Below are 54,892 nucleotides of genomic sequence, written 5' to 3' on the forward strand. Positions count from 1 at the left end.
AGTACTGCACATGCCGCCCGATCTGACGGCGGGCATGGTGCTGGTAGGCAGCGTCGCGAGCGGCACGGCGTCGAACGTGATGATCTATCTGGCGCGCGGCGACGTGGCGTTATCGGTCACGATCAGCGCGCTGTCGACGCTGGTCGGCGTGTTCGCGACGCCGTTGCTCACGCGCCTTTATGTCGACGCATCGATCGCCGTCGATGTGCGCGGCATGCTGACGAGCATCCTGGAGATCGTGGCGTTGCCGATCGTGGTGGGCCTCGTCATCAATCATCTGTTCGGCAAGCTGGTGCGCAAGGTCGAACCGGTTCTGCCGCTCGTATCGATGATCGCCATCCTGTTGATCATCTCGGCGGTGGTAGGCGGTACGCAGAAAAGTATCGCGTCGGTTGGCCTGGTGGTGATGCTCGGCGTGGTGCTGCATAACGGCATCGGTCTGCTCAGCGGTTACTGGGGCGGCCGGCTGCTCGGTTTCGACGAAGCCGTGTGCCGCACGCTCGCGATCGAAGTCGGCATGCAGAATTCCGGGCTCGCCGCGACGCTCGGCAAGTTGTACTTTTCGCCGCTGGCCGCACTGCCCGGCGCCTTGTTCTCGGTATGGCACAACCTCTCGGGATCGCTGCTCGCGGGATACTGGGCAGGCCGCCCCGCCAAAGGTTCCACGCACCCTGACAGCGGATCCGCATTCGAGGCGAAACGCAACTAAGGGTAACGCCGCGCGCTCGTCATGGACGAGCGCGCATTGACACGCGCAGTTATGCTGCGCCGATGTCATCCACGAGTGCCACACACTCGTGCATTGTTAGCATAACGAATCACACCACGGACCCTACATCGCTGCGCCATCCTTACCGCAGCGGAACGACGCCCGCGCTCACGAGCGCCAGGCGCATGTGCGCTCTCACATACTTGTCCGATCAATTCCCCTTAGAATGCTTTCCTCGACAGAGCACAGATGCATCGGGTGTACGCCCTGAATGTTGCACTTCAGGGGGCGCGAACCGAATCCAGCGGAGGAATAACGTGCCGGCGTACGACAGCAACAACAACATCGCGTCGCAATATCGTCAACGCCCTTTGGGGACGACGCCGTTCGTCAGCACTGCAGCGCGAATAGCCACGCGTATCGGCAAGCATCGCTTGCTAGTGTGCGCCGCCGCGGCACTTTTGACCGCCTGCGCAAGCCGGCCGCCCGCGACCGCATTCGACCGTCCCGTCACGCACGCACTGCCGACTGCCACGACGACGCCGTTGAGCACCGCCCTCGCCCCCATCGAAAGCGCGCATGCTGACGAGTCCGGCTTTCGCGTGCTGTCGAACGGCACCGAGGCACTGCAGATGCGTATAGCGCTCGCCCGCGCGGCGACGAAGACGCTCGATATGCAGTACTACATCGCCAATGAAGACACCACTGGCAAGCTACTCCTTGGCGCCGCGCTCTATGCCGCCGATCACGGCGTGCGCGTCCGCATGCTCGTCGACGACCTGAATTTCAAGGACATCGACGACGTGATGGCGGGCCTCAACTCGCACCCCAACATCGAGGTCCGCGTCTTCAATCCCTTTGGCAGCAGTCATCGCAGCGTGTTCGAGCGCACCACCAATCTGCTCACGAAGATCGACCAGTTCACGCGCCGCATGCACAACAAGGCGATGATCGCGGACAACCAGTTGGCGATCGTCGGCGGACGCAATCTCGGCGACGAATATTTCAGCGCAAGCACCACGCTGCAGTTCCGCGATCTCGACGTGCTCGCGGCCGGCCCGATCACCGCCGACGTGTCGGCCAGCTTCGACGAGTACTGGAACAGCTCCGGCGCTTATCCGCTGAAGGCGCTGAATCACCAGAACTTCTCACCGCAAGAACTTGACGCGACACGCGATGCGTTGCGCGCGCACTGGCGCACCAACGCCGATCCATACAACGCGAAGCCGCTGAATGCGACACCGCTGGCGACGCAGATCGCCGGGGACCAACTCGACCTCACTTGGGCGCCGGCGGAATTCAAGGCCGATACGCCGGGCAAGATCGATCAGCCATCGCCCGATTACGTCAGTCCGCCCATGCAGCGTCTCGCCGAGCTGATGAAGGAGGCGCAGAAGGAGTTTCTGGTGGTGTCGCCCTACTTCGTGCCGCACGAAGCCGGGGTGAACGCGCTCGCGCAGCTCACGCAACGTGGGATACGGGTCGCGGTCCTGACCAACTCGCTCGCCGCCACCGATGCCGTCGCCGTGCAGGCAGGCTACAGCCCCTACCGCGTGCCGCTGCTGCAACACGGCGTCGAACTGTACGAGTTCAAACCGGACCAGCAAAGCACGGGGATGTCGGTGGCAGGTTCGCGTTCGCGCGCCAGCCTGCATGCGAAAACCTACGTGCTCGATCGCCAGATTCTCGTGATCGGCTCGATGAACCTCGATCCGCGCTCGGCGAATCTGAACACCGAACTGGCACTCTTCATCCACAGTCCGGTACTGGCGGGCCAGGTCGCCACGCTGTTCGACCGCGCGAGCGCACCGACGGTGAGCTACCGGGTCACGCTCGCTTCGAAGGCAGAACTTGCCGGACTGAGCTACATTGGTTCGCCGCAAACGCAACTCGAATGGACTGACGAGGAGAACGGCCAGCGGCACACCTATACCTCGGACCCGCAAGCGGGTTTGTACCGGAATGTGATGACGGGTCTATTCTTGTTATTGCCAGTCCAGGGCCAGCTTTGATGCACGCCTTGCGGCGCCAGCGCGCAGGGTATCCGAACCATGCAGTTATCCAGCTAATTGTGCTTTTCAGTTAAAGCGGAGTTGAACCATGACCGAAGACGTACGAATGGAGCGCGACACGTTCGGCGAGATTGCCGTGCCGAACGCCCAGCTATGGGGCGCGCAAACCCAGCGCTCGCTGCAGAATTTCAAAATTTCCACGGAGAAGCAGTCGCCCGAACTGATCACGGCTCTGGCCATCATCAAGCGCGCGGCGGCCGAGGTCAATCTGGGCCTCGGCGTGCTCGACGAAAGCAAAGCGAAGGCCATCATGCAGGCGGCCGACGAGATCATCGAAGGCAAGCATCCCCACGAATTTCCGCTAGCAGTCTGGCAGACCGGCTCCGGCACGCAGACCAACATGAACCTCAACGAGGTGATCGCCAACCGCGCGAGCGAACTGCTGGGCGGCGAGCGTGGTGAAGCGCGCAAGGTGCACCCGAACGACGACGTGAACCGCGGCCAGTCGTCCAACGACGTGTTTCCGACGGCCATGCATGTGGCGGCGGCGGTCGGCATCGTCAAGCACCTGGTGCCCGCGCTGAAGACGCTGCGCGCGACGCTCGACAGCAAGGCGAAAGCATTCGCCGGGATCGTCAAGATCGGCCGTACGCACTTGCAGGATGCGACTCCGCTCACGTTGGGTCAGGAATTCTCGGGTTACGTCGCACAGCTCGATCACGGCATTCGCCATGTCGAATCGGCGCTGCCGCATCTCTACGAACTCGCGCAAGGCGGCACCGCGGTCGGCACCGGCCTGAACGCGCACCCGCAGTTCGCGGACAAGGTTGCGGCAGCAATCGGCAAGCTCACCGGCGTGCCCTTTGTGTCGGCACCCAACAAGTTCGAGGTGATGGCCGCCGCCGACGCGCTGGTGTTCGCGCACGGTGCGCTCAAGACCGTCGCAGCCAGCCTGATGAAGATCGCCAACGACGTGCGCTGGCTCGCGAGCGGTCCGCGTTGCGGCCTGGGCGAGCTGTCGATTCCGGAGAACGAACCGGGCAGCTCGATCATGCCGGGCAAGGTCAATCCGACCCAGTCCGAAGCGATGACCATGCTGTGCTGCCAGGTGTTCGGCAACGACGTCGCGGTGAATATGGGCGGCGCGAGCGGCAACTTCGAGTTGAATGTGTTCCGTCCGATGATTGCGCACAACGTGCTGCAGTCGATCCGCCTGCTCGCCGACGGCGCGCACAGCTTCAACGACAACTGCGCGGTCGGCATCGAGCCGAATCGCGAACGCATCGACACGTTGCTCAACGAATCGCTGATGCTGGTGACGGCGCTCAATCCGCACATCGGCTACGACAAGGCGGCCAAGATCGCGAAGAAGGCGCACAAGGAAGGCACCACGCTCAAGGCGTCCGCGCTGGCGCTGGGGTTTGTCACCGAGCAGCAATTCGACGAGTGGGTAAAACCGAACGATATGGTCGGCAATACGCCGGGCTAAGGTGATGAGGCCGGGCCGCGGTCAGGCATGACTGAAACCGGGTTTCGTCTCTTTCGTCTCGAACGAGACCCGGCGTGGGCATCCACGACACGGATGCAAAAAAGCGCCGCGCCGGTTCCACAGACCGGCGCGGCGCTTTGTCCGTGGACCGCTTAAATCTTGCCCTTCGCCACTTCGTCCGGCTTGAGCTCGACGATCGCGTCGAGCGCCTCTTTCACGTCCAGCGCGTACTTGGCCAGACGCTTCTGCTCCTCGTTCTCCGCCAGATAGGCCGGCACCGGAACCGGGTGACCGTTCTCGTTGACCGCCACCATCACGACCAGACAATCCGTGGTCTGCATCAGTTCGCCGCCCTTCGGATCCCCCGCCTGCACCGAGACGTGGATGTGCATGCTGGTGCGTCCCGTGTGGACCACGCGCGCGCGCAGTTCGACCAGATTGCCGACGAGGATCGGCCGGCGGAAGCGGATATTACCGACGCTGACAGTCACGCAATAGCGTCCGGACCAGACTGCGGCGCACGCATAGGCGGTTTCGTCGATCCATTTCATCAGCGCGCCGCCGTGCACCTTGCCGCCGAAGTTGACCGAGGTGGGCTCGGCGAGAAAGCGGAAGGTGGTTTCCGAACGGTCCAGCGGCGCAGCGGCAGGGGTGCTCATCTTGACTCCAGGCAATCGAATGTTTCTGAAGGAGCCGATTATACGAGCGCAATTTTGACTGTGTGACGCGGCGAGGGTCGGTAACTATGTTTTGCCACAGACAAAAGGGTCCGCATGTGAGGTGCGGCGCAGCATTTCCCTGATTGATCGTTACATGAGGATGTCAGCGGACGCCACAATGTCGAGTCGATTTCCGCCAAAATGGCGGCCTACGCCGACACGATGTTTCATTTGTGATAAGAAATTCCTTCATCGATCGTGCCGTACATATCGATGCTGCCGGAACCCGCGCCCGACGACGCCGCGCCGCCCTGCGCACAGGCGGCGCACACAAGCACGGTAACGGCGATGGCAAGCAGGAGCTTCATGACGGCGCTTTTTCTCGAAGTCAGGGTTTGATTCTAGCTTGGCCCGGCGCGGCCACGCACAAACGCCCCGCAGGCTGGCGACCGCAAACTGCATTCGACGCTTCACGACAGGCCGAAACATCGAATGCAGCCTCCCGCTATAGTAAAGACGTTGGCGAACGCTCGCCTGCGCCGCATCGGGAGATCCACATGACTGCCCAGCTTTCCGACGAACAGAATCACTTTCCTGGCCTCAGCCGGATCGGCGCGCTGCTTGCCGATCCCGGCCGAGCCGCCATGCTGTGGGCGCTGATGGACGGCAGCGCTCGCCCGGCCGGCGAACTGACGATGGTGGCGGGTCTCTCGCCGTCGGCCGCCAGTGCCCATCTTGCCCGCCTCACTGAAGGCGGCCTGCTGACCGTCGAGGTACGCGGCCGGCATCGCTACTTCCGGATTGCCTCGCCCGACATCGCCGCCTCCATCGAAGCGCTTGCCAACGTCGCGCAGGTGAGCGCGCCGCTGCGCATGACACCGCGCCCGGCTCGCACCGTACCCGTCGACATGCGTTACGCGCGCACCTGCTACGACCACATGGCGGGCGAGCTCTCCGTGCAGCTGTTCGAGCGGATGCTGAGCCACGATCTGCTGACCCTGCACGGCAATACGCTCGACGCCACCACCAAGGGTGCCGCCCAACTCGCCCGCTGGGGTATCGACGTCACCGGTCAGCGCAGCCGCCGGCGACGTTTCGCCTGCACCTGCCCGGACTGGAGCGAGCGGCGCCCGCATCTGGGCGGCGCACTCGGCGCGGCCTTACTCGACACATGGTCGACCCACGGCTGGGTGGAGCGCACCGAGCGGCCGCGCATCCTGCGGATCACGCCAGCTGGCCATCAGCATTTCAACGAGTTCCTGACGAACTGATCCTGGCGAACTGAGCGCGGTCTGTCCAAACGCGAGCGGGCGATACGTCCGTTTCCGGCACAGACCGCACGAGCAGGATTTTTTGTTACACGGCAGGTAAGGAGGCTTACAAATGCGGACGCCTTGAAACATGCCACAACGCTACAGTTCTTTCACGGATGCAACCACCGAGTGTCCGTTAGAGAGACAACATGAAAACGATCAGCACCCAACAACGTACAACGCACCGCGCCACCGTTTATACCCGCGGTTATACGCTGATAGCAGCGGCAGTCTTCACGCTCGCAGCCCAGACCGCCCTTGCGCAGCAAGCCCCTCCTCCGGAAAACGCGCCCGGCGCGACCCAGAGCACCGGCAATACCGATCCCCCGGGCCGCGTGGCCCGCCTGAACTACACCTCCGGCGCCGTGACGACCGAGCCCGCCGGCGCCACCGACTGGTCCTACGCGCAGATCAACCGCCCGCTCACGACCGGCGACCAGCTCTGGGATGACCAGAACGCACGCGCGGAAATGCACATCGGCTCGACCGCGGTGCGGCTCGGCGATTCGACCAGCCTCGACATCCTCAATCTCGACGACTCCAACGCGCAGCTGAAAGTCGCGCAGGGCACGCTGTCGACCCGCGTGCGCGAACTGGCGCCCGGCTCGACGTATGAGATCGATACGCCGAATCTCGCGCTAGGCATCACCGCTCCGGGCGACTACCGTGTGGACGTTGCGCCCGACGGCAGCAGCACGACCGTCACCGTGCGCGGTGGCAGCGCCACCGTGTATGGCGACAACGGCCAGGTGCAGATCGCCGCCGGCCAGCAGATCCGCTTTGCCGGCACCGCGCTGCAGCAGGTGGCGGACGGCGGCGCACCGGGCCTCGACGGCTTCGATCAGTGGGCCGCCAGCCGCGATGCCGGAGAAGACCGCTCGGTGTCGGCCCGCTACGTCTCGCGCGATGTGCCCGGCTATGAGGATCTCGATGCCAATGGCACATGGCGCAGCAGCCCTCAGTACGGCGAGGTATGGACGCCGAGCGCGGTGCCGGCGGGCTGGGCGCCTTATCACGATGGCCACTGGGTCTGGCAGGCCCCGTGGGGCTGGACCTGGGTCGACGACGCGCCGTGGGGCTTCGCGCCGTACCACTACGGTCGCTGGGCCTACGTCGACGACTCATGGGGGTGGGTGCCCGGTCCGGTCGTCGTCGACGCGCCGCCGGTTTATGCGCCGGCGCTGGTCGCCTTCGTCGGCGGCGGCGGGGGCGGTGGCTCGTTCGACTGGGGCGTGAGTCTGGCCGTCGGCGGCGTGGCCGCGGCGGGCGTCGCCTGGTTCCCGCTGGGCCCGGGTGAAGCGTGGCATCCGCGTGGGGGTGGCTGGAGTCCCGGCTACTACAACCGCGTGAACAACTACAACCACGTGAACGTCACGAATATCAATAACGTGACGAACATCAATAACGTTCATAACACCTACATCAACTACCGTGCGCCGGGCGGCGTCACGGCCGTGCCGGCGACCGCGTTCGTGCATGGTCAGCCGACTGGCCGGTTCGCGCAAAAGGTCGATCCGGCGCAATGGCGCAACGCGCAGATCAACCCGGGCAGCCCGGGCATTGCGCCGGTACGTCAGAGCTTCGGCTCCGGCCTGCGCAATGCCAACTACCGGCCGCCCGCGGCTGTGACGGCACGCTCGGTGGTGGCCACACGCAGCCCGGCCGTGCCGGCCGCGTATCACGACACGCTCGCGCAACGTTTCGCGCAAGGCGGCGGCCAGGTGCCGGGAGCCGGCGCGCCGGTCGTGCGCACTTCGGTGCCGGCGCACTTTGCTGGCGCGCAGGCACACGGTGCGCCCGCTGCGGCGGCCATGCAGAACGTCAGGGTCGTGCAGGCGAATTCGCCGCGGATGGCCGCGGGTGCTGCGCCGCGACCGGGTGAACCCGCAGCGAACGGCGTACGTCCGTTTGCCGGCGGTCCGAATCCGGCGAACGGTGGACAAGCGCCGCACGGTGCGCCCGAGCAGGCTCGGGCCGGCGCTCCGGGTACGCCGGGTGCGCCAGGCGCTCCTGGTCAGATGGCCAATGAACGTCCGCAGCCGAACAACGGCGTGCCGCGTCCGCCGCAGGCTGCCGGTGCCAATCCGAACGGCTTCGGGCAGCACGGCGCAGGCGGTCCGGTAGCGGCTCAGCAGGCCGCCGCCGAGGGTCGTCACGAACCCGCGTGGACCCAGCCGCATACGCCGATGGCGCAGCAGGCACAACAGGCGCAGGTGCACGGCGCGCCGCAGCAGGAGGCCGGTCGTCAGCCGTTCGCGCCGCAAGGCGAAGCGCAGAACCGGCAGCAACCGGGCGCCGTCGCCGCGCAGCAAGGCGAGCAGCAGCGCGGTGTGCCGCATCCGGCCGAAAATCCGGCGACGGCTGCTCGCACGCCTGAACAGGCCGAACGGGAACCGCGCGCACCGGCGGTCGGTGCGCAAGCCCAGCCGCAACAGCAAGCGCGCGCCGCAGAGAATCATACGCAGGAACCTCAGCAGGCACGCGCCGCGGAATTTCACCCGCCGGTGGCTCAACAGGCTCCGCGCGAGGAACCTCGCCCGCAGCCGCAAGCGCAAGCGCAGCCACGTCAGGAATATCACCCGCAACAGGCACAGCAGGCGCCGCGTGAAGAGCCACGTCCGCAGCCGCAGGCGCAACCTCGTCAGGAATATCATCCGCAGCAGGCCCAGCAGGCGCCGCGTCAGGAACCGCGTCCACAACCAGCACCGCGCCAGGAACCCCGCCCGCAGCAGGCGCAGCAGCCGCGGCCTGAACCGCGTCCGGCGCAGCAGGCTCAGCGGCCTCAACCGCATCCCGAGCAGCATTCGAACAGCGGCGGCCACGAGGAGCATCGCAAGGGCTAACAAGACGAAAGAACTGAACCGGACTAGCGGAATTAATCGGACACTCGGCAGTAAACGGACTAACGCCATTCACCGCCTTTAACCCCGCAGTCCCGCCGCCGCAAAACAAAAAGCCCACGCAGGATTATTTCTGCGTGGGCTTTTTATAACCGCGGCACGCCGCGAAAGCAGTGCGCAGTGAGAATCAAACTGCCATTGGCGCGGTCAACGGCTCGTGATGGCGATAACCAACCAGCGAGAAATCCGCCGGCTCGATCTTCTCGAGCCACTCGGGCTCATACACGCCGGTTTTCGCATAGTCCGGCACACGCTCGTCAATCGCCAGTTGCGGGCTCTCATACGGTTCACGTGTGAGTTGCCGTTGCAGCATATCGAGCTGGTTTTCGTAGATATGCGCGTCGCCGATGAAGTAGGTGAACCAGCGCGGCGTATAGCCCGTCAGCCGTCCCACCAGATGCAGCAGCGCTGCGCCCTCGGTCAGATTGAACGGCGTGCCGAGACCTACATCGTTGCTGCGGATGTACAGGCACAGCGAGATTTCGCGGCGCGCCGCGTTGGGCAGGAACTGATATAGCAGATGGCACGCCGGCAGCGCGATTTCTTCGAGCACGGCGGGGTTCCAGCCGTGAAACAGGATGCGCCGGTCGGCCGGGTTCTCCATGATCGTGTCGACGCACTGCCGTAACTGGTCGATCGCCTTGTACAGCAGCATTTTGCGGCCGCCGTCTTCCTCGAACTCGGTGACGACCCGATAGCCGCGCCCGGTCGCATCCGCGATCCGTTCGCTCGCCGACGCATCCAGCACCTTGTACGCGGGCCATTTGCGCCATTGCACGCCATAGACGTCGCCCAGGTCGTCAGGACCCTCACGATACGGATTGGCCAGCCATTGCGGATTCTGATTGGCGTTCGCGTCCCACACCTTGCAGCCGAGATCGCGAAAATCCGCGGCGCTGCGCGACGCGCGCAGGAACCCGACCAGCTCGCCAATCGCCGATTTAAACGCCAGTTTTTTGGTGGTAACGGCGGGGAAACCCTGCTGGAGGTCGAAGCGCAGCATGGCGCCCGGCATGCTGATGGTGCGGATGCCGGTGCGGTTCTCCTGCCACGTGCCGGTGTCGAGAATCGAGCGGACGAGGTCGAGGTATTGTTTCATTCGGGTTCCTTCGGCCCGGCGCTGGACGCCTGGGCGTTTTTACGTCAAAACCCGATTCTAGCAAGCGAAGCCGGCTAACGTCCCACTGAGGTCCCACTGAGGTCGCGTTCAGTCAGATATGCGGCACTGAAACCGGCTCGCCATGCGGCACGATCGGCTCGCCTTCCATATGGCGCATCCCGTGCGCGCACAGCAGACGGTACAGCGTCACCCGCGAGATGCCCAGTTCCTGCGCCGCGTCGCCGAGACGGCCGCGATGACGCAGCAACGCCAGTTCGATAGCCTGACGCTCCGCCGCTTCGCGAGCCTGCGCAAGCGATACCGGCACGATCTCCACATACTCCGCCAGCTCGAGATCGCGGGCAGTGATCGCGCGCCCTTCCGACATCACGATCGCACGCCGCACCCGGTTGATCAGTTCGCGCACGTTGCCCGGCCAGCTGTAGTTGTGCAGCGCTGCGATCGCGTCGGGCGCGAAGCCGCGCAAACGGCGGCTTGCATCCTTTTTGAAGCGGTCCAGCATGTGTCGCGCAAGTAGTTCGATATCCTTACCACGTGCACGCAACGGCGGTTCGTCGATTTGCAGTACGCACAGACGGTGGTAAAGGTCCGAGCGGAAACGCCCTTCGATCATCGCTGCGTTCATATCGACGTGGGTGGCCGAGATGATGCGCACATCGACGTCGATCGCGCCGTGGCCGCCGAGGCGCTCCACCTTGCGCTCCTGCAGGAAGCGCAGCAGGCTCGCCTGGCTCTCAAGCGGCAGATCGCCGATTTCATCGAGAAACAGGGTGCCCCCATTCGCCGCTTCGACCCGGCCGATCTTGCGTTGATTAGCCCCCGTAAACGCGCCGCGCTCATAGCCAAACAGTTCGGACTGCAGCAGATGCGGCGGAATTGCGCCGCAGTTGATCGGCACAAACGGCGCGCTACGGCGCGAGGAGCGCTCGTGGATCGCCACTGCCGTCAGTTCCTTGCCGGTGCCGGATTCGCCCGAGATAAACACCGGGGCATCGGTCATCGCAACCTTGCGGATGGAGCGGAACAGCGCGAGCATGGCGTCGCATGAGCCGACCATTTCGCCTTCGGTACCGCTCGGCGTGCCGTCGTTTGAAGCGGGTTCCCCAAGCGAGATCATGCCGTACGCGTGGCCCACCGAGTCGACAATCCTGTCGCCCGAATAAGGCACCGTCACGTAATCGAAACAGTAGTCGCGCACCAACCGGCGCAGCGCTGCGTCCTGCAATTGCCCGGGCATGGTCGCGGCGACCCAGCCCACGTTCGGCATCGTCAGGCATGATTCGAACGCAGCAATCTCGTGCTGCTGGAAATGACTCGACAGGTCGAGCAAACCGCCCGCTGCCATTCCGGCGCGAACGGCACGGCGTACGTCGCGCGCCGAACCGACGACTTCGACGTTCCAGCCCCGTTGGTGAAACCTGGTATTCAATTCCGCGCTAGGGTCACGCGAAACGTAAATCAGTTGCCGCGTTGCGGGTTCCATTATTCAGATCCTCTCGTCAACGAACGTTAAGGATGACGGCACGCGCCTGAACTTGTTTCAGACACATTGACTCAGCTCGGGATTCGCACGTAGCAAATACCGAACGGCCATTCCATTCCGTGCGGACAGCTGATCCCCGAAAAGCGGCGTGTGTGATTGAGACGGCCCAGCTTCAGGCTTTTTTTAAATGTGACTCTGTTTTCGAGAGCTTACTATACGCGCGCCGCTTCGAAAACAAATATGCGAATTTAATCGTGCCCTCTGCCGCCCAGCAAGGCTGGACGGGCATTGCACAAGTCTGAACATTTTGAATAAAACGTTTCCAGACTCGATGGCTACGTATCTACCCTGAGCCTTTAGGCATGGGCCTCAAATGCGAATTATCGGTATTTCCTGCCGCCCGTTTCAGGGCTGAAACATTTTTGCCTCCTTTTTGCCTGGCGGCTCTGCACAGCCTGGCCTGCACCCAATTGCATCAACGGATTGCGCCTCATGGCACATGTTTCGCTAAAAGTCTCGCACCAAGGAGACACACCATGCGACTCGCTTTCCGCATCGACCTGCGCCACATCCGTCGGCCCGCAGCAATATGCGCCGCGCTGCTACTTGCAGCGCTGCCCCCAAGCGTCAACGCACAGCAACCCCTCACCGCCAGCTCTCCCGATACTGGGTCCGTCACCCTCGCGAGCGTGATGCCCGCAGCGGTGGCGGCCCCGGATACCCCGGTTGGCGACACAGCGGATGCCGCAACTACCTCAGCAAATACCTCAACCGATCCCTCAGCCAATACCGCGAATACCGCTGCGCCCGTTAGCGATCTCGCAGGCGACCCGCTGAGCATTCCGGTCGCCGCAGCCACGACCAGTGATCTCGCGCTGGACGATCAGGCGTTGTCGCAGCAACGCGGCGGTTTCGGCGGGATGCTGATGGTGGCCGCGACGCCACAGCAGATGTCCGGCGGCAACGGCGGCAACCACGTGACGCTGTGGGACGAAATCGCCCCGCCGTCGCCGATGCCGATTCCCGTCGATGTGGCCCGCTCGGCCCAAGGCAACGTCACGACCTATCAGCGCAACTAGTTGAGCGACGTGCGTCCGCACCCCGCCAGCAAGGAACCGACATGAACGCCTCAACCCAGATGACCCGCCAGCCCCGCCCCGGCAACTCCCGCACCGCGCTCGTCTGCGTGCTGGTGAGCGGCTTCGCGGCCGGCGCCGCGACTCCGGCCGCCGCGCAGGTAGCCGATGCTCCTGGCAACCTGATCATCCAGACCACGGTCACGCCGCGCGACGCGTTCGTGCCGGTGCCGAAGGCGGATGACCCGATCGCCGTGCAGGTCCAGACGTTCCCCACCGGCGCCTTCGATTCGGCGATGGGCGCGATGGTGAGCGACACCGACCTGACCAGGGCGCACGGCACTTCCGGCGTCGCCGGCAGCAGCTTCATGCCGGCGCTGGTCGGCGCCAACGGGATCGAACATCTGCTCGCCGGCAACGGCACGGTTGCCGGCAGCGGCATCCCGGTCGGAGCCGGCGCCAGCCTCGGCGGCATCGGCGGAATCGGCGGCTCGATTGCACAAACAGTCACTGGCGCGCTTGCACCGCTCGGCGCAGCGATGGGAGCAATGAAATGAAAGCGACGCGCGTCCCGTTCATGAACACCTTGCCGTCACGCCAGCCCCTGTTGCGTCCAATGATCGCCCTCGCGCTGCTCGGCTGCGTCAGCTTCGCCGCTCAGGCGCAAGGGGTGCCAACCCAGTTGACCGATCTGCAATCGCTGATCGGCAGCGGCGTGGCGAACGGCGCCACGGGCGTCGTCGCGATCAACGAGGCTGCGGGCCTCGACAACGCACAAGCCAATCAGGGCGTGATTACGAACGGACTAGTGCCGTTCAACCTGATCAGCAGCTCGCAGAGCGCGTCGACGAATGCGAAGACGACGGCCGCGCGCAGCGATATCGGCAGTAACGCATTTTCAAACACCTCTGGCCTTATCGAAGTGAATCAGTCGGCGGGTGTAGGGAATCTTCAGCGGAACAGCGCCTTGATCGGTGCGGCTCCGGTTGAAGGGGAGATCGTAGCGGATGGGGTGCTATCCGCTACGACCGCCAAAAACGGCGGTTCGGTTGGTTCTGGTCAAAACCACGACGCACGCGAGGTATCCATCGGTTCGGATGCGCTCAAGAACGTGAGTGGAATCGTCCAGATCAACCAGGCAGCCGGTACAGGCAATGTCAGTTCAAACAGTTTTGTGCTCCGTCCCCCGGCGGGCACCTTTTTCTAACGAGCCACACCCTTTATCGGAGCGTCATCATGAAGCGCACTCTCATTGCAGCGGCTGTTCTGTCGACGTTGGCAGCCAGCTCGGCCTACGCAGAATGCACGGCCGGCTGCGACCCGGCTGAGCTGTTTACCGCAACCGACATCTACACCGACATCGGCGAATTCGGCTTCATCCAGCTGCGCGGCCGCGTCGACGTCAACAGCAGCTCGGGCGCCACCGTCAACAACACGCAGAACGTCAGCATCACTGGCGTGAACATGAAGACGCCGCCGCAGAGCTATACCTCCGGCAACGTGACGACCGCCGTCAATACGTCGGACACCTGGAACAACGCAAGCGGCGGCGGCAGCGGCTGGGGCGAAAGCCAGTCGTACAAAGCCAGCGCCTACCAGTACAACAAGACCAACACCCAGACGCAAACTGCGTCGTCCAGCGCCGGCTTTGTCGCAGGCGGCGGCTTCTCGACAGGCATCGCAGCAGCCTATCAAGGCTCCAGCTACCTGAACACGCATGCCTCCGCGAACGGCGTCCTCGCCGCCGGCTTTATCGCCGGTCTCGGTGGTGGCGGTGGCGTGATCTTCGGCGGACTCGCAGCAGGCTTTGCAGCAGCGCTTAACACGCACGAATCCGACAACTTCGGCGGCAGCGTCGCAGCCGCGGCAGCGGGCTACGGCGTGGCTTACGGCGGCTACGAAGCAGGCAGCATGAGCACGGCCACGCAGACCTACAGCGGCAGTGGCAGCAAGGAATCCGCCAGCGTCTCGGAAGGCAGCCACGCTTATGGCTGGACGCATAACTACTCCGACAGCGCCGGTTCTGTAACGGTGACGGGCAGCGTCACGCAGCACATCAACACCGAAACGCCGACGACGATGTCGGCCGGCATCGGCGACAACGCGCTGACCACCACAAGCGGCAATGTCGGCGTCAACATCGCGACTGGCATCGACAACGCGCAGTCCAACGATGCCGCCCTGTCGAACATGGATGTAGGTCCGGTATTCGGCACCGCGCAGATCTACTCGACGCAGGCATCGAGCGGCAACGCCAAAGTGGGTGACTTCAACTTCGTCTCCTCCGTTGGTGCAGGCGCTCTCGCGGACGCAACCGGCAACATCGGCGTGAACGTGGCATCGGGTCTGGGCAACGTGCAGAACAACAGCCTCGCCGCTTCGGCCACGACGACCAGCGCCAGCAACCGCTCGAGCGGCGGCGAAGCGATCGCCAGCGACCAGAACTGCCAGACCGCAGACGCAATCGTGAACGGCCAGTTCACCGGTTCGGCCACGCTCGGCGCCGGCGCGCTCGCCAACGCAACAGGCAACATCGGCGTGAACATCGCGTCGGGGGTAGGCAACCTGCAACACAACGGCCTCGCAGTCGCCAGCGTGTCGCACTAGTAACAAGAGCATCAACGCAGGAAGACAACGGTCAGCCTTCGGGCTGGCCGACTGTCTCCGCAGGGGGAATGACCATGTTCGGGGTGAGCAGGGTAACGCATTGTCTCTTTCTGGCACTGTTCGCCGGACTTGGGCTGTCACAGCCGGGTCACGCCCAGAGCGCGCTCAACATGAACGCCGCTGCGGGTGTGCCGTTCGACATGAACGTGCATTCGATCCGCGATCTTCGCTACAACCACATCGTCTCCCAGCGCTACGACTATAGCTGCGGCTCGGCTGCGCTCGCTACGTTGCTGAAGTTCGGCTACGGCATCGATATTCCGGAAAGCGAAATGATCCGCCGCATGATGGTTTTCTCGAAACCGGAAGTGGTGGTGAAAAACGGCTTCTCGATGCTCGACATGAAAAAGTTCGTCGAGACGATCGGCCTGCGTGGCCGCGGCTTCCGGGTCGCGCCCGAAGCGCTCTACCACCTGCAGATCCCCGTGATCGTACTGATGAACAGCGACGGCTACGAACACTTCGTGATCGTCAAGCACGCGGAAAATGGCCGCATCTTCGTGGCCGACCCTGCGTTGGGTAACCGCATCGTCATGGAAAACGACTTCGTCTCGAAGTGGAACGGCCTCGTGTTCGCGGTCGTCGGCAAGCCATTTATGGAGGATTCTCCGCTCTTGCAAGGTAACGAGTCGCTCGCGCTGAAGCTGCGCCAACGTGCGCTGGAAGACGGTACGGCAGCGACTCCCTTTGTTGAATATGGGCTGATCAAGGCAGAGTTGTTCTGACTCGTCATGGAACGAAACCTAATCACTATCGGCTGCGCGTTGTGTTTCGCAACGTGTGGTCTTGCGTCCGTCGCCCAGGCTGCCGAGGCGACGGTCCCCTCTATCGTTGAAGATGTCGCCGCCGTCAATCTGCAACCTGTCGACGACGACGTCCTCGCATCGCAAAGCGGCAAAGGCATCGGCGGCGACGTCATCTCCGGCGTCGTCGTGAACCTGCTGTCGCAGTGGAATCTGCCGAACGGCACCACCGCCCTCGCGCAGGGCGCACTTTCGATCGTGACCAACGCGCTCAACCAGACGAACGTCCAGGTCAGCTCGAACGCGATCGTCATCGGTCCGAACACCCCTGCAGGCAGCGGGGCCAATCCCAACGCGAGCGCCACGGGCGGTCAAAACGCCACGGTCAACGGCGTCTCGCAGATCACCCAGGTTGCCGGCAACGGCAACAACGGCACCAACCAGGCGGTGATCGACTTCAACTCGCCGGCAAGCACCCTGTCTACCGGCGCGTTTAACAACCAGACCTCAGCCTCCGCGAGCAACGCGAGTGGCTCCGTGAAAGCCGGCGTCACGTTCGGCAACGGCGGCATGTCGATCGCACTGCAAACGCCGGCGGGCATCGCCACGCAAACCATCGCGCCGGGTACTTCACAACAAGCCGGCATGATCTCCCAGCTACTCCAGATTGCAGGCAATAACCAGCAAGTCGCCAACGCGCTGCAACTGCATTTGCAGACGCAACAGATGTCGGCGTCGATGCTCCGCCAACTCGGCGTATTACAAGCACTGCAAAACACAGTGAGGAGATAAAAACGGGCCGCCACCCGATAAAAAATGTAGGAAAACGAAGTATCAGAGCGGCCGCGCGAAGCACATGGAGATATGCGACGCGCGGTCAGAATACCGGGGGAGCACAAAATGATGAGATTCTCAACGACCGGGGCACCGCGCGTGATGTTAGCGGCCATCCCTGCGGCGGTAATGCTGTTTGCACTTTCACAGGGAGCCTACGCCCAGGCGCTGGCGGACCAATCTGTCGAAGACCGGCTGAACACGTTGATGCGTGTGATCAACGAGCAGCAGAAGCAGATCAATTCACTCGAACAACAAGTCACGAACCTCGAGATGTCGGAGCGCGGCCGAGGCCTGCCGGGTGCCGGTGCGCCGGCCGACGGCGCCATCGCCGCCGGCCCGCAGCCGGGCGCAGATGGGCTGCCGGCGCCGCTGCCGCCGCTCGCCCAGATCAATCCTGAGTCGAGTGCGCCTGGCAGTGGCACAGGCACCGCGACCGGCGTGCCGGTCAATCCACCGGTGCCGGATAACGGCAACAGCAATGGCGGCAACCTGCCGCCTGCGACCGATGGTACAGGCGCCGTCGGTCAGACCCAGAAAGCCGCGGAGCCGGTGCGCACGCAATCGGAAGACGCCGTGGTGCAGAGCCAGCAGCACACGCCGCTGTTCGACCACAAGCTGACCTTCGACTGGGGCATCAGCGATACTTATTACGATCGCCGCCAGTTGCAACTGTCGGGCTTCCTCGCACTCGACGCGATTTTCCTCGGCAACATCAACCTGGGTGAGACCAAGTCGCATGAGGTGATGGCGGACCTCGACACGCGCTACGGCCTCAGCGACCGGCTGAGCGTCGATCTCGACGTGCCGTATATCTACCGGCACAGCAACTTTATCGTCGGCGGCGCCGGCGGTGCGGCGAGCACGCTCTCGGATGCGTCGGCGAATTCGAGCGACATCGGCGATGTCAACTTTGGCGTCTACTACGAGTTTCTCAAGGAAACCAACAGCCTGCCGGACCTGGTAGGTAGCCTGCGCATCAAGGCGCCGACCGGTTCGTCGCCGTTCGGCATCAAGCTGCAGCAGGTCGATGCCGACAACACAAATCTCGTCGCGCCGAGCAAGCTGCCCACCGGCACGGGTTTCTGGAACGTCACAGCGGGCCTGTCGGTCCTGAAGACCTACGACCCGGTCGTGCTGTTCGGTAGTCTTTCGTACACCTACAACATCGCGCGCTCGTTCTCCGATATCTCTTCAGTCATCGGCCAGACCCAGCCGGCGACGGTCAAGATCGGCGACGTGGTGCAGTTCGGCGGCGGCGCCGCACTTGCCTTCTCGGACAAGGACTCGGCTAGCGTGTCCTACACGATGGCACTCGAGCCGGAGTCTCAGACCAAGGCGTCGGGCAGCTCCTATTCGAAGGTGCCGGGCAGCGAAACCACTGCTGCCGCGCTGACTTTCGGCCTGAATCATGTAGTGAACAAGCACCTGACGATCAACGGTTCGGTCTCCGTGGGGCTCACGCCTGACACACCGAACTTCGTGATCGGCGTGCGCTTTCCCTACACTTTTTGACGTGCCAACGATACGAGGTTGATCGTGCGCGAATCATCCCATCTGACCAGTGTTGCACCGCCCTCAGGCACGCATCTTTCTCTGGCTCGCCCGACGGAAGTTGCTGTAGTACGGCCGCAGGAAATCTCTGCGGGACTTCCGCGGGAGCTGCCGGTGGTAAGACCGAAGGAGGCCGCCATCGGACGGCCGCGGGACGATGCCGCCGCCGCTCAGGCAGTGCCGAAAAGCCCCTACGCGCAGACCGAGCGGACCCTGCTCTACGTCACACGCACGCCCGACGAGACGCTCACCTCCCATCTGAGAAGCCGTGGCTGGAACGTCGTGGCCGCGCGCTCGGCGCATGAGGCGAGCCGTCTCATCAAACAGGACGTCGTCTGTGCGGGGATCGTCGATCTGGCGAGCTTTGCGCCGCGCGACCTGGGCGGCCTCGAAGCGAGCTTGCGTCAGCAACAGATTGGCTGGATTGCGCTGTCCACCTCCGAGCGTCTGACCGATCCTGAAGTGCGGCGCCTGATCCGCCATTTCTGTTTTGACTACGTCAAGACGCCGGTGGCCAACGCAACGATCGACTACCTCGTCAGTCACGCGTTCGGCATGGTCACGCTATGCGATCCGGACATGATGGAGAGCGCGCCGTCCAGCGACGAAGACGAAATGGTCGGTACCTGCGAAGCCATGCAGCACCTGTTTCGCACCATCCGCAAGGTCGCCAACACCGACGCCAGCGTGTTCGTCTCCGGCGAATCGGGCACCGGTAAAGAGCTCACCGCGCTCGCCATCCACGAACGCTCGCGCCGCCGCAAGGCGCCTTTCATCGCCATCAACTGCGGCGCGATTCCGCATCATCTGCTGCAGTCCGAACTATTCGGCTACGAACGCGGCGCCTTCACCGGCGCCAACCAGCGCAAGATCGGACGGGTCGAAGAAGCGGACGGCGGCACGCTGCTGCTGGACGAAATCGGCGACCTGCCGATGGAAAGTCAGGCGAGCCTGCTGCGCTTCCTGCAGGAGGGCAAGATCGACCGGCTGGGTGGGCGCGAGTCGATTCCCATCGACGTACGGATCATCTCGGCGACTCACATCGACCTTGAGATCGCGATGCGCGACGGGCGCTTCCGCGCCGACCTGTTTCACCGGCTGTGCGTCCTGCGCATCGACGAGCCGCCGCTGCGCGCCCGTGGCAAGGACATCGAAATCCTCGCCCATCACATCATGCACAAGTTCAAGACCGACAGTGCGCGCAAGATCCGCGGTTTTGCGCCCTCGGCGATCGAGGCCATGTACACCTACAACTGGCCCGGCAATGTGCGCGAAATGATCAACCGCGTGCGCCGCGCCATCGTGATGGCGGAAAACAAGCTGATCTCGGCCGAAGACCTGGATCTGGCTCACTTCACCGCGCAGGAAAGCGTGACCCTCGCGCAGGCTCGCGAATCGGCCGAGAAGCGCGCGATCGAAGCCGCGCTGCTGCGTCACCGGCATCGTCTGAACGAGGCGGCGGTGGATCTGGGCGTGTCGCGCGCGACGCTGTCGCGCTTGCTGGATACGCATGGCATGCGCGACGCGGTCGGCACGGAGGACGAGGCGGTGCCGGCTGAAGGCGTCCACGCGGCCGAGTGAAGGCACGCCGCGCACCGCGCCCTACCCCTCGGGCGTGCAGCGTTGTCGTTGGGGTGGCGTGGGCGTCAGGTAGAATCGGAGCGGTTAGGTTCCCTTCTCCAATCGATGACGACGCTCACCCTGATCGTCGCTCGCGCCCGCAATGGCGTGATCGGCCGCGACAACCAGCTACCCTGGCGCCTGCCCGAGGATCTTGCGTTCTTCAAGCGCACGACCATGGGCGCGCCCATCATCATGGGCCGCAAGACTCATGAATCGATCGGACGGCCGCTGCCCGGCCGCCGCAATATTGTCGTGACGCGCGATGCGGGCCGCCGCTTCGCAGGGTGCGACACCGCCACCAATCTCGACGACGCGCTCAGGCTCGCGGCCCGGGACCAGGCACCGGAAGCCTTCCTGATCGGCGGCGCCGAACTCTACAAAGAGGGGCTGCGCCACGCCGACAAGCTGATCATCACGGAGATCTCGATCGATTTCGAAGGCAACGCGCATTTTGCCGCGCTCGATCCAGAGGAATGGGAAGAAGTGGCCCATGAGACGCACCGCGCCCACGCGCCGAACGAGTTCGACTACGCGTTCGTGACGTACCGCCGGACTGAAGCGGCAGCGGGAGAGCAGCCGCCGCAAGCGTAACCGCGCGCGGAGTGCAGGCGTAAAAAAACGCCAGAGAAGCTGTCTTCTCTGGCGTTTCTGTTTGCGGCGGTCCTACTGACTGCACGCCTGTTTACTGCCCAGCAATCGTCATGCGCTCGATCAGCACCGAGCCGGTCTGCTTGGTGCCGCGCACGAGCGTGTCCGCGCCGATCGCAACGATATGGTGGAACATCTCCTGCAGCGTGCTCGCCACGGTGAACTCTTCCACCGGGTACTGGATCTTGCCGTTTTCGACCCAGAAGCCCGACGCGCCGCGCGAATAGTCACCCGTCACGTAGTTGACGCCCTGCCCCATCAGTTCGGTCAGCAGCAGGCCCGTGCCGAGCTTTTTGAGCATTGCTTCGAAGTCGTCCTCGGGACGCGTCGTCGAGCTGAGCAGCTTCAGATTGTGCGAGCCGCCGGCATTGCCGGTGGTCTTCATGCCGAGCTTGCGCGCCGAGTAGGTGGACAGGAAGTAGCCTTCGACCACCCCGTCTTTCACCACCGAGCGCTGCTTCGTGCGCACGCCTTCTTCGTCGAACGGCGCGCTGCCCATGGCGCGGGCCACGTGCGGGTCTTCGACCACTTGCACGTGCGGCGCGAACACCGGCTTGCCGAGGCTATCGACGAGGAACGAAGTCTTGCGATACAGCGCGCCGCCGCTCACCGCCTGCACGAACGCGCCGAGCAGGCCTGCGGCGAGCGGCGCTTCGAACAGCACCGGCACCTTGCGGGTGTCGAGGCCGCGTGCACCGATGCGCGCCAGCGCCCGTTGCGCCGCGTAGCGCCCGATGGCTTCCGGGTCGGCCAGATCTGCCGCGTTGCGCTGCGAGGTGTACCAGTCGTCGCGCTGCATGTTGCGCCCGCTGCCGGCGATCGGCGCGCACGCCACGTAATGGCGCGAATAAGGGTAGCCGGAGAGGAAGCCACGCGAAGTGGCGAGCACGAATTGCGAATGCTGCGCGGAGACGCTGGCCCCTTCCGAATTGCGGATTTGCGGGTCGGTGGCGAACGCCGCGTCTTCGGAGCGGCGGGCGATCTCGACTGCTTCGTCGGCGGTGAGATTCCACGGATGATACAAATCGAGGTCGCGCGGCGCGGTTTCGAGCAGTTCGGCCTCGGCGAGGCCCGCGCAGTCGTCTTCCGCCGTGAAACGGGCGATGTTGTACGCGGCCGCAACCGTATCTTTCAACGCCTGCGAGGAAAAGTCCGAGGTGCTGGCGTTGCCGCGCTTGTTGCCGATAAACACGGTCACGCCGACCATCTTGTCGCGGTTGTGTTCGATCGTCTCGACCTCGCCACGCCGCACGGAGACGGACAGGCCGTCACCTTCGGAGATTTCAGTCGCCGCGTCGGTGCCACCGAGCGACTTTGCGTGACGCAGGATGTCCGAGGCGATTTCCTTCAGCTCATCCTGGGTATGCGGGAAAAAGCGCTGTCTGACGTCCATGTCTGCTGCCATATTCGTTGCCGTCCTTCGTTGCGTCCTGGTCGGGGCCGGGAGCGGCCCTCCGGTGTGTTCTCAAGTACGTCGCTACGTATCCCGCGATCATAGCAAGGTCCGCGCGAGCGTACCTGGCATTCGCCGACGTCTCACGGCATGGGCGAGTGGCGCGGCCAGCTCCCTTGCCGGCGGATTCAAGGGCACGGCACGCTACAATAACGGTATGACACGTAAAACCCGCATTCAACCGATGGAACCCGTCGCCGAGCCAGAGATCGACGAGAACGGGTATGACCGTCCCAGCAAGTCCCAGCTCAAGCGCGACATGCACGCGCTGCAGGAGCTGGGCGAGGCGCTGATCGCGCTGCCAAAAGACGCTTTGAAGCGCATGCCGATGCCCGAAAAGCTCGACGACGCTGTGCGCGACGCTCGCCGCATCACCGATCACGAAGGCAAACGCCGCCAGGTCCAGTACGTGGGCCGGGTAATGCGTTCGCTGCTCGAGGACGAGACGGCCGCCTTGCGCACCGCGCTGGATTCGTACAACGGCATCAACAAGGCCGAAACGGCGCGTCTGCACTGGATCGAGCGCACTCGCGAGAAGCTGCTCGCCGACGACGCCGCGCTGACCGACTTCATCCGCCAGCACCCCGCCGCCGACCCGCAGGAAGGCCGCACGCTGATCCGCAACGCCCGCAAGGAAGCGCAGCAGAGCAAGCCGCCGCGCTATTTCCGCGAGCTGTTCCAGTGGATCAAGAACGCGGACGGCCCGGAAGCGGCCGAGGACGACGAGCACGAAGGACATGGCACCCCGGAAAACGGCGATGACGAAGATCGCGCGTAACCATCCCGACGAAATCGTAATCGGACTGGTCTCGATCAGCGACCGGGCAAGCACGGGCGTCTACGAGGACAAAGGGATTCCGGGCTTGCAGGAGTGGCTCGGTGCGGCACTGAGCTCGCCGTGGCAGGCCGTCACCCGGCTGATCCAGGACGACGCGCCGACGATCTCCGCCACGCTCATCGAACTGGTGGACAAGGCGGGCTGCGATCTGGTGTTCACCACGGGCGGCACCGGGCCGTCACGGCGCGATGTGACGCCGGAAGCGACGCTCGCGGTGGGTACAAAGGAAATGCCGGGTTTCGGTGAGCAGATGCGGCAGATCAGCCTGAATTTCGTGCCGACAGCCATTTTGTCGCGCCAGGTGGCAGTGATCCGCGAGACGCCGACGCAAGCGGCGCTGATCGTCAATCTGCCGGGTCAGCCCAAGTCGATCAGGGAAACGCTGGAAGGATTGCGCGACGACGCGGGTGAAGTGAAAGTGCCAGGGATTTTTGCGGCCGTGCCTTATTGCATCGACCTGATTGGCGGCCCGTATGTGGAAACCAATGCGGCCGTCGTGAAAGCCTTCCGGCCGAAAAACGCGATCCGGGCACCGCGTCAGGACTGAGAGGCGCGCCGGGTTGATGCGTGGCCGGGTTGATGCGTGGCCGGGTTGACGCCCGGCGAGGTTGACGCCTGGATTACTCTTCCGCAACCGGCGCGCCCGCAGCCGGGATCAGGAAATGCTCGCGGTAGTACTTGAGCTCGTCGATCGACTCGTGGATATCGGCCAGCGCCGTATGCATAGCGCGCTTCTGGAAGCCCTTGTAGATAGTCGGCTGCCAGCGGCGGCACAATTCCTTGAGCGTGCTAACGTCGAGATTGCGGTAATGGAAGAAACGCTCCAGATCCGGCATCCAGCGCGCCATGAAACGGCGGTCCTGACAGATGGAATTGCCGCACATCGGCGACTTGCCCGGCGGGACGTACTGGCCGAGAAATTCGCGGATCTGCTCGGTGGCTTCCGCTTCGCCGACGCTCGAGGCGCGCACGCGGTCGATCAGCCCCGAACGGCCATGCGTGTTCTGGTTCCATTGGTCCATCTTCGCAAGCGTTTCGTCGCTCTGGTGGATGGCGAGCACCGGACCTTCGACCAGTTTGTCGAGCGTCGAATTGGTCACCACCACGGCGATCTCGATGATGCGGTCGGTGTCGGGCTCGAGGCCGGTCATTTCCATGTCCAGCCAGATCAGGTTCATGTCGCTGCGCACGAGCGACGGCTCGCCAGCGGATTCGAGGATGTCAGTCATGGAGGCAACCTTGGTGAATAGCGCCGCGCGCCCCCTCGGGACGGGCCTGTGCGCCGTTGAAACAGTTCGATTTAGCGTGGCCCCGCCAGCCGGCGGGAAGAAACATATAATTCTCGCATAGATACCACGGATTCCCCGGATGCCTACTCTGTACTTCACCGTTCTGTTCGCCATCGCCGTCGTGGCGATGGTCGGCACCAAGCTCTGGCTCGCGTCGCGGCAAATCCGCTTCGTCGCGGCGCACCGCGGGCAGGTGCCCGGCCAGTTTGCGGGCACCATCGCGCTGACCGCGCATCAACGTGCCGCTGACTACACCGTCGAGCGTACACGGCTGACGATGATCGAGATTGTCGTCGGCGCGGCCGTGCTGATCGGACTCACGCTGCTCGGCGGCGTGCAGGCGCTCGATCTGGCGATCTCGGATTGGCTCGGCCGCGGCTACGTCGGCCAGATCGCGCTGATCGCGGCGGTCATTGCGATCACCGGCGTGATCGACCTGCCGTTCGACTATTACCGGCAGTTCGTCATCGAGGAACGCTTCGGCTTTAACCGCATGGGCAAGGGCATTTTCTTCGCCGACCGCATCAAGGGCCTGTTGCTCGGCGCGGCCTTCGGCCTGCCGCTGCTGTTCGTCGTCCTGTGGCTGATGAGCCAGGCCGGCAGCCTGTGGTGGCTGTGGACGTGGGTCGTGTGGGTAGTGTTCCAGTTGCTGGTGCTGGTGCTGTATCCGTCGTTCATCGCACCGCTCTTCAACAAGTTCGAGCCGCTCAAAGACGAAGCCTTGGTCACTCGCATCGAAGCGCTGATGAAGCGCTGCGGTTTCGCCGCCAAGGGGCTGTTCGTAATGGACGGCAGCCGCCGTTCCGCCCATGGCAATGCGTATTTCACAGGCTTCGGTGCGGCCAAGCGCATTGTGTTCTTCGACACGCTGCTCGCGCGTCTGTCGGGTAGCGAGATCGAAGCCGTGCTCGCGCACGAACTCGGTCACTTCAAGCGCCGCCATGTGATCAAGCGGATGGCGGTGATATTCGCGGTCAGCCTCGTGATGCTCGCGCTGCTAGGCTGGCTCATGCAGTGCGTCTGGTTCTATGAGGGACTCGGCGTGCGGCCATCGTTGCTGGGCGGTAACAGCGGGCTCGCGCTGGTGCTGTTCTTCCTCGCGCTGCCGGTGTTCCTGTTCTTCGTGACGCCGCTCGGCAGCCTTAGTTCGCGCAAGCACGAATTCGAAGCCGATGCGTTCGCCGCTACCCAGACCGATGCACAGGATCTGGTCAACGCGCTCGTGAAGCTGTACGAGGACAACGCGTCGACCCTCACCCCCGACCCGCTCTACACCGCGTTCTATTATTCTCATCCGCCAGCGTCGCAGCGGATCGACCGCCTGCTGCGGCACGCATGACCGCCCGCCCCCAGAAAGCAGCGCGCCCGCCGTCCACCACGCGGGTGGGCGGCCTCGTCATCGCGGCGCATGGCAGGCACTACCTGGTCGCGCCGGAAGACGGCGGCGCCATGCTGCAGTGTTTTCCACGCGGCAAACGCAGCGAAGTGGCGGTGGGCGACCGGGTGATCTACGAGCCGACTTCGGCGGATCAGGGCGTGATCGTCGAGATAGGCGAGCGGCGCAATCTGCTGTATCGCTCGGACCAGTACAAATCGAAGCTGTTCGCGGCAAACCTCGATCAGTTGTTGATCGTGCTGGCCACCGAGCCGCACTTCAGCGAAGATCTGCTCGGCCGCGCTCTGGTGGCTGCAGAGGCTAACGAACTGAAGCCGCTGATCGTGTTGAACAAGACCGACGTCGAAGTCGAGTTGCCGGGCGCACGTAAGCGGCTAGCGCGCTACCAGGCGCTTGGCTATACGGTAGTGGAACTGTCGATCAAAACCCAGCCGGAGGCCGCACACGCCGCGCTCGAGGAACATCTGCACGGTCACGCCACGCTGCTGCTCGGCCAGTCGGGGATGGGCAAGTCGACGCTGGTCAACCTCGTGGTGCCTAACGCGGAAGTGGCAACCCGCGAGATCTCCACCGCGTTGAACAGCGGTCGCCATACGACCACCTTCACGCGGCTTTACCCGCTGCCGGACGGTGGCGCGCTAATCGACTCACCGGGGTTTCAGGAGTTCGGTCTGCACCACCTGACCGAGGGCAGGCTCGAAAGAGCGTTCCCTGAATTCAGGCCGCTACTGCCCAACTGCCGTTTCTACAACTGCCATCATCTGCAGGAACCGGGCTGTGCGATTCTCGAAGCGGTCGCCGATGGGCGGATTGCGCCGGCACGGCATGCGCTGTATGCGCAATTGGTCCACGAGGCGAGCCAGATCGTTCGCTGAGTCTTTTGCGATGCTTTTGTGATGCTTTCGTGCGTGGGCGGTCGTTCAGCGCAACTTGCGTTGCCCTTCCTGATCGCCCCGATCTCCATTAACCCGCCTCATTTACTCGCCACCGGTCGACACTCATGATGAAACTGATGCGCGCGCCGAATCTGCTGATCGGACAGCATTGGATCAATGTGCTGGCGATCTCGGGCATTGCCTGTGAGTTGCACAACCGCTACCTGAACGGCGCACTTGGGGAGATTCCAGCGGATCAGTGCGCGCCGGAGTTGTGGCTCGTCGACGAACGCGACGAGATGATGGCCCGCAAGCTCATCGACGCAGCCTCGCATGGACCGAGCGCGGGCTCGCCGTCATGGCGTTGCGCGCAATGCGGCGAGACGCTCGAGGCGCAGTTCACGGTCTGCTGGCAGTGCGGGACGGCGCGCGATCCGCTGGACGGCTAACGGCCGGAAGGGATGGCGCGGATGGCTCAGCTAGCCAAAACAATTGAGGCCGGGGTTACCGGCCTCAATTGAAACACCGCCGAGACACAGCACGCAGCGTCGTCGCACATCATGTCGTCACATCGTCACGTGACAGACATGCGCTTCAAGCGAGCCAGACGGCAATCGTCAGCATCAGCAGCAGAATCATCCACAGGATGACTGCGCGCCACACCAGCCCCACCGCCGATTGCAGCGTACGCGGCGTGCAGTCGTCGCCGACCTGGAGCGGGTCGCCATCGCCGGTTGCCAGCGCATCGAGACTCGACGGCTCCGCCAGCGGTCCGCTCAGGCGCGCGCCCAGTGCACCGCTGCCGGCCGCGAGCAAGACGCCGTCATTGGTGTCGGGCCATTGCCGTGCATGATTGCGCCATGCATAAATCGCGTCTTCGAAATTCCCGACAATCGCGAAGCCCATCGAGGTCAGCCGCGCCGGCACCCAGTCGATCACAAAGAACGCCTGCTGCGCAAAACTGGAAAACGCCACGGTACGGTCATCCGTCGGGCGTGACCACGTACGCGCCAGGTACTCGGCGATCCGGTACAGCACAGCACCCGCCGGCCCCACCGGCACGAGAAACCAAAAGAACACGCCGAACACATGACGGTGCGACGCCACCACCGCGTGGATCAGCGTATGACGCACGATCTCGCTGACCGGCATGTCGACCGTGTCGAGCCCCGTCCATTCATTGAGGATTTCACGCGCGCGCGGCACGTCGTCGTTGTTGAGCGCGAGGTGAATGTCCGTGAAGTAGTGGCTGAACTGCCGGAATCCGAGCGTGAAATAGACGATCACGACGTTCCACAGGAACGCGAGCACAAAGTTGATGTGATAGAGCACATAGTAGACGAGCGCGACGGCCAACGTCCACGGCACTACCACCACGAGCCACGCGAGCACGCCGTGCTTGGGCTTGCCGGCATCGAACCCGTGCGCCGCCGACTCCGCATGATATTGAAGCAGCGCAGACACCGGGTTGTTCGGCGATAACGCGCGCACTTGTTCGATGATCAGAGCCAGCAATACGGAGAAAAAAGTCATGCGATGCGCCGTGCTTTTCGGGTTTTTACGATTGTTTTATAACGATAGCACAGGGTCGGATCCGACCGAGCGCGGCAATAGTTGCAAACCAGCGACACCGAGGTAGGTTCCGGTAGGTCCGCGCGCTTCATGCAGCAAGAAAGCGATAAAAATTGCGCAACATACCCGCCGTCGCGCCCCAGACGAAGTACTGCCCGGCCGCGTCGCCGCGCGGATAAGGCATGGCAAAGAAGCGCCGCTCGCCACCTTCCCAGCGGAACACGCGCACCTCATGGTGGGCGGGGTCCATCAGAAAGCTTAGCGGCACTTCGAAGACTTCGGCGACTTCGAGCGAGTCGGCCTCGACGGTGAACGGCGGATGCACGAGCGCCACCACCGGCGTCACGCGGAAGCCCGTGCCGGTCAGGTAGTCGGGCAAAGCACCTAGCACCTCGACACGCGCGGGGTCCAGACCTACCTCTTCCTGCGCTTCACGCAACGCCGTAGCCGTTGCGTCCGCATCGAACGGTTCGTGACGGCCGCCCGGGAAACTCACCTGGCCGGCGTGATCGTTGAGATGATCGGCCCGCTGCGTCAGCAACACCGTGATCCCGTCTTCGCGCACCACCAGCGGTACGAGCACCGCTGCAACGCGCGGATCGCCGAACTCCTTCCAGCGGGCATCGCCCGGCTCCGGCGTCCAGGAAAGGCGCTGCTCGAAGCGTGCGCGCAATCCATCGGGCGTCAGACGTGCGGGGGCAACCGGTGGCAGATCGTTGCCAGTCGATTCGACAGGCAGAGTTTCGGGTTGGAAGACGGGTCGGGTCAACGGGACTCTCGGAACGAGCTTTTGTAGGACATGCCGCTATTTTGACCCAACAAAGAAAAAAGCACCCGGGAAGGGTGCTTTTTCTTACAGCTTTTACGCCTGGGAAGCAGCGCGGTCTTTCGAGACCAGCTTTTCCTTGATCCGGGCCGACTTGCCCGAACGGTCGCGCAGGTAGTACAGCTTGGCACGACGCACATCGCCACGACGCTTCACGACGATGCTTGCCAGCAGCGGCGAGTACGTCTGGAACGTACGCTCGACGCCTTCGCCCGACGAAATCTTGCGGACGATGAACGACGAATTCAGACCACGGTTACGCTTGGCGATAACGACGCCTTCGTAAGCCTGAACACGCTTACGCGTACCTTCAACCACGTTCACGCTGACAATCACCGTATCGCCGGGGGCGAATTCGGGGATAGTCTTCTCGCCGAGGGCGCGCGCGATTTCTTCTTGCTCGAGTTTTGCAATCAGATTCATCACTGACTCCTAAGTCCATCTTGTCGGCGTTCGTACCTGCCTCACAGAAAACTGCTCGGCTACGGCCCCGATAGAGGATGGGTTCACATCAGGCGCCGTACACGCATGTGCGGCGCCGCTTATTCGCTAGTGACACCGGGCTTCACGCCTTCGATGCTTCCTTCGCGAGACTTGCAAGCCATGTCTCATCGACACGGCTCAACATCTTGTTCTTTCTGGCCTTCTCTATCAGATCCGGCCGCTTGCTCAACGTGTTGCGCAGCGCTTCACGGCGGCGCCACAACTCGATTTCCGCATGATGGCCGCCAAGCAGCACATCAGGTGCACGTACGCCTTCGTATTCCTCCGGACGCGTGTAGTGCGGGCAATCCAGCAGCACGTCTACAAAACTATCCTGCACGGCCGACTGCGAGTCGTTCAGCACACCAGGCAACTGACGCACCACGGCATCCATCAACGCCATCGCCGGCAACTCGCCGCCCGACAGCACGAAGTCGCCGAGGCTCACTTCTTCGTCGACACAACGATCGATCAGGCGCTGGTCGATCGCTTCATAGCGGCCGCACAGCACGATCAGCCCAGGCTCCGCGGCAAACCGCATCACACGTTCGTGATTGAGTGTCGCACCTTGCGGGGACATCATCACGACGCGCGAACCGGTAATGCCCTGCTCTGCCTGCGCGACCTTCGCCGCTCCGATCGCGTCTTCCAGCGGCCTGCCCAGCATTACCATGCCTGGACCGCCGCCATACGGGCGATCGTCGATCGTACGATAGTTGTCGGTTGTGAAATCGCGTGGATTCCACGTGCGCAAACCGTAGCGTTCCTGCTTCGCCGCGCGACTGGTGATACCCCAGTCGGTCAGCGCACGAAACATTTCAGGAAAGAGCGTAACGACATCGAACTGCATCGCTCTCTCCGGTCAACGAGCTGATTTAATAGTCAGCTTCCCAGTCGACAACGATTTGCTTCGCCGCCTGGTCCACCGTTTTGACAAAAACACCGACGAACGGGATCAAGCGCTCACCGGTCACCGGCTTACCGTCTTTGCCGGTATCCGGGTATTCGATGCGCAACACCGAGTGCGCACCGTTGTCGATCATGTCGGCCACCTTGCCGAGGGCAAGCCCGGTCAGGTTCACGACATCCAGGCCGAGCAGGTCGACCCAGTAGAATTCGTCAGCTTCGAGCACCGGGAAATCGCTGCGGCAGATGTACACGCGAGTACCACGCAGCGCGAGCGCTTCGTCACGGTCACTCACACCGCCCAGATGGGCAACGATGCTGTCGCTGTGTATCTTTGCCTGCAGCGCCGGTGCAGAAGTGCGCTCATGGCCTTTCATCAGCCACCAGCGCTTCGCGCTCAGCAATGCGTCGCCGCCCCGTCCGGCATCCGCATGCGCGGCTACCTTGACCCAGCCCTTGAGGCCGTAAGCGTCGACAATTGCAGCTACTTCGACAGCGTCGTCCGGCCAGCTTTCGACCGTTTCGGCACGCATTGCCGCGCCGCCGGAATCGACGTTAGCGGAACCCGGGGCCTTGGCGCGCTCTACCGGCTTCCGGACGAACGCGCCGAACGGTGCGTCACCTGCTGCTGCCTGCCCGCGCTGAGCCGGCTTGGCGCGACCTGAACTTCCCGAATCACGCTCAGACATGACGCCACCTCAGACAACACTTCACGTCGAAGCTCGCTGCCGATTTCGATGTTTGCTTCAGCGAAATCGACGTCTGCTTCAGCAAAACGCGCAGTAAAACTCGCGCATCGGACATCTCGCGCAAGCTGCGCGAGCCGCCGGCGATGCACATGCTAGCTGCCATTAAGCAGCCGGCTGCGCCTTTTGCGCTTCTTTCACGAGACGCTCGACCGTCGGCGACAGTTGTGCGCCAACGCCTTGCCAGTACGTCAGGCGGTCTTGAGCGATACGCAGCGACTCACCCTTCGTAGCGACCGGGTTGTAGAAACCAACGCGCTCGATAAAGCGGCCGTCACGACGGTTACGCGAATCGGTTGCGACGATGTTGTAGAACGGGCGCTTCTTGGAGCCGCCACGAGCCAAGCGGATGATGACCATACTAGAATCCTTGAAAACCGGGGTTCGGAACCACTGAAACAGGCGATTATAGCGGGAAACTGAAGCCATAACAAACACTTACGGGGAAAACTAATATCCACGGTTGCGCCGGGGCAGTCGGCCGGCCGGCCGGGGGCCGTCAAATCGCCTGCGCACCCGACGGAAAGCCCTGACACCTCGCTTCACAACCGTACCGGCCGGCGCCCTTTCCGCCCCTTCTCCCCCTTTCCCCTGTCACGCGAGCGCGACCTACCGCGTCACCTATGGTACGCCCTGTGGCCGTCGGCGAATTCCATCAATCAGCGTGCGACGTGGTCTGCGTCACGCCGCCGGGGCGTAGAATGCGCCTCGGTCCGCGCACCGTTGCGCGCCGGTCCTCGCGACCGCCTGTCACTGAACTCTCGCCCACATGTCCACCCGCGTTTCGAATTCCCCACGCTTCAGGTCCAAGACGATTACCGCGGCGCTCGCCTTCTTCTTTGGCAGTCTCGGCGCGCACCGCTTCTACTTATATGGAAAGCGAGACCTGTACGGCTGGATTCACCTGATCTGCACCCTGTTCGGCATTCCGGGCGTTCTGCTGCTGATCTTCACCCAGCGGACCTCAGCGCTCGGCTGGGTACTCGCAGTCCCCGGCGCCATCTCACTGTTTTCCGCATTCCTTGCGGCCATTGTCTACGGACTGCGTCCCGACGAAAAGTGGGATGCGCAATTCAACCCTCAGAGCCAGCAAAACAGCCGGTCCGGCTGGCCGGTGATCTTCGTGGTTATTTTCTCGCTGTTCATCGGCGCAATGCTGATGATGGCAAGCCTTGCCGTCGCGATCGATAGCTATTTCGAATCGTCGATGTAGACGATGTCAGGGACGCATACAGGGCAGGCAGATTCGACGAGCTGACGGTGCCGCCACTCGCCCGCCCCGGCTAAAACAGATCCATTTGCCCGTCGTCGCGCGCCGGAACCGGCGCCGGCGGCTGCGCGCGGACAAACTGCGACATATCCAGAATGCCGCGCCGGCGCTCGTTCAGACCGAGCCGGCGCGCAGCTTGATGAAAGCGCTGATTCATCAGATCAGCCCACAAACCCTCACCTTTCATCCGCGTGGCAAAGGTGGCGTCGTAGTCCTTGCCACCGCGCATGTCGCGCACACGGTTCATGACCCGCTCGGCCCGATCCGGAAAATGCGCTGCCAGCCAGTCCTTGAATAGCGGCGCGACTTCCCAAGGCAGTCGCAGCACGATATAGCTCGCATTGGTCGCTCCTGCTTCCGCACATGCCTCCATGACCCGCTCCATGTCGGGTTCGGTGACGAACGGAATCACCGGCGCGATGCTGACGCCCACCGGTATGCCGGCCTCGCTCAGCGTGCGGATTGTGCGTAGCCGTCGCGCCGGCGTCGCTGCGCGTGGTTCGAGCGTGCGGGCGATCTCGGCATCCAGCGTGGTAATGGTGATGGCAGCCATGAACTGGCCGCGCTCCGCCATGGGAGCAAGCAGATCGAGATCGCGCTCGATCAGTGACGACTTGGTAATAGCCGCAAAAGGATGCCCGCGCGCGTGCAGCACTTCGATCACCCTCCGCGTGAGACCCAATTCACGTTCGACCGGCTGCCAGGCATCCGTATTGACGCCGAGTGCGATCGGCTCCGGCACGTACGACTTCTTTGAAAGCTCGCGCTCGAGCAGCTCTGGCGCGTTGACTTTGGCGTAAATGCGGCTCTCGAAATCGAGCCCCGGCGACAGGCCCAGATAACTATGGGTAGGCCGCGCGAAGCAGTAGATACACCCGTGTTCGCACCCGCGATAAGGGTTGAGCGAGACATTGAACGGAATGTCGGGCGATGCGTTACGGGTCAGGATGGTTTTTGCCCGCTCTTCGAACACCTGCGTGCGCAGCGCAGGCGGACCGCCTTCTTCTTCCTCATGCGAGGCCCAGCCGTCGTCCACCGCTTCGCGCTGGTCAAGCTCATAGCGGCCCTGCAGGTTCGTCACGGCGCCGCGCCCTTTACGGGGTGTGGGCGGTGCGATTGGATATTCGGGGACGGAATCAGTCACGGCGAGGTCAGACCAAAGACAGAAAGCGAAAACAAAAAACGGCTCAATCGATACTGTATAAATATACAGTGTTTGAGCCGTTTGTCGAGTCCTGTCTTTGCCCCGCGAGATGGGCTATTCGCCCACCGCGATCGTCAGGCTTTCCTTGATTTCTTCCATCACCACATAGCTCTTCGACTGCACCGCTCCGGGCAATTGCAGCAGGATATCGCCGAGCAGTTTCCGGTAATCGGCCATCTCGCCAATGCGGGCCTTGATGAGGTAATCGAAGTCGCCCGATACCAGATGACATTCGAGTACCTCGGGGATCTTCTGCACCTCGCGGCGAAACTGGTCGAACATGTTGCCGCTCTTGTGGTCGAGCGTAATCTCGACAAATACCAGCAGCGCGGCACCCAGCTCAGCCGGATTGACACGCGCGTGGTAGCCCGTAATCACGCCGTCGCGCTCCATACGCTTGACCCGTTCGATACACGGCGTAACCGACAGCCCGACCTGCTCCGCGAGGTCTTTCATCGCCATTCGGCCGTCCTGCTGAAGCAGCCTGAGGATCTTGTGATCGAGCTTGTCGAGCGTACGGATAGGTTGACGCTGGGTTCGCATGGTCTTTTTACTGAAAATTGGAAAAATACAATAACAAAACCTACCTGACACTCAATACTATAGCGGATAACACTGGGCTGAACGCGTATCACCTCGTTAATCGAACTATCTGCAAACGAGCTGATTTCTCCAAGGACGCGCGAGCCCCAAAGAACCTTCTGGAGCAGCTATGCGAGTCGTCGTTTTGGGCAGTGGCGTCGTCGGGGTGACGAGCGCTTATTATCTTGCGCGTGCCGGTCACGAAGTCACCGTGATCGACCGCGAAGCCGGTCCGGCGCTCGAAACGAGCTTTGCCAATGCCGGTCAGATCTCGCCGGGCTACGCGTCGCCGTGGGCTGCACCGGGCGTGCCGATGAAGGCCGTCAAGTGGATGTTCCAGAGGCACGCGCCGCTTGCCATCCGTCTCGACGGCACGCAATTCCAGTTGCAGTGGATGTGGCAGATGCTGCAGAACTGCACGTCTTCGCGCTATGCGGTCAACAAGGGCCGCATGGTGCGCCTCGCCGAATACAGCCGCGACTGCCTGCAAGCCCTGCGTGCCGACACCGGCATTCAGTATGAAGGCCGTACCGGTGGCACGCTGCAGGTGTTCCGCACGCAGCAGCAGTTCGATGGCGCCGCGAAAGACATCGCCGTGCTGAAAGATGCCAATGTACCGTTCGAACTGTTGTCGTCGGCCGAGCTGGCGCGCGCCGAACCGGCACTCGCGGCAACGGCCCACAAGCTGACGGGCGGGCTGCGTTTGCCGGGCGACGAAACGGGCGATTGCCAGATGTTCACCACGCGCCTCGCAGCGCTGGCAGAAGAACTCGGCGTGACGTTCCGCTACAACACGCCGATCGACGCGCTCGCCATGGCCGGCGGCCGGATCGCTGGCGTGCAATGCGGCAGCGAACACGTACGTGCCGACGCATTCGTCGTAGCACTCGGTTCGTATTCGACGAAGTTCCTCGCGGACATCGTCAAGATTCCGGTGTATCCGTTGAAGGGCTATTCGATCACCGCACCGGTCGTCAATGCAGCGGCCGCGCCGGTGTCCACCGTGCTCGACGAAACCTACAAGATCGCTATCACGCGTTTCGACGACCGGATTCGTGTGGGCGGCATGGCAGAGATTGTCGGCTTCGACAAGTCGCTGCGTCAGGAGCGCCGCGAGACGCTCGAGATGTGCGTGAACGATCTGTTCCCTGGCGGCGGGGATACGGCCAAGGCCAGCTTCTGGACCGGTCTGCGTCCCATGACCCCGGACGGCACACCGATTGTCGGCCGCACGCCTGTGTCGAACCTGTTCCTGAATACCGGCCACGGCACGCTCGGCTGGACCATGTCGTGCGGTTCGGGCCAACTGCTGGCCGACCTGATGTCGGGCAAGCAGCCTGCCATCCAGGCGGACGATCTGTCGGTGCACCGCTACCTCGGCGAAACAGGTGGTACGGGTCGCCCCGCTTACGCCTGAGCGATTTCGGAAGGTCGCGGCCGGAACGGCGGTAACGTTCTCGGCCTGCGTCAAAACAAACGGCGCCTCTGCTTGCAGGCGCCGTTTGTTTTTTGCGTGACCTCACCACCGACCACACAATCTCGCAATCTCGCACGCAAAACACGCGCAAGTCAGAACTGATCCTCCGACAACGCCAGCACGCCCTCATCCCCCTTCGCGCTGACAATCGACACTTCAAGCGCAGCGGCCTGCGGCAGCACATGCTCCGCATAGAACTGCGCGGTCGCGATCTTCGCCCCGTAGAACGACGGATCGTCGGCGCGCTTCTCCGCAGCCACCAGCAACGCACGCGCCATCTGCCAGCCACCGAGCACGATGCCCGCCAGCTTCAGATACGGCACGCTGCCGGCAAACACCGCATTCGGATCGCGTTTCGTATTGGCGACAACAAACTCCACCACCGACGTCAGCGCGCGATGCCCGTGCGCAAGCTGACGCTGCATCGACTCGAAAGGTGCCCCCTGCTGCGAGCCGAGCGCCTCGACCGTCTGCGCAATACTGGCCAGCAGCGACTTCGCCACCGCGCCACCGTCGCGCAGAGTCTTGCGCCCAATCAGGTCGTTCGCCTGGATCGCGGTGGTGCCTTCGTAGATCGGCAGAATCCGCGCGTCGCGGTAGTACTGGGCAGCGCCGGTCTCTTCGATAAAGCCCATGCCGCCATGCACCTGCACGCCGAGGCTCGTCACGTCGATCGACAGCTCCGTGCTCCAGCCCTTTACGATCGGCACAAGGAATTCGTAGATAGCCTGATGCTCGTTGCGTTTCGCTTCATCCGGGTGACGATGTGCGATATCGCAATGCGCGGCGGCGACATAGGCGAGTGCGCGCGAACCTTCGGTCAGCGCACGCATCGTCGCGAGCATGCGGCGCACGTCGGGATGGTGAATGATAGAAACTGATTGTTTAGCCGAGCCGTCGACCGGCCGGCTTTGCACGCGGTCTTTGGCATAGGCAACTGCCTTCTGATACGCACGGTCCGACACACCCACGCCCTGCATGCCCACTGCAAAACGCGCGGCGTTCATCATGATGAACATGTACTCGAGACCGCGGTTCTCTTCGCCGATCAGATGACCGATCGCGCCACCGTGATCGCCGAACTGCAACACCGCCGTCGGGCTCGCCTTGATACCGAGCTTGTGCTCGATCGACACGCAATGCACGTCGTTACGCTCGCCGAGCGAGCCGTCTTCGTTGACGAGGAACTTCGGCACGATAAAGAGCGAGATGCCCTTCACGCCTTCGGGCGCATCCGGCGTGCGTGCCAGCACGAGATGGGCGATATTCTTCGCCATGTCGTGCTCGCCCCACGTGATGAAAATCTTGGTGCCAAACACCTTGAACGAGCCGTCACCCTGCGGCTCTGCGCGTGTGCGCACCAGCGCGAGATCCGAGCCGGCCTGCGGCTCGGTGAGGTTCATCGTGCCGGTCCATTCGCCGGAGATCAGCCTGGGCACGTAGGCCTGTTTCTGGGCTTCCGTGCCGGCGGTCAACAGTGCTTCGATCGCGCCGTCGGTGAGCAGCGGACACAGCGCAAAGGAGAGATTGGACGCATTGAGCATTTCGACGCACGGCGTCGCAATCAGCTTTGGCAACCCCTGACCTTCGTACTCCAAAGGATGCTGCACACCTTGCCAGCCGCCCTCGGCAAATTGCCGGAACGCCTCGGCAAAACCCGGCGTGGCTGTGACCTTGCCATCCTTCCACGTACTCGGGTTGCGATCGCCTTCCACGTTCAACGGCGCCAGCACTTCGCCGCACAGCTTGGCCGATTCTTCAAGGACGGCCTGCGCGGTGTCGAGGTTGGCATCTTCGAAACCGGGCAGCGTCGCGATATCTTCGAGTGCGGCCAGTTCTTTCATCACGAACAACATGTCCTTGACGGGCGCCGTATAGCTCATTTCAGTTCTCCTCCTGTCTGCGATGTAAAAAGGGACGCCGGACTATCGGTCCCGGCGTCCCTTCGCTTGCTGCCAGACGCCTTTTTATGGCGCTTTATGGTCAGCCGAGTTCGCTCACCAACTCCGGTACTACCGTGAACAGATCGCCCACCAGACCATAGTCGGCGACGCTGAAAATCGGCGCCTCCGGGTCCTTGTTGATTGCCACGATGACCTTCGAGTCCTTCATGCCGGCCAGATGCTGGATCGCACCCGAGATGCCTACCGCGACGTACAGTTGGGGAGCCACGATCTTGCCCGTCTGCCCCACCTGGTAGTCGTTCGGTACAAAGCCTGCGTCCACTGCGGCGCGCGAGGCACCTAAAGCCGCGTTTAACTTGTCCGCCAGCGGCTCGAGCACCTTCATGTAGTTCTCGCCGCTGCCCAGACCCCGGCCACCGGAAACGATGATCGATGCCGATGTCAGTTCCGGACGGTCCAGCTTCGTCACCTCACGGCTCACGAACTGCGACAGGCCGCTATCCGCTGCCGCTTCAATCTTCTCGACTGCTGCGCTGCCGCCTTCCGCTGCGACCGGGTCGAAACCCGTGGACCGGACCGTGATGACCTTGATCGGATCGCTCGACTGCACCGTGGCGATCGCGTTGCCTGCGTAGATCGGGCGCTCGAACGTGTCGGCCGAATCCACTGCCGTGATCTCGCTGATCTGTGCGACATCGAGCTTCGCTGCGATACGCGGCGCGATGTTCTTGCCGTAAGCGGTGGCCGGCGCGAGAATATGCGAGTAGTCCTTCGCAATGTTCAGCACCGTCGCTTCAACGTTTTCCGCGAGGCCCGCTTCGAGTTGCGGCGCATCGGCCAGCAATACCTTGGCGACACCCGCGACCTTGGCTGCAGCGTCAGCCGCGCCTTGCGCGTTGTAACCCGCCACCAGCACGTGCACATCGCCACCAATCTTTGTTGCGGCTGCCACCGTGTTCAGCGTCGCAGCCTTCAGCGACACGTTGTCGTGTTCCGCGATTACCAGAATCGTCATTTCGTCCGTCTCCTTAGAGCACCTTGGCTTCGGTCTTCAGCTTCTCGACCAGCGTCTTCACGTCCGGCACCTTCACACCGGCGGAGCGCTTGGGCGGCTCGACGACTTTCAGCGTCTTCAGGCGCGGGGTCACGTCAACACCGAGATCTTCCGGCTTGAGCGTTTCCAGCGGCTTCTTCTTCGCCTTCATGATGTTCGGCAGCGTCACGTAACGCGGCTCGTTCAGGCGCAGGTCGGTCGTAACCACGGCGGGCAGCGTCAGCGACAGCGTTTCCGCACCGCCATCCACTTCGCGCGACACCGTTGCCTTGCCGTCAGCCACGACAACCTTCGATGCAAACGTCGCCTGCGGCAAACCAGCCAACGCGGCGAGCATCTGGCCGGTCTGGTTCGAATCGTCGTCGATGGCCTGCTTGCCGAGGATGATCAGCGACGGCTGCTCCTTGTCAACCAGCGCCTTGAGCAGCTTGGCCACAGCCAGTGGTTGCAGTTCTTCCGACGACTCGATCAGGATCGCGCGATCCGCGCCGATCGCCAGCGCCGTGCGCAGCGTTTCCTGCGCCTGCGTCACGCCTGCCGACACGGCGATCACTTCGGTCGCCACGCCCGCTTCCCTCAGACGCACCGCCTCTTCCACAGCGATCTCGTCGAACGGATTCATCGACATCTTTACATTCGCAATGTCGACGCCCGTGCCGTCCGACTTCACCCGGACTTTCACGTTGTAGTCGACCACTCTCTTCACTGGCACCAGGATTTTCATGCACACGCTCCAAAGTTACGAATACGTCAACCCGACGGACATTATAACGACTGCCTCTTGGCGACAGCCGCGTCTCAGGCTGGTTTACATCGAGGATAGCGCTCCTCAGCGGCGTGACAGCAATAACGAACGATCGTTCTATTTTAATCCCGAAAAAACCCGGGTGACAACCCCGGGTTCCGATTCGCGACTCTAATTCATTGTTTGCCGTCGGTAAGGCTACCGCGGTATCTGGCGGTAGGCCTTACCAGGAGGCGATCACCGCGCCACCGTACTTCGTGTCGATGTACTGCTTCACTTCCGGTGAATGGTACGCCGCGATCAGCTTCGCGACCCAAGGCTTGTTCCGGTCGGCTTCGCGGATCGCGATGACGTTCACGTACGGCCCCTTGGGATCTTCGATCGCGATCGCGTCCTGTTTCGGCTTCAGCCCCGCTTGCATCGCGTAGTTGGTGTTGATCGCCGCCGCATCCACATCGCCGAGCGAGCGCGGAATCTGTGCCGCGTCGAGTTCGACGATCTTCAGTTTCCTCGGGTTATCGACGATGTCCAGTGGCGTAGCCTTCAGGCCGGCGTCGGCGCGCAGCTTCAGCAGTCCTTGCTTCTGCAACAGCAGCAGCGCGCGGCCTCCGTTGGTTGGATCGTTCGGCACGGCGATCTTCGCGCCCGGCTGCAATTCCGCGAGCGACTTGATCTTCTTCGAATAGATACCCATCGGGAAGGTCACCGTGTCGGCGACGCGGATCAGCTTGTAGGCGCGATCCTTCACTTGCGCTTCGAGGTAAGGGTCATGCTGATAACTGTTGGCGTCCAGATCGCCGCTGGCGAGCGCCGCGTTCGGCTGCACGTAGTCCGCGAATTCGACGATCGTGATGTTCAGACCGTTCTTCGCGGCGACGCTCTTCACCACTTCCATCAACTCCGCGTGCGGGCCGCCCGTGACGCCGACCTTGATGATGTCGTCAGCGTAAGCCGCGGTAGTAGCGGCGAACAATGTTGCCGCGCCGAGAGCGGCCGCGACCTTCAGAATGAAACGACGTTGCATGACTGACCTTCTCCAATCCCTTCAAACGGGTTTCGCCAACCCTTGTTTTATTTATGGCTCAGGCGACGCACGAGCCAATCCCCGAAAGACTGTACCAACTGGACAAACACGATCAGGATCAGGACCACCGTCCACATCACGTCCGGCTCGTAGCGTTGATAACCGTAACGGATGCCTAGATCGCCAAGACCGCCGCCGCCGATCGCGCCGGCCATTGCCGAATAGCCGACCAGCGACACGAATGTGATCGTCAGACCGGCGACCACGCCCGGCCACGATTCCGGCAACAGCACCTTGAAGACGATCTGACTGGTGGTAGCGCCCATCGCCTGAGCGGCTTCGATCAGGCCGCGGTCCACCTCCCGCAGCGCCGTTTCGACCAGACGCGCGATAAACGGCGCGGCGGCGATCGTCAACGGCACGACGGCTGCGGCGGTACCGATCGATGAACCAACCACGATGCGCGTGAACGGAATCACAGCGACCAGCAGGATGATGAACGGCGTCGAACGCGCCGCATTGATGACGACACCCATCGAGCGATTCAGCGCGACGTTCTGCAACACGCCCTGACGGTCCGTCAGATACAGCAGCACACCGAGCGGCAAGCCCACCAAAGCGCCCACCAGTCCGGAGATGCCCACCATGATGAGCGTCTCCCAGAACGACTGGACGAACATACCCAACATATCACTCAACATACGACATCTCCTCCACCACCACACCCTGCTCGCGCAGATACGTCAACGCTTGCGCAACCTTCTCCGGTTCACCGCCCGCGAGCACCGCGAGCGAGCCGAATGCCTGCCCCTGGATCTCGTCGATCTGGCCATGCAGGATGTTGAAGTCGAGTTCGTAGCGGCGAATCGTTTCCGACAGGATCGGCTGATCGACGCCGGTGCCGGTGAAGGCGAGCCGCAGCAGATGGCCGCGGCCGGTCTTCAACCGCTCAGCGACGCGCGCCTTCAGTGCGGGCGGCAGTTCCTGGGCGATCACGTCGCCGATCAGCGCGCGCGTCACTTCGTGATGCGGCTGCAGGAAGACGTCGATGACCTTGCCGTGTTCGACGACCTTGCCCGCATCGAGCACCGCGACGCGGTCGCAGACCTGCTTGATCACATCCATCTGATGGGTGATCAGCACGATGGTCAGCCCGAGTTCGCGATTGATGCGCTTGAGCAGCTCGAGAATCGAGCGGGTGGTTTCCGGATCAAGCGCCGAGGTGGCCTCGTCGGACAGCAGCACCTTCGGCTTGCTCGCCAGCGCCCGGGCAATCCCCACGCGCTGTTTCTGGCCGCCGCTGATCTGTGCCGGATACCGGTCTTTCTGCGCAGTGAGGCCAACGAGTTCCAGAAGGGGAAGCACGTTCGCCTCGATCTCGTCGCGCTTCATGCCGGCGAGTTCGAGCGGCAGCGCAACGTTCTCGTACACGGTGCGCGATGAGAGCAGGTTGAAATGCTGGAAGATCATGCCGATCTCACGGCGCGCCTCGCGCAGTTGCGCGGCTGAGAGCGTGGTGAGATCGCGGCCGTTGACGACGATATTGCCTTCGGAGGGGCGCGTCAGCAGGTTGATGGTGCGCACAAGCGTGCTCTTGCCCGCGCCGCTGCGGCCGATGATGCCGAACACCTCGCCCGCCGGAATCGACAGGTTGACGTTGTGCAACGCCTCAACCCAGCCCCGGGTTCCAGCGAAGCGCTGGGAAATATTACGTATTTCGATCATGGAAAAACGAAACGGCGGAACTGCTCGTGAGCGTGGATGCGCTCCCGGCAAGCGGCCGCCGTGACTTTTATTTGGGATTTGAGCCGCGATTCTACCGCAGCGTCGACATTCTCTTTAATAATCAATTCCGATCTTTTCATAACTGGGAGGAATTAGAGGCGAGTCCCGCGCGCAGCGCTCGCGCACGTCACCGGCATACGGATATGATCGGGCGCATCAAAACCACAATGAACAATGACGGCGGATATGGAGACTACCCGGGACAACAATGCTCGTCCGGCGCCCGCAGGCGCGGCGGCCCACGCAGGCCGTGCGGCGGGTGTGGATGCCACGAAACGGGGCGCCGCCGCGTCGTCGATCGTCACGACCCGTGACGGAATCGAGTTGCCGCTGTACCGTTGGCCCGCCCTTGGCGTCCGGCGGGCGTCGGTCGCACTGGTTCACGGACTCGCGGAACATGCTGGGCGCTACGCGGCGCTCGCCGGAAGGCTGAACGCCGCCGGCATCGAACTGCTCGCCATCGATCTGCGCGGCCACGGCAGCGCGCCAGGCAAGCGCGCCCGCATCGAGCGCTTCGACGACTATCTGCTCGACGCCGAGGCCTTGCTCAACGTTGCCACACACGACGGCGCTCCGTTGTTTCTGATGGGCCACAGCATGGGCGGGGCAATTGCCGCGCTATACGCCATCGAGCGCCTGCCCGGCAGCGGTCAGCAGCTGGCAGGGCTCGTCCTGTCGAGCCCTGCACTCGCCCCAGGCCGCGACGTGCCGCGTTGGATGTTGACGATGAGTCAGATCATCAGCCGCGTCTGGCCGGGCTTTCCGGCCATGAAGATCGACGCGGCGCTGCTCTCGCGCGATCCGGCGGTTGTCGAGGCGAACCGCAACGATCCGTTCGTACATCACGGATCGATTCCCGCGCGAACCGGTGCCGAGATTCTGCTGGCAATGGCACGTATCGAACGCGGCCGCGCAGGTTTGCGTGTGCCCTTGCTGGTGTACCACGGCACCGCCGACAAGCTCACGGAACCCGACGGCAGCCGCGCCTTCGGCAAGCATGCGGGTTCGCCCGACAAGACACTCACGCTGCACGAAGCGAGTTATCACGAAACGATGAACGACCTCGACCGCGAGCGGGTGATCGGCGAGCTGATTGGGTGGATTGAAGCGCGATGCGGTTGAGCGGACTGGCGGGGCTTCAGATCTCCGCCAGCGCCTTCAAGTGCGCAACGACGCTGCGCCCAAGCGCCGACAGGTTGTAGCCCCCCTCCAGACAGCTCACGATCCGTCCATTCGCATAGCGGTTGGCGATCTCGCGAACCTGCTCGGTCAGCCACACGTAGTCAGCCTCGACGAGTCCCATATTGCCGAGATCGTCCTCGCGATGCGCATCGAAACCCGCCGACACGAACACCATCTCCGGCTTGAACGCATGCAGGCGCGGCAGCCACAGCATGTCCACTGCCTCGCGCACTTCCATGCCCTTCGAGCGGGCCGGCATCGGCACGTTGACCATGTTGGGCGCCTGATTGTCGGCACCGGTGTACGGATAGAACGGATGCTGGAAGAAGCTGCACATCAGCACCCGCGAATCGCCTGAAAAAGCGGCTTCGGTGCCATTGCCGTGGTGGACGTCGAAATCGATAATCGCGACCCGCCGCAGACCACGCACTTCCAGCGCGTGACGCGCCGCGATCGCAACGTTGTTGAAGAAACAGAAGCCCATCGCGCGGGCCGGCTCGGCATGGTGGCCGGGCGGGCGCACGCTGCAGAACGCGTTGTCGTAACGTCCCTCGATGACGGCATCGGTCGCGGCCACCGCAGCTCCGGCTGCACGCAGCGCGGCTTGCCAGGTGTGCGGATTCATCGACGTGTCCGGGTCGATCTCCGCGTAACCTGCGTCCGGTGAGCGACTGCGGACATAGTCGACGTGCGCCTGGGTATGCACGCGCAGAAGCGCGGCTTCATCGGCAAGCGGCGGCGACTCGCGTTCGATCAGCGCGTCGATGCGGCCTGCGATCAGTTGATCTTCGATTGCCTGCAGGCGCGCCGGACATTCCGGATGCCATGCGCCCATCTCGTGAAGCAGGCAGTCTGGGTGGGAATAAAAGGCTGTTGCCATGATTCTCTTCTGCGACGCGTCGCGCGAACACGAACCGCGTGTCTCCGTCCAAAGGCGCGCACGCGCGGCGCGCCCAACACCATCAAGTTACCACACCCTCTGCACCCCCCGCGTCGTAGCAACGGTTCTGCACAGTTCTGCAATGGGCCTCGGGTATACTGCCCCGTATCCTTCTGCCGCCCTCCGATTCCTCCGCACTGCGCTCCCAGTTCACTATGACCGTTAAGCTTGCTCTGTCCGCACGAAACCGGCTATGCACCCAGAACATGGCCGCCGCACTCTCCGTTGCATGGTGCGTGTTCGCGGCAGCCAGTCCGGCCGAGGCACAGACGAGCGTCACCAGACCCCCGTTGCTCGTCGCGCAAAGTCAGCCCCAGCAGGCGGTGCCACAAGGGCAGACCTTCGAAGAAGAGATCATCCCGCAGCGCTATGCAAACAACCCGGATGTCGACGGCTTTATCAACGACATGGTGGCGCGCTACGACTTCGATCCCGCCGCGCTGCATGCGCTGTTTGCCGGTGTCAGCTACTCCGCGACCGCGGTCAAACTCGTCACACCGTCGCCGTCAACCGCGCCGTCTGTGAAGAACTGGCGAGCCTATCAGGCGCGCTTCCTCGATCCGATCCGCATCAATGCGGGCGTGCGCTTCTGGCGTAACAACCAGGCCACACTGCAGCGTGCTTATGAGCAATTTGGCGTACCGCCGGAAGTGATTGTCGGCATTCTCGGCGTGGAAACCATCTACGGGCGCTTCATGGGCAACTTCCGCGTGCTCGACGCGCTGACGACCCTCGCCTTCGACTACCCGAACACTCCGAATCGCGCCGATCGCGAGCAGACCTTCCGCAAGAATCTCGAAGACTATCTGGTCTGGACTCGCGATTCGCAAATCGATCCGACCTCGGTGCTCGGCTCGTACACCGGGGCCATCGGCATTCCGCAATTTCTGCCGAGCAGCATCGTGCAGTATGCAATCTCGTATGACGGCAACAAGCAGATCGATTTGCGCAACAGCCAGGCCGACGCGATCGGCAGTGTGGCGAATTATCTGAAACAGAACGGTTGGGAAAACGGTCGACCGGTGGTGTGGAACATCGGCTCGGACGCTGGCAGCCAGGGTATCGCGCAGGCTGGCGCGGATGGTCAGCCCGAACCGCATTGGCCGCTCGGGCAATTGCTGCACGCCGGCATGCTGCTCGATCAGCCGGGCCTCGATATGAACGCCGAGGCCGCCACGCCGGTGACGATCATCGATTTACCCACGCCCGGAATGCCTACCGAATACAAGCTGGGGTTGAAGAATTTCTACGTGCTGACGCGTTATAACCGCAGCTTCTTTTATGCGCTGTCGGTGTATCAGCTCGGCGAGAGAATCAAGGCGCAACTGGAGGCGTCGGGCGATCTGGATAACAACGGCGCGCCTGGGTCGGCGCCGCCGGGGTTGGTGCCGCAAGGTTCGATTGCGCCAGGGGCGCTGCCGCAGGGTGCGATGCCGCCAAACTCGATACCCCGGAATTCGATGCCGGCGGGTTCGATGGCGCCCTCGTCCGTGCCTGCGCAGATGGCTGTGCCACCCTCGGCCAGCCCAATGCCTCCACCGATGGGTATGCCGGCTCCAGCGCCCGCACCGGACTCATCGGACTCGCAATAAGCGCTCCCAGCCGGACCCACCGTGTTCGGAGCGTACTGCCCGAACCAACAAAAAGCGCCGGTCATAGCCGGCGCTTTTGTTTGGCGAAGCATCAGGCGTATCCACCGCGCCTAACTAAACCCGATCACGCCGGGAACACCCCCGTCGACAGATACCGGTCGCCGCGATCACACACCACGAACACGATAGTCGCGTTCTCAACCTGCCGCGCAATCCGCAACGCCACCTCGCATGCGCCCGCCGAGGAAATGCCGCAGAAAATCCCTTCGACAGCCGCCATCTTGCGCGCCATCGCTTCCGACGCCGACTGGCTCACGTTCTCGACGCGATCCACACGGCTACGGTCGAAAATCTTCGGCAGATACGCTTCCGGCCACTTGCGGATGCCTGGAATACGCGAGCCTTCTTCCGGCTGCGCACCGATAATCTCGATCGCCTGGTTCTGTTCCTTCAGATACTGCGACACGCCCATAATCGTACCGGTAGTGCCCATGGCCGAGACGAAGTGCGTAATACGCCCTTCGGTCTCCTGCCAGATTTCCGGACCGGTCGATTCGTAGTGCGAGATCGGATTATCCGGATTCGCAAACTGGTCGAGGATGATGCCCTTGCCTTCGCGCTGCATCTGCTCGGCGAGATCGCGTGCGTATTCCATGCCGCCCGTGACCGGCGTAAGCACGATCTGCGCGCCGTAAGCCGCCATGCTTTGGCGACGCTCGACGGACAGGTCTTCCGGCATGATCAGCACCATCTTGTAGCCACGAACGGCCGCCGCCATGGCCAGCGCGATGCCCGTGTTGCCGCTGGTGGCCTCGATCAGCGTGTCGCCCGGTTTGATGCGGCCGCGCGCTTCCGCCTTCTTGATCATCGACAATGCCGGGCGGTCCTTCACCGAGCCCGCCGGGTTGTTGCCCTCGAGCTTGCCGAGGATCACGTTATCGCGGCTGCGGATCTCGTCGTCAGGCAGGCGGACAAGCTGGACGAGCGGCGTATTGCCGATCGTGTCTTCAATCGTTTTGTAAGCCATATGGGCTGCGGCTGTCGCTGCGCGGAGTATTGAATCCAACGATTCTAAACCACCGTACGTCCGCCTGCCGTGCGGCCCTTGTAACGGCATGGATGCATCGGCGGAAAGGCATGCCGATATAACGTATATGTATAAACGGAGCACAACGCAAAAAGCCCGCGGCCGAGTACCGCGGGAGCCAGTCATCGGAGTGACAGCTAAGGGAGTGTTGTATGCCGACTCCACTCCAACCTGAAGGAACGCTAACGATACGGCGGCACGAGCGTAACCAAGCGCCGCCGCATGCGTCTATTTCTTCACCACCACTGCCGCGTTACCTTTCTGCGCGCCAGCCGCCGTAGCCGGCTGAGACACTGCGGTCGCAGCGGTCGCGGCGTTGCCCTGCGCAGGCGCCGCAGCCTGTACCCCAGCAGCAGCACCAGCCGGACCGACAGCGAGACCTTCAGCCTGCAGGCGCTCGACGGTATGCCCGCCCATGCCCTTGACACGCTTGCTGAGATCCGTGGGATCCTTGAACGGCCCGTGCGCGTCACGCTCTTCGAGAATGGCTTTCGCCTTGGCGGGACCAATCCCCTTGATGCCACGCAGCCCAGCCTCGTTGGCCGTATTGATGTCGACCGACGCGTAGGCGTGACCGAATGCGGCGAGCATTGCCGCCGTAACCATGATTTTTCGCAACATATGGAATCTCCCTCTTACAACCTGGCCGGTGACGATCACCGGCCAGGAGATTCCAGTTTAGAGAGGTCTGCGAATGATTTATAGCTGGCCGAATAGCCAACGTACGTAACGGTCGACACCGTCCTGCACGCTCAGGAACGGCGCATCGTAGCCCGCTGTTCGCAGCTTCGTGAGATCGGCCTGCGTGAAGCACTGGTATTTGCCGCGCAGCGCATCGGGAAACGGAATGTACTCGATCAAGCCGCGCTGCACCTGCTCGGCAAGCGAGAGCGGCGGTTCGTTGTTGAGCGCGCGCAACGTGTTGACGACGGTCGTCGCAATATCGTTGAACGGCTGCGCACGGCCGCTGCCGAGATTGAAGATACCCGACTTCTCCGGATGGTCGAAGAAGTGCAGATTGACCTTCGTCACGTCTTCAACCGAAACGAAATCGCGCGTCTGTTCGCCGGCCGCATAGCCGTTGTATTCGCCGAACAGCTTGACCTTGCCCTCGGCGCGGAACTGGTTGAAGTTATGGAATGCAACCGACGCCATCCGCGCCTTGTGGGTTTCGCGCTGGCCGTACACGTTGAAGTAGCGAAAGCCGGCAATCTGGCTTTTCGCAGTGGGCAGCACGCGGCGAATCACCTGATCGAACAGGAACTTCGAATAGCCGTAGACGTTGAGCGGCTGCTCCACTTCGCGCTCTTCCACGAAGCGGCTCGAGCCGCCATACGTCGCCGCGGACGATGCGTACAGAAACTGCACGCCCTGCGCGAGACACGCGTCGAGTACCGCGCGGCTGTAGCGGAAGTTGTTGTCCATCATGTAGCGGCCGTCGGTTTCCATCGTGTCCGAACAGGCACCTTCGTGGAATATCGCGCGCACCTTGCCGAAATCGCCGCGCGCAAAGCGTTCGACGAACTCGGTCTTGTCGAGATAGTCGTCGATCTCGCAATCGACCAGGTTCTTGAACTTGTCAGCGCGCGTGAGATTGTCGACGGCGATGATGCGTTGTTCGCCGCGCTCGTTGAGCGCTTTGACGATATTGCTGCCGATAAAGCCGGCCGCGCCGGTGACGATAAGGGTCATGGTCGTCCTGCGGAATTGAGCTTTACATAGGGTTGAAGTGAGCGCTGAAGCGCCAACTCCAACCGACAGTTTCAATGACACCCGGCGCTCGCGCCGCAAACGGGCGCGAGGCGGCGTGCGGTATTAGAGAAAGAGTTCGTCGTAGTCGACGGTGGCGGTACCCAGCTTGCCGACCACGATGCCGGCCGCGCGGTTAGCAAGCGCAACAGCATCGACGAGCGACAGGCCCGCGCCGAGCATCACGGCCAGCGTGGCGATCACGGTGTCGCCCGCACCCGAGACATCATACACTTCACGCGCAACGGCCGAGGCGTGCAGGATGCCGTCGTCAGAGAAGAGCGTCATGCCCTCTTCCGAGCGCGTCAGCAGCAACGCCTTGAATTCGAGCTCGGTGCGCAGCTTCGTCACCCGAGCGATCAGATCGTCTTCCGATTTCCATTGCCCGACTACCTCGCGCAACTCCGCGCGATTCGGCGTGATCAAGGTAGCGCCGCGGTAGCGCTCCCAATCGTCACCCTTCGGGTCGACCAGCACCGGCTTGCCGGCCGCGTGCGCCTTCGCGATCATCTTCGTGACGTGTGTCAGACCACCTTTGGCGTAGTCCGACATCAGGATCACGTCATGGGAGGACAGCAGTTCGTCGAAGCGCGCCAGGCTCGCGAGCAGCACTTCATGGGCGGGCGTGTTCTCGAAGTCGACCCGCAGCAACTGCTGTTGACGCGACAGGACGCGCAGCTTTATGGTGGTCAGCAGAGCGGGATCGCGCTCGAGATGCGGCACCACGCCGCTGTCACCGAGCAACTGAATGATGCGCTCGCCAGGCTCGTCATGACCGACCACGCACAGCAATCCCGCCTGCGCGCCAAGGGCGACAGCATTGCGCGCCACGTTGGCCGCGCCGCCGAGGCGATCTTCCTGCCTCTGCACATGCACGACCGGCACCGGCGCCTCGGGCGAAATACGATTGACGTCGCCAAACCAGTAACGGTCGAGCATGACGTCACCGACCACCAGAACACGTGCACCGCCAAGCCGCTCGCGTGGTACGGCGATCGGAGCGGAAGCGGACACGGTGGTTTCGTTGACAGACTCAGACATCGGCTGGGAGTTCGGATGGGTGGGCATAAGGACGTCCAATCGAGTGGTAATCGATGCCCAGTTCGGTCATCGCTTCCGGTTCGTAAAGGTTACGGCCGTCGAAAATGAGCGGCGTCTTCAGCACCGATTTCAGGTGCAGGAAGTCCGGGCTCTTGAACTCTTTCCATTCTGTGACGATCACCAGCGCGTCTGCGCCTGTGAGCGTTTCGTTCTGGGTGCTCGTGAAGTGCAGACGGGCCAGTTGTTCTGGCGCGTCGTGCAGATCGATCGCGAACACCCGGCGCGCTTCGTTGAGCGCAACAGGATCGTATGCGCGGACGTTGGCGCCGCGTGTCAGAAGCTCGGCGATGATGCGCCGGCTCGGCGCTTCACGCATGTCGTCGGTGTTCGGCTTGAAGGCGAGACCCCACACGGCAAAGGTGCGGCCGCTCAGGTCGTCGCCAAGCGTGCTGGTGATCTTGCGCACGAGCACTTCTTTCTGCTCGTTGTTCACCGCTTCGACGGCTTCGAGAATGCGCAGATTGTGACCGCTTTCGCTGGCCGTGCGCACCAGCGCCTGCACGTCCTTCGGGAAGCATGAGCCGCCGTAGCCGCATCCGGCATACAGGAAGTGATAGCCGATGCGCGGGTCCGAGCCGATGCCACGGCGCACCGCTTCGATGTCCGCGCCAACGCGGTCAGCCAGGTTCGCCATCTCGTTCATGAACGAGATGCGCGTGGCAAGCATCGCATTGGCCGCGTACTTCGTGAATTCCGCCGAGCGCACATCCATGTAGAGCGTGCGTTCGTGATTGCGGTTGAACGGCGCATACAGGCGCTTCATGAGTTCGCGGGCACGTTGACCGGCTTCGTCTTCGTCGTGGCCAAGCACGATACGGTCCGGACGCATGAAGTCATCGACTGCAGCACCCTCCTTGAGGAATTCCGGATTCGAGACGACCGAGAAGCGATGCTGGTCGCTGCCGGCCAAACCGCGCTTCGCCAGTTCCTCTTGCACGACCGCGCACACGCGCTGCGCGGTGCCGACCGGAACCGTCGACTTGTCGACGATCACCTTGAAGCCGTTCATGGTGCGACCGATATTGCGCGCCGCTTCGAGGACGTACTGCAGGTCGGCCGAGCCATCTTCATCGGGCGGCGTACCGACCGCGATGAACTGCACGTCGCCGTGCGCCACGCTCGCCTCGACGTCCGTCGAAAACGTGATGCGCCGCGCGGCCCGGGTACGGGCGATGATTTCCTGCAAACCCGGTTCGTGGATGGGGACGCCACCGTTGTTGAGGATTTCGATCTTGCGCGGATCGACGTCCAGACAGAAAACGTCGTGGCCGATTTCGGCAAGACACGCGCCAGTGACAAGCCCGACATAGCCCGTGCCGATGATGGTGATTTTCATACGCGTTCCGGTTATGGGTTCCGGTTATGTTGCCGGTGATGGTTTCCGGGTCAGCTCGACGCCGTGATCGGTTCGACCCGGCGCGGCGCATAGGTTTCCCACCCGCTGCAACCCGGACACTGCCAGTAGAAAAGGCGTGCCCGGAAACCGCAATTCTGGCACGTATACCGTGGCAGATTTTTGGTACGCTGCCTGATCAGCGTGCGCATCAGTTCGAGCTCACTGCGCCGCGGTTCTTCCGCCGTGGCCTGCTGGGCTTCAAGCAGGCGAGTCATGCCGGCCAGATTGGGCGACTTCTGCATCTGCGACCGCGCGAGCGTATGCGCTGCATCCTGGCCGCGCAGGGCCGCGACGTACTGGTAGGCGACGTCGAGCAGATCGTTCGTGGGGTAGCGGTCGACCCAGGTCGTCAGCAGATCCGCCCCGTCCTCCGGGCGGCCGAGCGCCTCATAAGCCTTCATCAGCTTCTCGGCGACGAGCGGCAAATACGAAGAATTTTGCTCCTCGACCTTGCGCCATTGCGCGATCGCCGCTTCCTGCACGCCACCTGCCATATCCACATCACCAAACAGAATAGTGGCGCGGACGCTGTGCGGGTTGGCCTTCAAGGCCAGATGCAACTGGCGGCGCGACTCGTCGGGCTTCTTTTGCTGCAACGCTTCCTGGGCCAGTTCGCAGTGGAACTGGCCGATTTCCTTGTCCAGCGATTCGGCGCCCATCGTTTCGAGGTGGCGCGCCGTGTCGATCGACTTGTTCCAGTCCTTCTCGATTTCGTAGATGGTGAGCAGCGCACGCTGGGCGCCCAGCGCGTAATCACCGGTTTCAAGCGAGCGGAACGTCTCTTCAGCGCGATCGAGCAGGCCTGCCTTCAGGAAGTCCTGGCCCAGTTCGTAGAGCGCGTGGTCGCGCTCGGTGACAGGCAGGTCGGCGCGGCTCAGCAGATTTTGATGCACGCGAATCGCACGATCCGTCTCGCCGCGGCGGCGAAAAAGGTTACCGAGCGCGAAATGCAGTTCGATGGTTTCCGGGTCGAGCTTGACGACCTCGATGAACGCATCGATGGCCTGGTCCGGCTGCTCGTTAAGGAGAAAATTGAGGCCGCGGAAATACGAACGCGGCAGGTTAGCGCTCTCGGACAGCAACGTCTTGAGGTCGTAACGCGCGGCCATCCAGCCGAACGCGAAAGCGACGGGTATGACAAGCAGCCACCAGAAGTCTAGATCCATGCGATTGGTCGAGAGTACAGAAACAAAAGCCGCGCCTTAGGCGCACGGCATGGGAGAGCCTAGATCAGCGGCGGCAGCGGCGGGGTTTCGACCACCACCGGGGCCTCGCGCGCCACACGCAACTCGCGCTTGAGACGGCCGTTTTCGAGCCGCAACCGGACCAACGCCGGTACCGCCGACACCAGCCCCGCCAGCAAGCCCACCACGAAGAAAGCAAGGCCGATCAGGATCAGCGGAGCGGACCACGCGTAGCCGGCCAGGAAATTCAGCGTAGCGGTTTGCGTGTTGGAGAGCGCGAGCACCAGCAGGAGCACGAACACCAGAACGCGGATCAGCCAGACGATAAATTTCATGAATATGGTCTCTTGACGGCAGTTGCGGGTCGGACGCCGGCTGGATGACGCGCGTCGCGCCACGATCCTGCCCGCGCCGAAGTGACCCGTATTGTAATTGAAGGCTCTGCGAGTGGGCAGTAACAAGCGTTTCGCATGCGCTTACTTGTGGTTTAGCGCGGGAATGGAGGACATGGAGGTTGTCCCACATCAAAACGCGGGCGAAAAAAAAGCGCCTGAAGGCGCTTTTTTGGTCTTTTGCCGTCTGGCGTTGGCCGCTGACGCTATTTGCACCGCGCTGCTTACCGCGCAGCGCAGCCGCTTACAGATCGTCGTCCGGCTCATCGTCCTTCAACGGCTCGCCCGCGCGGCGGTCTACCCGCTCGCGCAATTCCTTGCCAGGCTTGAAGTGCGGCACGAACTTCTCAGGTACCAGCACCTTCTCGCCCGATTTCGGATTGCGCCCGACACGGGAGGGACGACGGTTGAGGCCGAAGCTGCCGAAGCCGCGAATTTCGATGCGATGGCCGTTGGCAAGCGCCTCCGACATCGCATCAAGCATCGTCTTCACCGCGAAATCCGCATCTTTAAGTACAAGCTGCGGAAATCGCGTAGCCAGCTGGGCGACCAATTCCGATTTGGTCATACTGCAGCAGACCTCTCAAGAAAACTCAAGGCTTACTGGTTCTGGCCGTCGAGCTTGGCCTTCAACAGCGCGCCGAGGTTCGTCGTGCCAGTCGCAGCCGCGTTCGAATCCGACGAAGCCAGGCCGCGGATCGCTTCCTGTTGCTCAGCCGAGTCCTTGGCCTTGATCGACAGGTTGATGCCACGCGACTTGCGATCGATGTTGATGATCATCGCGTTGACCTTGTCGCCTTCCTTTAGCACGTTGCGAGCATCTTCCACGCGGTCTTGGGCAATTTCCGAAGCACGCAGGTAGCCTTCGACTTCCGCCGACAGCGTAACCACTGCACCCTTCGCGTCTACCGTCTTGACCACGCCGTCGACGATCGAACCCTTGTCGTTCATTGCAACGAAGTTGCTGAACGGGTCGCCTTCGAGCTGCTTGATACCCAGCGAAATACGTTCCTTCTCGACGTCGATGCCGAGAACGATCGCTTCCACTTCGTCGCCCTTCTTGTACTTGCGAACGGCTTCTTCGCCGGTTTCGCTCCACGACAGGTCCGACAGGTGAACCAGACCGTCGATGCCGCCAGGCAGACCGATGAAGACGCCGAAGTCGGTAATCGACTTGATTGCGCCTTGCAGCTTGTCGCCCTTCTTGAAGTTGCGGCTGAAGTCATCCCACGGGTTCGGCTTGCATTGCTTCATGCCGAGGCTGATACGGCGGCGGTCTTCGTCGATTTCCAGAACCATGACTTCGACTTCGTCGCCCAGCTGAACAACCTTCGACGGTGCAACGTTCTTGTTCGTCCAGTCCATTTCCGACACGTGGACAAGGCCTTCGATGCCCGATTCCACTTCGACGAATGCGCCGTAGTCGGTGATGTTGGTGACCTTACCGAACAGGCGCGTGCCCGACGGGTAGCGGCGGGAAATGCCTTCCCACTGATCGTCGCCCAGTTGCTTGATGCCCAGCGAAACGCGGTTCTTCTCTTGATCGAACTTGAGGATCTTCGCGGTAACTTCCTGGCCAACCGACAGCACTTCGCTCGGGTGACGCACACGACGCCATGCGATGTCGGTGATGTGCAGCAGGCCGTCGATACCGCCGAGGTCCACGAATGCGCCGTAATCCGTGATGTTCTTCACCACGCCTTCCACGATCGCGCCTTCCTTCAGCGTTTCGAGCAGCTTTGCGCGCTCTTCGCCCTGGGTCGCTTCGATCACAGCACGGCGCGACAGCACGACGTTGTTACGCTTGCGGTCGAGCTTGATGACGCGGAATTCCAGTGTCTTGCCTTCGTACGGGGTCGTGTCCTTGACCGGACGCGTGTCAACCAGCGAACCCGGCAGGAACGCGCGGATGCCGTTGACCATGACGGTCATGCCGCCCTTGACCTTGCCCGTGATCGTGCCGGTCACGAGTTCGTTGTTGTCGAGCGCTTTTTCCAGCGACAGCCACGA

The 54,892-nt window shown here is 62.7% G+C and carries 53 protein-coding genes; 23 read left to right on the forward strand and 30 right to left on the reverse strand.

The features are described from left to right. From M0954_RS11880 to fumC, 3 genes are all read left to right on the forward strand, one after another. Positions 1 to 709, forward strand: a 709-nt coding sequence (locus M0954_RS11880) for a bile acid:sodium symporter family protein (protein ID WP_297353377.1), incomplete at its 5' end; no start/stop codon positions are given. 434 nt (positions 710 to 1,143) lie between these two features. Beyond that, a complete protein-coding gene (locus M0954_RS11885; protein ID WP_297353423.1) occupies positions 1,144 to 2,721 on the forward strand; it encodes a phospholipase D family protein in 1,578 nt (525 codons plus the stop codon). A gap of 88 nt (positions 2,722 to 2,809) precedes the next feature. Beyond that, positions 2,810 to 4,210, forward strand: coding sequence for a class II fumarate hydratase (gene fumC, locus M0954_RS11890; protein WP_297353379.1), 1,401 nt, complete (start codon positions 2,810 to 2,812; stop codon positions 4,208 to 4,210). A gap of 152 nt (positions 4,211 to 4,362) precedes the next feature. Here fumC and M0954_RS11895 read toward each other — a convergent pair whose 3' ends face one another. Both M0954_RS11895 and M0954_RS11900 read right to left on the reverse strand, forming a co-directional pair. Beyond that, positions 4,363 to 4,869 carry an acyl-CoA thioesterase gene (locus tag M0954_RS11895; protein WP_122153816.1) on the reverse strand — a complete coding sequence of 169 codons (507 nt, stop codon included), beginning with the start codon at positions 4,867 to 4,869 and terminating at the stop codon, positions 4,363 to 4,365. A gap of 227 nt (positions 4,870 to 5,096) precedes the next feature. Continuing rightward, positions 5,097 to 5,237 carry a hypothetical protein gene (locus M0954_RS11900; protein ID WP_166660755.1) on the reverse strand — a complete coding sequence of 47 codons (141 nt, stop codon included), beginning with the start codon at positions 5,235 to 5,237 and terminating at the stop codon, positions 5,097 to 5,099. Between the two features lie 189 nt (positions 5,238 to 5,426). Between M0954_RS11900 and M0954_RS11905 the strand changes: the two genes are divergently transcribed. Beyond that, positions 5,427 to 6,140 (forward strand): helix-turn-helix transcriptional regulator, encoded by a 714-nt coding sequence (locus M0954_RS11905; RefSeq protein ID WP_123385695.1) that lies wholly within the window; start codon positions 5,427 to 5,429, stop codon positions 6,138 to 6,140. A gap of 191 nt (positions 6,141 to 6,331) precedes the next feature. After that, on the forward strand, positions 6,332 to 9,025 hold the full coding sequence (locus M0954_RS11910; RefSeq protein ID WP_297353381.1) for a DUF6600 domain-containing protein: 2,694 nt from the start codon (positions 6,332 to 6,334) through the stop codon (positions 9,023 to 9,025). 184 nt (positions 9,026 to 9,209) lie between these two features. Here the strand turns inward: M0954_RS11910 and M0954_RS11915 are convergent, their stop codons facing one another. Both M0954_RS11915 and M0954_RS11920 read right to left on the reverse strand, forming a co-directional pair. Then, positions 9,210 to 10,181, reverse strand: a complete 972-nt coding sequence (locus tag M0954_RS11915) for a thymidylate synthase (RefSeq protein WP_297353383.1) — start codon at positions 10,179 to 10,181, stop codon at positions 9,210 to 9,212. A 112-nt stretch (positions 10,182 to 10,293) separates the two neighbouring features. Continuing rightward, complete coding sequence (locus M0954_RS11920) at positions 10,294 to 11,685, reverse strand: sigma-54 dependent transcriptional regulator (RefSeq protein WP_122153812.1); 1,392 nt, start codon at positions 11,683 to 11,685, stop codon at positions 10,294 to 10,296. 536 nt (positions 11,686 to 12,221) lie between these two features. Between M0954_RS11920 and M0954_RS11925 the strand changes: the two genes are divergently transcribed. From M0954_RS11925 to M0954_RS11965, 9 genes are all read left to right on the forward strand, one after another. Then, positions 12,222 to 12,764, forward strand: a complete 543-nt coding sequence (locus M0954_RS11925; RefSeq protein ID WP_297353384.1) for a hypothetical protein — start codon at positions 12,222 to 12,224, stop codon at positions 12,762 to 12,764. Between the two features lie 41 nt (positions 12,765 to 12,805). Beyond that, a complete protein-coding gene (locus M0954_RS11930) occupies positions 12,806 to 13,318 on the forward strand; it encodes a hypothetical protein (protein ID WP_122153810.1) in 513 nt (170 codons plus the stop codon). After that, a complete protein-coding gene (locus tag M0954_RS11935) occupies positions 13,315 to 13,968 on the forward strand; it encodes a hypothetical protein (RefSeq protein WP_297353387.1) in 654 nt (217 codons plus the stop codon). The genes M0954_RS11930 and M0954_RS11935 overlap by 4 nt, the downstream gene beginning before the upstream one ends. Positions 13,969 to 13,997: 29 nt before the next feature. Beyond that, complete coding sequence (locus M0954_RS11940) at positions 13,998 to 15,368, forward strand: hypothetical protein (protein ID WP_122153809.1); 1,371 nt, start codon at positions 13,998 to 14,000, stop codon at positions 15,366 to 15,368. A 170-nt stretch (positions 15,369 to 15,538) separates the two neighbouring features. Continuing rightward, complete coding sequence (locus M0954_RS11945) at positions 15,539 to 16,153, forward strand: C39 family peptidase (RefSeq protein ID WP_297353425.1); 615 nt, start codon at positions 15,539 to 15,541, stop codon at positions 16,151 to 16,153. A gap of 6 nt (positions 16,154 to 16,159) precedes the next feature. Then, positions 16,160 to 16,963, forward strand: coding sequence for a peptidase C39 (locus M0954_RS11950; protein WP_297353389.1), 804 nt, complete (start codon positions 16,160 to 16,162; stop codon positions 16,961 to 16,963). 108 nt (positions 16,964 to 17,071) lie between these two features. After that, the gene (locus M0954_RS11955) at positions 17,072 to 18,520 is read left to right on the forward strand and encodes a hypothetical protein (RefSeq protein WP_122153807.1); all 1,449 of its coding nucleotides are present in this window, start codon (positions 17,072 to 17,074) and stop codon (positions 18,518 to 18,520) included. Between the two features lie 24 nt (positions 18,521 to 18,544). Next, on the forward strand, positions 18,545 to 20,140 hold the full coding sequence (locus M0954_RS11960; RefSeq protein WP_297353391.1) for a sigma-54 dependent transcriptional regulator: 1,596 nt from the start codon (positions 18,545 to 18,547) through the stop codon (positions 20,138 to 20,140). 105 nt (positions 20,141 to 20,245) lie between these two features. After that, entirely contained in the window at positions 20,246 to 20,773 is a 528-nt protein-coding gene (locus M0954_RS11965; RefSeq protein ID WP_122153806.1) for a dihydrofolate reductase, read from the forward strand. Positions 20,774 to 20,864: 91 nt separating this feature from the next. Here M0954_RS11965 and pmbA read toward each other — a convergent pair whose 3' ends face one another. Continuing rightward, a complete protein-coding gene (gene pmbA / locus M0954_RS11970; RefSeq protein ID WP_122153805.1) occupies positions 20,865 to 22,235 on the reverse strand; it encodes a metalloprotease PmbA in 1,371 nt (456 codons plus the stop codon). A 205-nt stretch (positions 22,236 to 22,440) separates the two neighbouring features. Between pmbA and yjgA the strand changes: the two genes are divergently transcribed. Both yjgA and mog read left to right on the forward strand, forming a co-directional pair. Then, positions 22,441 to 23,061 carry a ribosome biogenesis factor YjgA gene (gene yjgA / locus M0954_RS11975; protein ID WP_122153804.1) on the forward strand — a complete coding sequence of 207 codons (621 nt, stop codon included), beginning with the start codon at positions 22,441 to 22,443 and terminating at the stop codon, positions 23,059 to 23,061. Next, positions 23,042 to 23,668: a molybdopterin adenylyltransferase gene (gene mog / locus M0954_RS11980; protein WP_297353393.1), complete on the forward strand. Its 627-nt coding sequence runs from the start codon at positions 23,042 to 23,044 to the stop codon at positions 23,666 to 23,668. The genes yjgA and mog overlap by 20 nt, the downstream gene beginning before the upstream one ends. A gap of 73 nt (positions 23,669 to 23,741) precedes the next feature. Here the strand turns inward: mog and orn are convergent, their stop codons facing one another. Further along, entirely contained in the window at positions 23,742 to 24,350 is a 609-nt protein-coding gene (gene orn, locus M0954_RS11985; protein WP_123385690.1) for an oligoribonuclease, read from the reverse strand. Between the two features lie 139 nt (positions 24,351 to 24,489). On the opposite strand from orn, the gene M0954_RS11990 reads away from it, so the two are divergent. From M0954_RS11990 to M0954_RS12000, 3 genes are all read left to right on the forward strand, one after another. After that, positions 24,490 to 25,749: a M48 family metallopeptidase gene (locus tag M0954_RS11990; protein ID WP_122153801.1), complete on the forward strand. Its 1,260-nt coding sequence runs from the start codon at positions 24,490 to 24,492 to the stop codon at positions 25,747 to 25,749. After that, a complete protein-coding gene (gene rsgA / locus M0954_RS11995; protein WP_133892210.1) occupies positions 25,746 to 26,681 on the forward strand; it encodes a ribosome small subunit-dependent GTPase A in 936 nt (311 codons plus the stop codon). The genes M0954_RS11990 and rsgA overlap by 4 nt, the downstream gene beginning before the upstream one ends. Before the next feature lie 128 nt (positions 26,682 to 26,809). Further along, the gene (locus tag M0954_RS12000; protein ID WP_123385689.1) at positions 26,810 to 27,130 is read left to right on the forward strand and encodes a DUF2007 domain-containing protein; all 321 of its coding nucleotides are present in this window, start codon (positions 26,810 to 26,812) and stop codon (positions 27,128 to 27,130) included. A gap of 145 nt (positions 27,131 to 27,275) precedes the next feature. Here M0954_RS12000 and M0954_RS12005 read toward each other — a convergent pair whose 3' ends face one another. The 6 genes from M0954_RS12005 to rpsP form a co-directional block, all read right to left on the reverse strand. Further along, a complete protein-coding gene (locus tag M0954_RS12005) occupies positions 27,276 to 28,214 on the reverse strand; it encodes a CobD/CbiB family protein (protein WP_122153798.1) in 939 nt (312 codons plus the stop codon). 127 nt (positions 28,215 to 28,341) lie between these two features. Continuing rightward, positions 28,342 to 29,022 (reverse strand): CoA pyrophosphatase, encoded by a 681-nt coding sequence (locus tag M0954_RS12010; RefSeq protein WP_297353395.1) that lies wholly within the window; start codon positions 29,020 to 29,022, stop codon positions 28,342 to 28,344. A 93-nt stretch (positions 29,023 to 29,115) separates the two neighbouring features. Then, on the reverse strand, positions 29,116 to 29,502 hold the full coding sequence (rplS, locus tag M0954_RS12015; protein WP_020069334.1) for a 50S ribosomal protein L19: 387 nt from the start codon (positions 29,500 to 29,502) through the stop codon (positions 29,116 to 29,118). Between the two features lie 142 nt (positions 29,503 to 29,644). After that, positions 29,645 to 30,412 (reverse strand): tRNA (guanosine(37)-N1)-methyltransferase TrmD, encoded by a 768-nt coding sequence (gene trmD / locus M0954_RS12020; RefSeq protein ID WP_297353397.1) that lies wholly within the window; start codon positions 30,410 to 30,412, stop codon positions 29,645 to 29,647. A 25-nt stretch (positions 30,413 to 30,437) separates the two neighbouring features. Further along, entirely contained in the window at positions 30,438 to 31,157 is a 720-nt protein-coding gene (gene rimM, locus M0954_RS12025; RefSeq protein WP_297353400.1) for a ribosome maturation factor RimM, read from the reverse strand. A gap of 162 nt (positions 31,158 to 31,319) precedes the next feature. Further along, positions 31,320 to 31,574, reverse strand: coding sequence for a 30S ribosomal protein S16 (rpsP, locus tag M0954_RS12030; RefSeq protein WP_006050280.1), 255 nt, complete (start codon positions 31,572 to 31,574; stop codon positions 31,320 to 31,322). A gap of 409 nt (positions 31,575 to 31,983) precedes the next feature. Here rpsP and M0954_RS12035 point away from each other — a divergent pair, with 409 nt between their 5' ends. Further along, entirely contained in the window at positions 31,984 to 32,427 is a 444-nt protein-coding gene (locus tag M0954_RS12035; protein WP_122153794.1) for a TM2 domain-containing protein, read from the forward strand. 70 nt (positions 32,428 to 32,497) lie between these two features. On the opposite strand, the gene M0954_RS12040 is transcribed toward M0954_RS12035, so the two are convergent. Then, on the reverse strand, positions 32,498 to 33,628 hold the full coding sequence (locus M0954_RS12040) for a PA0069 family radical SAM protein (protein WP_297353402.1): 1,131 nt from the start codon (positions 33,626 to 33,628) through the stop codon (positions 32,498 to 32,500). 114 nt (positions 33,629 to 33,742) lie between these two features. Next, positions 33,743 to 34,231: an Lrp/AsnC ligand binding domain-containing protein gene (locus M0954_RS12045; RefSeq protein ID WP_122153792.1), complete on the reverse strand. Its 489-nt coding sequence runs from the start codon at positions 34,229 to 34,231 to the stop codon at positions 33,743 to 33,745. Between the two features lie 169 nt (positions 34,232 to 34,400). Here M0954_RS12045 and M0954_RS12050 point away from each other — a divergent pair, with 169 nt between their 5' ends. Further along, entirely contained in the window at positions 34,401 to 35,687 is a 1,287-nt protein-coding gene (locus tag M0954_RS12050; RefSeq protein ID WP_297353404.1) for a D-amino acid dehydrogenase, read from the forward strand. Between the two features lie 152 nt (positions 35,688 to 35,839). Here the strand turns inward: M0954_RS12050 and M0954_RS12055 are convergent, their stop codons facing one another. The 6 genes from M0954_RS12055 to M0954_RS12080 all read right to left on the reverse strand — a co-directional run bounded on the left by M0954_RS12055 (position 35,840) and on the right by M0954_RS12080 (position 42,199). After that, positions 35,840 to 37,630: an acyl-CoA dehydrogenase gene (locus tag M0954_RS12055; RefSeq protein WP_122153790.1), complete on the reverse strand. Its 1,791-nt coding sequence runs from the start codon at positions 37,628 to 37,630 to the stop codon at positions 35,840 to 35,842. 100 nt (positions 37,631 to 37,730) lie between these two features. Then, positions 37,731 to 38,666 (reverse strand): FAD-binding protein, encoded by a 936-nt coding sequence (locus M0954_RS12060; protein WP_297353406.1) that lies wholly within the window; start codon positions 38,664 to 38,666, stop codon positions 37,731 to 37,733. A gap of 13 nt (positions 38,667 to 38,679) precedes the next feature. Continuing rightward, positions 38,680 to 39,429, reverse strand: a complete 750-nt coding sequence (locus M0954_RS12065; protein WP_122153788.1) for an electron transfer flavoprotein subunit beta/FixA family protein — start codon at positions 39,427 to 39,429, stop codon at positions 38,680 to 38,682. 244 nt (positions 39,430 to 39,673) lie between these two features. Next, entirely contained in the window at positions 39,674 to 40,474 is an 801-nt protein-coding gene (locus M0954_RS12070) for a MetQ/NlpA family ABC transporter substrate-binding protein (RefSeq protein ID WP_122153787.1), read from the reverse strand. A 47-nt stretch (positions 40,475 to 40,521) separates the two neighbouring features. Continuing rightward, positions 40,522 to 41,175: a methionine ABC transporter permease gene (locus M0954_RS12075; protein WP_297353408.1), complete on the reverse strand. Its 654-nt coding sequence runs from the start codon at positions 41,173 to 41,175 to the stop codon at positions 40,522 to 40,524. After that, positions 41,165 to 42,199: a methionine ABC transporter ATP-binding protein gene (locus M0954_RS12080; protein WP_133892218.1), complete on the reverse strand. Its 1,035-nt coding sequence runs from the start codon at positions 42,197 to 42,199 to the stop codon at positions 41,165 to 41,167. Before M0954_RS12080 ends, M0954_RS12075 begins: the two co-directional genes overlap by 11 nt. 234 nt (positions 42,200 to 42,433) lie before the next feature. Between M0954_RS12080 and M0954_RS12085 the strand changes: the two genes are divergently transcribed. Next, complete coding sequence (locus tag M0954_RS12085) at positions 42,434 to 43,381, forward strand: alpha/beta hydrolase (protein WP_297353410.1); 948 nt, start codon at positions 42,434 to 42,436, stop codon at positions 43,379 to 43,381. A gap of 16 nt (positions 43,382 to 43,397) precedes the next feature. Here M0954_RS12085 and M0954_RS12090 read toward each other — a convergent pair whose 3' ends face one another. Next, positions 43,398 to 44,321 (reverse strand): histone deacetylase family protein, encoded by a 924-nt coding sequence (locus tag M0954_RS12090; RefSeq protein WP_297353411.1) that lies wholly within the window; start codon positions 44,319 to 44,321, stop codon positions 43,398 to 43,400. A gap of 266 nt (positions 44,322 to 44,587) precedes the next feature. On the opposite strand from M0954_RS12090, the gene mltB reads away from it, so the two are divergent. Next, on the forward strand, positions 44,588 to 45,973 hold the full coding sequence (gene mltB, locus M0954_RS12095; protein WP_297353413.1) for a lytic murein transglycosylase B: 1,386 nt from the start codon (positions 44,588 to 44,590) through the stop codon (positions 45,971 to 45,973). A gap of 124 nt (positions 45,974 to 46,097) precedes the next feature. On the opposite strand, the gene cysM is transcribed toward mltB, so the two are convergent. The 9 genes from cysM to rpsA form a co-directional block, all read right to left on the reverse strand. Continuing rightward, a complete protein-coding gene (gene cysM / locus M0954_RS12100; protein WP_297353415.1) occupies positions 46,098 to 47,000 on the reverse strand; it encodes a cysteine synthase CysM in 903 nt (300 codons plus the stop codon). 288 nt (positions 47,001 to 47,288) lie between these two features. Beyond that, a complete protein-coding gene (locus M0954_RS12105; protein ID WP_122153781.1) occupies positions 47,289 to 47,681 on the reverse strand; it encodes a helix-hairpin-helix domain-containing protein in 393 nt (130 codons plus the stop codon). Between the two features lie 78 nt (positions 47,682 to 47,759). Next, positions 47,760 to 48,752, reverse strand: a complete 993-nt coding sequence (gene rfaD / locus M0954_RS12110; protein WP_297353417.1) for an ADP-glyceromanno-heptose 6-epimerase — start codon at positions 48,750 to 48,752, stop codon at positions 47,760 to 47,762. 123 nt (positions 48,753 to 48,875) lie between these two features. After that, positions 48,876 to 49,850: a D-glycero-beta-D-manno-heptose-7-phosphate kinase gene (gene rfaE1 / locus M0954_RS12115; RefSeq protein ID WP_297353419.1), complete on the reverse strand. Its 975-nt coding sequence runs from the start codon at positions 49,848 to 49,850 to the stop codon at positions 48,876 to 48,878. Next, positions 49,843 to 51,246 (reverse strand): UDP-glucose/GDP-mannose dehydrogenase family protein, encoded by a 1,404-nt coding sequence (locus M0954_RS12120; protein ID WP_123385676.1) that lies wholly within the window; start codon positions 51,244 to 51,246, stop codon positions 49,843 to 49,845. Before M0954_RS12120 ends, rfaE1 begins: the two co-directional genes overlap by 8 nt. A 50-nt stretch (positions 51,247 to 51,296) precedes the next feature. Further along, positions 51,297 to 52,472: a lipopolysaccharide assembly protein LapB gene (gene lapB, locus M0954_RS12125; RefSeq protein ID WP_122153777.1), complete on the reverse strand. Its 1,176-nt coding sequence runs from the start codon at positions 52,470 to 52,472 to the stop codon at positions 51,297 to 51,299. A gap of 59 nt (positions 52,473 to 52,531) precedes the next feature. Further along, entirely contained in the window at positions 52,532 to 52,825 is a 294-nt protein-coding gene (locus tag M0954_RS12130) for a lipopolysaccharide assembly protein LapA domain-containing protein (RefSeq protein ID WP_074263726.1), read from the reverse strand. Positions 52,826 to 53,126: 301 nt separating this feature from the next. Next, positions 53,127 to 53,450, reverse strand: coding sequence for an integration host factor subunit beta (locus M0954_RS12135; RefSeq protein ID WP_122153776.1), 324 nt, complete (start codon positions 53,448 to 53,450; stop codon positions 53,127 to 53,129). Positions 53,451 to 53,482: 32 nt separating this feature from the next. Continuing rightward, on the reverse strand, positions 53,483 to 54,892 hold a 1,410-nt coding region (gene rpsA, locus M0954_RS12140), incomplete at its 5' end, for a 30S ribosomal protein S1 (protein WP_297353421.1).

Source organism: Paraburkholderia sp., assembly GCF_026225065.1.
Classification (GTDB): Bacteria; Pseudomonadota; Gammaproteobacteria; order Burkholderiales; family Burkholderiaceae; genus Paraburkholderia.

What these genes read in the sequence shown, in the direction of transcription:
- M0954_RS11935 (WP_297353387.1), top strand. Translation starts at nt 13,315, where the DNA reads ATGAAAGCGACGCGCGTCCCGTTCATGAACACCTTGCCGTCACGCCAG.
- rfaD (WP_297353417.1), bottom strand. Translation starts at nt 48,752, where the DNA reads ATGACCCTTATCGTCACCGGCGCGGCCGGCTTTATCGGCAGCAATATC.
- M0954_RS11945 (WP_297353425.1), top strand. Translation starts at nt 15,539, where the DNA reads ATGAACGCCGCTGCGGGTGTGCCGTTCGACATGAACGTGCATTCGATC.
- M0954_RS11895 (WP_122153816.1), bottom strand. Translation starts at nt 4,869, where the DNA reads ATGAGCACCCCTGCCGCTGCGCCGCTGGACCGTTCGGAAACCACCTTC.
- M0954_RS12070 (WP_122153787.1), bottom strand. Translation starts at nt 40,474, where the DNA reads ATGCAACGTCGTTTCATTCTGAAGGTCGCGGCCGCTCTCGGCGCGGCA.
- trmD (WP_297353397.1), bottom strand. Translation starts at nt 30,412, where the DNA reads ATGCAGTTCGATGTCGTTACGCTCTTTCCTGAAATGTTTCGTGCGCTG.
- M0954_RS11920 (WP_122153812.1), bottom strand. Translation starts at nt 11,685, where the DNA reads ATGGAACCCGCAACGCGGCAACTGATTTACGTTTCGCGTGACCCTAGC.
- orn (WP_123385690.1), bottom strand. Translation starts at nt 24,350, where the DNA reads ATGACTGACATCCTCGAATCCGCTGGCGAGCCGTCGCTCGTGCGCAGC.
- M0954_RS12105 (WP_122153781.1), bottom strand. Translation starts at nt 47,681, where the DNA reads ATGTTGCGAAAAATCATGGTTACGGCGGCAATGCTCGCCGCATTCGGT.
- M0954_RS11910 (WP_297353381.1), top strand. Translation starts at nt 6,332, where the DNA reads ATGAAAACGATCAGCACCCAACAACGTACAACGCACCGCGCCACCGTT.
- M0954_RS11955 (WP_122153807.1), top strand. Translation starts at nt 17,072, where the DNA reads ATGATGAGATTCTCAACGACCGGGGCACCGCGCGTGATGTTAGCGGCC.
- M0954_RS12135 (WP_122153776.1), bottom strand. Translation starts at nt 53,450, where the DNA reads ATGACCAAATCGGAATTGGTCGCCCAGCTGGCTACGCGATTTCCGCAG.
- M0954_RS12080 (WP_133892218.1), bottom strand. Translation starts at nt 42,199, where the DNA reads ATGATCGAAATACGTAATATTTCCCAGCGCTTCGCTGGAACCCGGGGC.
- M0954_RS12090 (WP_297353411.1), bottom strand. Translation starts at nt 44,321, where the DNA reads ATGGCAACAGCCTTTTATTCCCACCCAGACTGCCTGCTTCACGAGATG.
- M0954_RS11915 (WP_297353383.1), bottom strand. Translation starts at nt 10,181, where the DNA reads ATGAAACAATACCTCGACCTCGTCCGCTCGATTCTCGACACCGGCACG.
- lapB (WP_122153777.1), bottom strand. Translation starts at nt 52,472, where the DNA reads ATGGATCTAGACTTCTGGTGGCTGCTTGTCATACCCGTCGCTTTCGCG.
- pmbA (WP_122153805.1), bottom strand. Translation starts at nt 22,235, where the DNA reads ATGGCAGCAGACATGGACGTCAGACAGCGCTTTTTCCCGCATACCCAG.
- cysM (WP_297353415.1), bottom strand. Translation starts at nt 47,000, where the DNA reads ATGGCTTACAAAACGATTGAAGACACGATCGGCAATACGCCGCTCGTC.
- M0954_RS12120 (WP_123385676.1), bottom strand. Translation starts at nt 51,246, where the DNA reads ATGAAAATCACCATCATCGGCACGGGCTATGTCGGGCTTGTCACTGGC.
- M0954_RS11940 (WP_122153809.1), top strand. Translation starts at nt 13,998, where the DNA reads ATGAAGCGCACTCTCATTGCAGCGGCTGTTCTGTCGACGTTGGCAGCC.
- rpsP (WP_006050280.1), bottom strand. Translation starts at nt 31,574, where the DNA reads ATGGTCATCATCCGCTTGGCTCGTGGCGGCTCCAAGAAGCGCCCGTTC.
- M0954_RS12055 (WP_122153790.1), bottom strand. Translation starts at nt 37,630, where the DNA reads ATGAGCTATACGGCGCCCGTCAAGGACATGTTGTTCGTGATGAAAGAA.
- mltB (WP_297353413.1), top strand. Translation starts at nt 44,588, where the DNA reads ATGGCCGCCGCACTCTCCGTTGCATGGTGCGTGTTCGCGGCAGCCAGT.
- M0954_RS12035 (WP_122153794.1), top strand. Translation starts at nt 31,984, where the DNA reads ATGTCCACCCGCGTTTCGAATTCCCCACGCTTCAGGTCCAAGACGATT.
- M0954_RS11905 (WP_123385695.1), top strand. Translation starts at nt 5,427, where the DNA reads ATGACTGCCCAGCTTTCCGACGAACAGAATCACTTTCCTGGCCTCAGC.
- M0954_RS12005 (WP_122153798.1), bottom strand. Translation starts at nt 28,214, where the DNA reads ATGACTTTTTTCTCCGTATTGCTGGCTCTGATCATCGAACAAGTGCGC.
- M0954_RS12050 (WP_297353404.1), top strand. Translation starts at nt 34,401, where the DNA reads ATGCGAGTCGTCGTTTTGGGCAGTGGCGTCGTCGGGGTGACGAGCGCT.
- rsgA (WP_133892210.1), top strand. Translation starts at nt 25,746, where the DNA reads ATGACCGCCCGCCCCCAGAAAGCAGCGCGCCCGCCGTCCACCACGCGG.
- M0954_RS12075 (WP_297353408.1), bottom strand. Translation starts at nt 41,175, where the DNA reads ATGTTGAGTGATATGTTGGGTATGTTCGTCCAGTCGTTCTGGGAGACG.
- fumC (WP_297353379.1), top strand. Translation starts at nt 2,810, where the DNA reads ATGACCGAAGACGTACGAATGGAGCGCGACACGTTCGGCGAGATTGCC.
- M0954_RS11925 (WP_297353384.1), top strand. Translation starts at nt 12,222, where the DNA reads ATGCGACTCGCTTTCCGCATCGACCTGCGCCACATCCGTCGGCCCGCA.
- rfaE1 (WP_297353419.1), bottom strand. Translation starts at nt 49,850, where the DNA reads ATGTCTGAGTCTGTCAACGAAACCACCGTGTCCGCTTCCGCTCCGATC.
- M0954_RS12130 (WP_074263726.1), bottom strand. Translation starts at nt 52,825, where the DNA reads ATGAAATTTATCGTCTGGCTGATCCGCGTTCTGGTGTTCGTGCTCCTG.
- M0954_RS12065 (WP_122153788.1), bottom strand. Translation starts at nt 39,429, where the DNA reads ATGAAAATCCTGGTGCCAGTGAAGAGAGTGGTCGACTACAACGTGAAA.
- mog (WP_297353393.1), top strand. Translation starts at nt 23,042, where the DNA reads ATGACGAAGATCGCGCGTAACCATCCCGACGAAATCGTAATCGGACTG.
- M0954_RS11965 (WP_122153806.1), top strand. Translation starts at nt 20,246, where the DNA reads ATGACGACGCTCACCCTGATCGTCGCTCGCGCCCGCAATGGCGTGATC.
- rimM (WP_297353400.1), bottom strand. Translation starts at nt 31,157, where the DNA reads ATGTCTGAGCGTGATTCGGGAAGTTCAGGTCGCGCCAAGCCGGCTCAG.
- yjgA (WP_122153804.1), top strand. Translation starts at nt 22,441, where the DNA reads ATGACACGTAAAACCCGCATTCAACCGATGGAACCCGTCGCCGAGCCA.
- M0954_RS12085 (WP_297353410.1), top strand. Translation starts at nt 42,434, where the DNA reads ATGACGGCGGATATGGAGACTACCCGGGACAACAATGCTCGTCCGGCG.
- M0954_RS11930 (WP_122153810.1), top strand. Translation starts at nt 12,806, where the DNA reads ATGAACGCCTCAACCCAGATGACCCGCCAGCCCCGCCCCGGCAACTCC.
- rplS (WP_020069334.1), bottom strand. Translation starts at nt 29,502, where the DNA reads ATGAATCTGATTGCAAAACTCGAGCAAGAAGAAATCGCGCGCGCCCTC.
- M0954_RS12000 (WP_123385689.1), top strand. Translation starts at nt 26,810, where the DNA reads ATGAAACTGATGCGCGCGCCGAATCTGCTGATCGGACAGCATTGGATC.
- M0954_RS12060 (WP_297353406.1), bottom strand. Translation starts at nt 38,666, where the DNA reads ATGACGATTCTGGTAATCGCGGAACACGACAACGTGTCGCTGAAGGCT.
- M0954_RS12045 (WP_122153792.1), bottom strand. Translation starts at nt 34,231, where the DNA reads ATGCGAACCCAGCGTCAACCTATCCGTACGCTCGACAAGCTCGATCAC.
- M0954_RS11990 (WP_122153801.1), top strand. Translation starts at nt 24,490, where the DNA reads ATGCCTACTCTGTACTTCACCGTTCTGTTCGCCATCGCCGTCGTGGCG.
- M0954_RS11950 (WP_297353389.1), top strand. Translation starts at nt 16,160, where the DNA reads ATGGAACGAAACCTAATCACTATCGGCTGCGCGTTGTGTTTCGCAACG.
- M0954_RS11900 (WP_166660755.1), bottom strand. Translation starts at nt 5,237, where the DNA reads ATGAAGCTCCTGCTTGCCATCGCCGTTACCGTGCTTGTGTGCGCCGCC.